This is a genomic window from Ferrimonas kyonanensis DSM 18153, from assembly GCF_000425405.1.
Taxonomy (GTDB): Bacteria; Pseudomonadota; Gammaproteobacteria; order Enterobacterales; family Shewanellaceae; genus Ferrimonas; species Ferrimonas kyonanensis.
Genome location: NZ_AUDJ01000002.1, coordinates 57,672 through 113,951, shown reverse-complemented (window position 1 = coordinate 113,951; position 56,280 = coordinate 57,672). Strand labels below are relative to the sequence as shown.

56 protein-coding genes and 1 pseudogene (2 of these 57 running past the window's edge) are annotated in these 56,280 nt (G+C 57.4%); 26 read left to right on the top strand and 31 right to left on the bottom strand.

The annotated features are described in order from the left end of the window. Positions 1 to 1,093, top strand: the 3' portion of a protein-coding gene (gene norW / locus H598_RS0103170) for an NADH:flavorubredoxin reductase NorW (RefSeq protein ID WP_028111707.1). The gene continues 44 nt to the left of window position 1, outside the view; 1,093 of the gene's 1,137 nt are visible here — the last part of the coding sequence; the start codon falls outside the window, past its left edge; it ends in the stop codon at positions 1,091 to 1,093. Positions 1,094 to 1,116: 23 nt separating this feature from the next. Next, the gene (locus tag H598_RS0103165; protein WP_028111706.1) at positions 1,117 to 1,452 is read left to right on the top strand and encodes a TehB family protein; all 336 of its coding nucleotides are present in this window, start codon (positions 1,117 to 1,119) and stop codon (positions 1,450 to 1,452) included. A gap of 32 nt (positions 1,453 to 1,484) precedes the next feature. On the opposite strand, the gene H598_RS0103160 is transcribed toward H598_RS0103165, so the two are convergent. The 7 genes from H598_RS0103160 to H598_RS0103130 all read right to left on the bottom strand — a co-directional run bounded on the left by H598_RS0103160 (position 1,485) and on the right by H598_RS0103130 (position 10,306). Beyond that, positions 1,485 to 2,603 (bottom strand): NAD(P)/FAD-dependent oxidoreductase, encoded by a 1,119-nt coding sequence (locus H598_RS0103160; protein WP_051252336.1) that lies wholly within the window; start codon positions 2,601 to 2,603, stop codon positions 1,485 to 1,487. Positions 2,604 to 2,670: 67 nt separating this feature from the next. Continuing rightward, on the bottom strand, positions 2,671 to 4,740 hold the full coding sequence (locus H598_RS0103155; RefSeq protein ID WP_028111704.1) for a LodA/GoxA family CTQ-dependent oxidase: 2,070 nt from the start codon (positions 4,738 to 4,740) through the stop codon (positions 2,671 to 2,673). Positions 4,741 to 4,750: 10 nt separating this feature from the next. Continuing rightward, on the bottom strand, positions 4,751 to 6,181 hold the full coding sequence (locus tag H598_RS0103150) for a hypothetical protein (protein ID WP_051252334.1): 1,431 nt from the start codon (positions 6,179 to 6,181) through the stop codon (positions 4,751 to 4,753). A 759-nt stretch (positions 6,182 to 6,940) separates the two neighbouring features. Further along, entirely contained in the window at positions 6,941 to 7,768 is an 828-nt protein-coding gene (locus H598_RS0103145) for a hypothetical protein (protein ID WP_028111702.1), read from the bottom strand. After that, entirely contained in the window at positions 7,768 to 9,024 is a 1,257-nt protein-coding gene (locus H598_RS0103140; RefSeq protein WP_028111701.1) for a hypothetical protein, read from the bottom strand. The genes H598_RS0103145 and H598_RS0103140 overlap by 1 nt, the downstream gene beginning before the upstream one ends. Positions 9,025 to 9,034: 10 nt before the next feature. Further along, a complete protein-coding gene (locus H598_RS0103135) occupies positions 9,035 to 9,568 on the bottom strand; it encodes an NADPH-dependent FMN reductase (protein ID WP_028111700.1) in 534 nt (177 codons plus the stop codon). Positions 9,569 to 9,622: 54 nt separating this feature from the next. Beyond that, complete coding sequence (locus H598_RS0103130; protein WP_028111699.1) at positions 9,623 to 10,306, bottom strand: pirin family protein; 684 nt, start codon at positions 10,304 to 10,306, stop codon at positions 9,623 to 9,625. A 169-nt stretch (positions 10,307 to 10,475) separates the two neighbouring features. On the opposite strand from H598_RS0103130, the gene H598_RS0103125 reads away from it, so the two are divergent. Both H598_RS0103125 and H598_RS0103120 read left to right on the top strand, forming a co-directional pair. Then, on the top strand, positions 10,476 to 11,381 hold the full coding sequence (locus H598_RS0103125; protein WP_028111698.1) for a LysR family transcriptional regulator: 906 nt from the start codon (positions 10,476 to 10,478) through the stop codon (positions 11,379 to 11,381). 203 nt (positions 11,382 to 11,584) lie between these two features. After that, positions 11,585 to 12,607, top strand: a complete 1,023-nt coding sequence (locus H598_RS0103120; RefSeq protein ID WP_028111697.1) for a helix-turn-helix domain-containing protein — start codon at positions 11,585 to 11,587, stop codon at positions 12,605 to 12,607. Positions 12,608 to 12,675: 68 nt separating this feature from the next. Here the strand turns inward: H598_RS0103120 and H598_RS0103115 are convergent, their stop codons facing one another. The 6 genes from H598_RS0103115 to H598_RS0103090 all read right to left on the bottom strand — a co-directional run bounded on the left by H598_RS0103115 (position 12,676) and on the right by H598_RS0103090 (position 17,760). Next, complete coding sequence (locus H598_RS0103115) at positions 12,676 to 13,365, bottom strand: zinc metallopeptidase (RefSeq protein WP_028111696.1); 690 nt, start codon at positions 13,363 to 13,365, stop codon at positions 12,676 to 12,678. A gap of 459 nt (positions 13,366 to 13,824) precedes the next feature. Continuing rightward, on the bottom strand, positions 13,825 to 14,922 hold the full coding sequence (locus H598_RS0103110) for a S41 family peptidase (RefSeq protein ID WP_028111695.1): 1,098 nt from the start codon (positions 14,920 to 14,922) through the stop codon (positions 13,825 to 13,827). A 503-nt stretch (positions 14,923 to 15,425) separates the two neighbouring features. Then, entirely contained in the window at positions 15,426 to 15,869 is a 444-nt protein-coding gene (locus tag H598_RS0103105) for a tetratricopeptide repeat protein (RefSeq protein ID WP_028111694.1), read from the bottom strand. A gap of 133 nt (positions 15,870 to 16,002) precedes the next feature. Further along, positions 16,003 to 16,569 carry a hypothetical protein gene (locus H598_RS0103100; RefSeq protein WP_156896915.1) on the bottom strand — a complete coding sequence of 189 codons (567 nt, stop codon included), beginning with the start codon at positions 16,567 to 16,569 and terminating at the stop codon, positions 16,003 to 16,005. Between the two features lie 258 nt (positions 16,570 to 16,827). Then, the gene (locus H598_RS0103095; RefSeq protein WP_028111692.1) at positions 16,828 to 17,166 is read right to left on the bottom strand and encodes a hypothetical protein; all 339 of its coding nucleotides are present in this window, start codon (positions 17,164 to 17,166) and stop codon (positions 16,828 to 16,830) included. 177 nt (positions 17,167 to 17,343) lie between these two features. Then, entirely contained in the window at positions 17,344 to 17,760 is a 417-nt protein-coding gene (locus H598_RS0103090) for a WapI family immunity protein (RefSeq protein WP_028111691.1), read from the bottom strand. A 558-nt stretch (positions 17,761 to 18,318) separates the two neighbouring features. Here H598_RS0103090 and H598_RS23185 point away from each other — a divergent pair. After that, entirely contained in the window at positions 18,319 to 19,437 is a 1,119-nt protein-coding gene (locus tag H598_RS23185) for a BspA family leucine-rich repeat surface protein (RefSeq protein ID WP_051252332.1), read from the top strand. Between the two features lie 59 nt (positions 19,438 to 19,496). On the opposite strand, the gene H598_RS0103080 is transcribed toward H598_RS23185, so the two are convergent. The 5 genes from H598_RS0103080 to H598_RS0103060 form a co-directional block, all read right to left on the bottom strand. Then, on the bottom strand, positions 19,497 to 19,949 hold the full coding sequence (locus H598_RS0103080) for a GNAT family N-acetyltransferase (RefSeq protein ID WP_051252331.1): 453 nt from the start codon (positions 19,947 to 19,949) through the stop codon (positions 19,497 to 19,499). 2 nt (positions 19,950 to 19,951) lie between these two features. Further along, positions 19,952 to 20,317 carry a hypothetical protein gene (locus H598_RS23180; protein WP_245595543.1) on the bottom strand — a complete coding sequence of 122 codons (366 nt, stop codon included), beginning with the start codon at positions 20,315 to 20,317 and terminating at the stop codon, positions 19,952 to 19,954. A gap of 106 nt (positions 20,318 to 20,423) precedes the next feature. Next, positions 20,424 to 21,185 (bottom strand): helix-turn-helix transcriptional regulator, encoded by a 762-nt coding sequence (locus H598_RS0103070; protein WP_028111689.1) that lies wholly within the window; start codon positions 21,183 to 21,185, stop codon positions 20,424 to 20,426. A 116-nt stretch (positions 21,186 to 21,301) separates the two neighbouring features. After that, positions 21,302 to 23,182 (bottom strand): hypothetical protein, encoded by a 1,881-nt coding sequence (locus H598_RS0103065; RefSeq protein ID WP_028111688.1) that lies wholly within the window; start codon positions 23,180 to 23,182, stop codon positions 21,302 to 21,304. Positions 23,183 to 23,341: 159 nt separating this feature from the next. Beyond that, a complete protein-coding gene (locus H598_RS0103060) occupies positions 23,342 to 24,349 on the bottom strand; it encodes an AraC family transcriptional regulator (RefSeq protein WP_028111687.1) in 1,008 nt (335 codons plus the stop codon). 136 nt (positions 24,350 to 24,485) lie between these two features. Here H598_RS0103060 and H598_RS0103055 point away from each other — a divergent pair, with 136 nt between their 5' ends. The 3 genes from H598_RS0103055 (at position 24,486) to H598_RS0103045 (ending at position 27,493) form a co-directional block, all read left to right on the top strand. Beyond that, on the top strand, positions 24,486 to 26,246 hold the full coding sequence (locus H598_RS0103055) for an N-acyl-D-amino-acid deacylase family protein (protein ID WP_028111686.1): 1,761 nt from the start codon (positions 24,486 to 24,488) through the stop codon (positions 26,244 to 26,246). Further along, on the top strand, positions 26,243 to 27,085 hold the full coding sequence (locus H598_RS0103050; RefSeq protein ID WP_028111685.1) for an SDR family NAD(P)-dependent oxidoreductase: 843 nt from the start codon (positions 26,243 to 26,245) through the stop codon (positions 27,083 to 27,085). Before H598_RS0103055 ends, H598_RS0103050 begins: the two co-directional genes overlap by 4 nt. Positions 27,086 to 27,250: 165 nt before the next feature. After that, on the top strand, positions 27,251 to 27,493 hold the full coding sequence (locus tag H598_RS0103045) for a nickel-binding protein (protein WP_028111684.1): 243 nt from the start codon (positions 27,251 to 27,253) through the stop codon (positions 27,491 to 27,493). Positions 27,494 to 27,558: 65 nt separating this feature from the next. Here the strand turns inward: H598_RS0103045 and H598_RS0103040 are convergent, their stop codons facing one another. Continuing rightward, a complete protein-coding gene (locus tag H598_RS0103040) occupies positions 27,559 to 28,497 on the bottom strand; it encodes a LysR family transcriptional regulator (RefSeq protein ID WP_028111683.1) in 939 nt (312 codons plus the stop codon). Positions 28,498 to 28,600: 103 nt separating this feature from the next. Here H598_RS0103040 and H598_RS0103035 point away from each other — a divergent pair, with 103 nt between their 5' ends. The 5 genes from H598_RS0103035 to H598_RS0103015 all read left to right on the top strand — a co-directional run bounded on the left by H598_RS0103035 (position 28,601) and on the right by H598_RS0103015 (position 33,513). Continuing rightward, complete coding sequence (locus H598_RS0103035) at positions 28,601 to 28,891, top strand: putative quinol monooxygenase (protein ID WP_028111682.1); 291 nt, start codon at positions 28,601 to 28,603, stop codon at positions 28,889 to 28,891. 55 nt (positions 28,892 to 28,946) lie between these two features. Further along, positions 28,947 to 29,501, top strand: a complete 555-nt coding sequence (locus tag H598_RS0103030; protein WP_028111681.1) for a thioredoxin family protein — start codon at positions 28,947 to 28,949, stop codon at positions 29,499 to 29,501. A 152-nt stretch (positions 29,502 to 29,653) separates the two neighbouring features. Continuing rightward, the gene (locus tag H598_RS0103025) at positions 29,654 to 31,465 is read left to right on the top strand and encodes an ankyrin repeat domain-containing protein (protein ID WP_028111680.1); all 1,812 of its coding nucleotides are present in this window, start codon (positions 29,654 to 29,656) and stop codon (positions 31,463 to 31,465) included. A 69-nt stretch (positions 31,466 to 31,534) separates the two neighbouring features. After that, the gene (locus H598_RS0103020) at positions 31,535 to 32,767 is read left to right on the top strand and encodes a hypothetical protein (RefSeq protein WP_169629202.1); all 1,233 of its coding nucleotides are present in this window, start codon (positions 31,535 to 31,537) and stop codon (positions 32,765 to 32,767) included. 122 nt (positions 32,768 to 32,889) lie between these two features. Beyond that, positions 32,890 to 33,513, top strand: coding sequence for a DJ-1/PfpI family protein (locus tag H598_RS0103015; RefSeq protein WP_028111678.1), 624 nt, complete (start codon positions 32,890 to 32,892; stop codon positions 33,511 to 33,513). Positions 33,514 to 33,521: 8 nt separating this feature from the next. Here H598_RS0103015 and H598_RS0103010 read toward each other — a convergent pair whose 3' ends face one another. From H598_RS0103010 to H598_RS25410, 6 genes and pseudogenes are all read right to left on the bottom strand, one after another. Beyond that, positions 33,522 to 34,046: a lipocalin family protein gene (locus tag H598_RS0103010; protein WP_028111677.1), complete on the bottom strand. Its 525-nt coding sequence runs from the start codon at positions 34,044 to 34,046 to the stop codon at positions 33,522 to 33,524. 60 nt (positions 34,047 to 34,106) lie between these two features. Then, on the bottom strand, positions 34,107 to 34,874 hold the full coding sequence (locus tag H598_RS26955) for a glucose 1-dehydrogenase (RefSeq protein WP_371878135.1): 768 nt from the start codon (positions 34,872 to 34,874) through the stop codon (positions 34,107 to 34,109). Between the two features lie 306 nt (positions 34,875 to 35,180). Next, a pseudogene (locus H598_RS26950) lies at positions 35,181 to 35,945 on the bottom strand (phosphotransferase family protein); the annotation flags it as partial. Next, positions 35,920 to 36,630, bottom strand: coding sequence for a TetR/AcrR family transcriptional regulator (locus H598_RS23170; RefSeq protein ID WP_051252327.1), 711 nt, complete (start codon positions 36,628 to 36,630; stop codon positions 35,920 to 35,922). The pseudogene H598_RS26950 and the gene H598_RS23170, both read right to left, overlap by 26 nt. Then, entirely contained in the window at positions 36,627 to 37,817 is a 1,191-nt protein-coding gene (locus H598_RS0102995) for an acyl-CoA dehydrogenase family protein (protein ID WP_084144297.1), read from the bottom strand. Before H598_RS0102995 ends, H598_RS23170 begins: the two co-directional genes overlap by 4 nt. 6 nt (positions 37,818 to 37,823) lie before the next feature. Further along, positions 37,824 to 38,495: a histidine phosphatase family protein gene (locus H598_RS25410; protein ID WP_028111675.1), complete on the bottom strand. Its 672-nt coding sequence runs from the start codon at positions 38,493 to 38,495 to the stop codon at positions 37,824 to 37,826. Positions 38,496 to 38,592: 97 nt separating this feature from the next. On the opposite strand from H598_RS25410, the gene H598_RS0102985 reads away from it, so the two are divergent. After that, entirely contained in the window at positions 38,593 to 39,366 is a 774-nt protein-coding gene (locus H598_RS0102985; protein WP_035415175.1) for an SDR family NAD(P)-dependent oxidoreductase, read from the top strand. Position 39,367: 1 nt separating this feature from the next. Next, on the top strand, positions 39,368 to 40,459 hold the full coding sequence (locus H598_RS23160) for a saccharopine dehydrogenase family protein (RefSeq protein WP_051252325.1): 1,092 nt from the start codon (positions 39,368 to 39,370) through the stop codon (positions 40,457 to 40,459). Here the strand turns inward: H598_RS23160 and H598_RS0102975 are convergent. From H598_RS0102975 to asd, 5 genes are all read right to left on the bottom strand, one after another. Continuing rightward, positions 40,447 to 40,773 (bottom strand): TM2 domain-containing protein, encoded by a 327-nt coding sequence (locus tag H598_RS0102975; RefSeq protein ID WP_028111673.1) that lies wholly within the window; start codon positions 40,771 to 40,773, stop codon positions 40,447 to 40,449. The two genes, H598_RS23160 and H598_RS0102975, sit on opposite strands and share 13 nt — an antisense overlap. Before the next feature lie 158 nt (positions 40,774 to 40,931). After that, entirely contained in the window at positions 40,932 to 41,210 is a 279-nt protein-coding gene (locus tag H598_RS0102970) for a peptidylprolyl isomerase (protein ID WP_028111672.1), read from the bottom strand. A 51-nt stretch (positions 41,211 to 41,261) separates the two neighbouring features. After that, entirely contained in the window at positions 41,262 to 42,209 is a 948-nt protein-coding gene (gene corA, locus H598_RS0102965; RefSeq protein WP_028111671.1) for a magnesium/cobalt transporter CorA, read from the bottom strand. A 69-nt stretch (positions 42,210 to 42,278) separates the two neighbouring features. Further along, on the bottom strand, positions 42,279 to 42,638 hold the full coding sequence (locus tag H598_RS0102960; RefSeq protein WP_028111670.1) for a hypothetical protein: 360 nt from the start codon (positions 42,636 to 42,638) through the stop codon (positions 42,279 to 42,281). A gap of 88 nt (positions 42,639 to 42,726) precedes the next feature. After that, complete coding sequence (asd, locus tag H598_RS0102955; RefSeq protein ID WP_028111669.1) at positions 42,727 to 43,836, bottom strand: aspartate-semialdehyde dehydrogenase; 1,110 nt, start codon at positions 43,834 to 43,836, stop codon at positions 42,727 to 42,729. Between the two features lie 184 nt (positions 43,837 to 44,020). On the opposite strand from asd, the gene H598_RS0102950 reads away from it, so the two are divergent. After that, complete coding sequence (locus tag H598_RS0102950; RefSeq protein WP_028111668.1) at positions 44,021 to 45,211, top strand: hypothetical protein; 1,191 nt, start codon at positions 44,021 to 44,023, stop codon at positions 45,209 to 45,211. Here H598_RS0102950 and H598_RS23155 read toward each other — a convergent pair. Continuing rightward, on the bottom strand, positions 45,208 to 46,086 hold the full coding sequence (locus tag H598_RS23155; RefSeq protein ID WP_051252323.1) for a LysR substrate-binding domain-containing protein: 879 nt from the start codon (positions 46,084 to 46,086) through the stop codon (positions 45,208 to 45,210). The genes H598_RS0102950 and H598_RS23155 overlap by 4 nt on opposite strands. 97 nt (positions 46,087 to 46,183) lie before the next feature. On the opposite strand from H598_RS23155, the gene H598_RS0102940 reads away from it, so the two are divergent. From H598_RS0102940 to H598_RS23150, 10 genes are all read left to right on the top strand, one after another. Beyond that, entirely contained in the window at positions 46,184 to 47,134 is a 951-nt protein-coding gene (locus tag H598_RS0102940; protein ID WP_035415173.1) for a TDT family transporter, read from the top strand. 181 nt (positions 47,135 to 47,315) lie between these two features. Further along, positions 47,316 to 48,575: an efflux RND transporter periplasmic adaptor subunit gene (locus tag H598_RS0102935; protein ID WP_028111666.1), complete on the top strand. Its 1,260-nt coding sequence runs from the start codon at positions 47,316 to 47,318 to the stop codon at positions 48,573 to 48,575. 12 nt (positions 48,576 to 48,587) lie between these two features. Continuing rightward, positions 48,588 to 49,292 (top strand): ABC transporter ATP-binding protein, encoded by a 705-nt coding sequence (locus H598_RS0102930; RefSeq protein WP_028111665.1) that lies wholly within the window; start codon positions 48,588 to 48,590, stop codon positions 49,290 to 49,292. Positions 49,293 to 49,300: 8 nt separating this feature from the next. Further along, complete coding sequence (locus tag H598_RS0102925) at positions 49,301 to 50,614, top strand: ABC transporter permease (RefSeq protein WP_028111664.1); 1,314 nt, start codon at positions 49,301 to 49,303, stop codon at positions 50,612 to 50,614. Between the two features lie 12 nt (positions 50,615 to 50,626). Then, positions 50,627 to 51,823: an ABC transporter permease gene (locus H598_RS0102920; RefSeq protein WP_028111663.1), complete on the top strand. Its 1,197-nt coding sequence runs from the start codon at positions 50,627 to 50,629 to the stop codon at positions 51,821 to 51,823. 61 nt (positions 51,824 to 51,884) lie between these two features. Continuing rightward, positions 51,885 to 53,219 carry a sigma-54-dependent transcriptional regulator gene (locus H598_RS0102915; protein ID WP_028111662.1) on the top strand — a complete coding sequence of 445 codons (1,335 nt, stop codon included), beginning with the start codon at positions 51,885 to 51,887 and terminating at the stop codon, positions 53,217 to 53,219. Next, the gene (locus H598_RS0102910; protein WP_028111661.1) at positions 53,216 to 54,529 is read left to right on the top strand and encodes a sensor histidine kinase; all 1,314 of its coding nucleotides are present in this window, start codon (positions 53,216 to 53,218) and stop codon (positions 54,527 to 54,529) included. The genes H598_RS0102915 and H598_RS0102910 overlap by 4 nt, the downstream gene beginning before the upstream one ends. A 437-nt stretch (positions 54,530 to 54,966) precedes the next feature. Then, positions 54,967 to 55,203, top strand: coding sequence for a hypothetical protein (locus H598_RS0102905; RefSeq protein ID WP_028111660.1), 237 nt, complete (start codon positions 54,967 to 54,969; stop codon positions 55,201 to 55,203). A 140-nt stretch (positions 55,204 to 55,343) separates the two neighbouring features. Then, on the top strand, positions 55,344 to 55,637 hold the full coding sequence (locus tag H598_RS26345) for a hypothetical protein (protein WP_156896913.1): 294 nt from the start codon (positions 55,344 to 55,346) through the stop codon (positions 55,635 to 55,637). Between the two features lie 304 nt (positions 55,638 to 55,941). Further along, positions 55,942 to 56,280, top strand: the beginning of a protein-coding gene (locus tag H598_RS23150) for an HD domain-containing phosphohydrolase (RefSeq protein ID WP_051252321.1). The gene runs 1,593 nt beyond the window's last position; 339 of the gene's 1,932 nt are visible here — the first part of the coding sequence; its start codon is at positions 55,942 to 55,944; the stop codon falls past the right edge of the window.

Here is a 56,280-nt window from a genome sequence, read left to right as displayed (position 1 = left end):
CCAACTGGTCAAGGCGCTGCGGCGCCTGGACAGCGACCGTCCCATAACCCTGATCACCCAGGGCAGCGGCGACGAATACTCCAAGCCTGAGATCAGCCATGTGTTCAGCAAGGGCCAGCCTGCCAAACAGCTGATTCAGCGCCGGGGCGAGGTGTTCGCCGAGGAGATGAACCTGACCCTGATGGCCCACACTCGAGTCAAGGCCATCGACACCGCCAACCAGCGGCTGGAGACCAGCGGCGGCAGCGTCGACTACCAACAACTGGTGCTGGCCACCGGCGCCTCGGCCATGGTGCCGGTGATCGACGGTGATGCCGGTGGCAACCTGATTACCCTCAACAGCCTAGATGCCTACCACAAGGTGGAGCAGCGCCTGTCCCGGGCACAGTCGGTGATGGTGATTGGCGCCGGTTTAATCGGCACCGAGATGGCGATGGATCTGGCCAGCGCCGGGCGCCAGGTGGTGTTGTGCGACCGTGCCGAGCGGGTGCTGCCACAGCTATTGCCACCGTTCATCTCCGCCCAACTGGCGGGCGTGTTGCAACAACAGGGCGTCACCCTGGCAATGAATGATTCACTGCGACGCCTGAACCGCGATGGCGACGCCCTGGTCGCCACCATGACCAGCGGCCAGCAACACCGGGTAGACGAGGCCATCTGCGCCATCGGCCTGATGCCAAACACCGCCCTGGCCGCGGCCGCCGGCCTGATGGTCAACAAAGGCATAGTGGTAGACAACCAGCTGCGAAGCAGCGACCCTAAGGTATTCGCCCTGGGCGACTGTGCCGAAGTGGAGGGCAAACATGAGCCCTTCCTGCAACCCATTCTGCTGGCCGCCAACGCCCTGGCTCAGACCCTGTGCGGCACCGACACCGCCCGCCATGGTGCGCCGATGATGGTAAAGGTGAAAACGCCGCTGATGCCGATGCAACTGGCCGGTGACACCCACAGCGCCAGTCGCTGGCAGGTGGAGATCACCGACGGCGGCCTCACCGCCCAAGCACTGAACGACGCCAATCAACTGCAGGGGTTTGTGGTCAGTGGTGATCACCAGCCCCAGGGCTTTGCCCTACTGCGCCAACTGAATTGCTGATTAATCCGAGTAAGGAGAACACCATGAGCCACTTACGCATTCCAGCCAACTGGACCATTCAACGTTCCACCCCGTTTTTTACCAAAGACACGGTACCGGCGGCCCTGCTCAACCACCACAACACCGCCGCCGGCGTATTCGGCCAGCTGTGCGTAATGGAGGGCAGCGTCACCTACTTCGGCTTCCCGGACAAGGACACCATGGAGCCGGAGCTGGTGGTTACCATTGAGGCTGGCCAGTTTGCCACCAGCCCACCGCAGTACTGGCATCGCATCGAGCTGTCCGACGACGCCCAGTTCAACATCAACTTCTGGTCCGACAAAGACAAGGGCGATGAAAAACTGGTGAACACTCAGTAAGCAGCCCCAGTGATGCCATGGGCTGAGTCCGCTCAGCCCATGGCCGTAGCGCGGTTGTGCCAGAACGGTTGGTTGCCAAAACGCTGAACACTGGCATAGAGGGAGTGGCGCAGCTGCAGATACTGATTGAAGTCATCAAACACCTGCTGCTGATAGGGCTGTAGCGCCGCCACATCCGGCCGCTGTAGGTAGTCGGCAATGCTCTGCCCCGCCAGCTCGCCGTGCATCAAAGCCTTGGTGATTCCCGCCGAAGAGATGGGGTCATAGCGACTGGCACAATCCCCCACCGCCAGCCAATGGCGCCCCACCACATTACTCAATATTCCCGACGGCGCCGAGCGGCGAAGCAGTGTCAGGCCTTCGACCCGAGCCGCCGCCAACACCGGCGCCAGATGGGTTTGAAACAAACGGTTGTCCTCAGCCCGCTGCAACCACACCGCCGGGTCGGCCAGCGACGCCGTCGCCATGCTGGCTTTATCGCAGCACAGCATCAGCATCACTTTCTGTTCCGGCAACCGGGCCGCGTACCACCAACCGTAGGACTGCGCCTCCACCAGGGTACGGTCGGTCATCGAACCGCCCGGAGTCAACGGCAGCACCGCGCACAGGTACACCACTTCATCCAGAGTATTGTCGGCCACCCCCAGCGCCCGGCACACCTGACGGGCGCCGCCGCTGGCATCCACCACAAAGCGGCTGTGCAGCGGGCGAGGTTGTGCCGCTATGGTAAGGGCTACGCAATCCTCCTGCGGCTGCACCCCCTGCACCTTTACCCGTCGCCGCAGACCGATGTCGCGGCGCTTAAGCTGACTGGCCAACTCCGATTCAAACCGGGCCCGGTCCAGGTGATAGCCCGGCCCGGACAGATCAAAGAAGAAATCATTGTGTCCGGGTTCGGGCTGCTGCCAGATGGAAATGGAGCCGGAACACACCTGCTGGCTGCGCAACAACCAGCGACTGTCTTCGCCCAGCAACCGGGTCAACACTTCGCCCGCCGCCGGCGGCAGGGTCTCCCCCAACTTAAACTGTGGCGCATCGGCGGCGTCCAGTATCTCGACTTTTAGCCAAGGGGCCTGTTGATGCAGGGACAATGCCGTCGCCAGCCCCGCCGGCCCGGCCCCCAAAATCGTTACGTCGTTATCGGTACGCATACTGCCTCCTAAAACAACGCTGACTGACCCCAGGGCCAGCCAGCGTTGGTGTTACTCCTATGGCTGGCTAGTCTTGTTTGTCCAGCGCCGCCGTCGGCCAGGGCTGCACCACTTGGCCGTAGGAGTCGTACAGACTCTGTACCTCCAGGAATTTATCGCTGCCGTAATTGCCGCCCTTGGACGCCGGGATCTGCGAGCCCTGAATGATGAAACCGGTCTTATGCCAGTTAGCCAGAAAATCGAGGTACTCCTGATAACGGCCTTCGTTTTGTGGAAACGGCGAATAGGTCAGGTTGTCGCTGCCCTCTTTGTCGCCCCGAACACTGAACAACTGCCCACCCAGGTTCCATTGCTGCTTATGTTCATCAAACTGACACAACTGCGCCGGATACACCTGCACCGGGCGCTGGGCCGGCCACGACCAGTACAGGGTGTTGTTGCCCGCCGGGTTAGGATCCGGCGTGTGCACCGCACAGCTGTTGTAGTCGGTATGCCAGGGCTGCGACATGAACTTGCTCAGGTCACCGGGCTCCACCGCCATGGGATTAAGGGGAATGTAGCCAATCCCCAAAAATGGCTGCGAACGGCTGGCACTGGCGTAATCCAGCGGCTGTTGGTTAATCCGAAACGGCCCGGCCACCGCCGGGTAACTGCTCTGATCGTCATTCCTGAGGTACAGGTTGACGTCGCGTACCACAAAGGTCAGATCGATTCCCGGTGAATAGCGACCACCGAGGCAGTTTTCCAACACCACCTTATCGAGCTTTTCACCCACGCCCAGTTCCGGCGCCGCCTCCTGGCTGAGGCCTTCGTACCACTGCTGCAGCAGGAAGTACTGGGTCTTGGACAGCGACAGGAAACTGCGCTTGGCATCACCCAGTGCCAACGGCATCTTGGTGCCCACCTCATCCTGTGCCGGGTCATTAGGGTCACGGATCAGCGCCTTGAAGTTGGGAATCTTCTGCTTCGGATCATCGGTGGGCTTAATGCGGCCGATGAAGTTGTGGCCCTGCACACCGGCGTTGGGCAGGTTGGTGTTCCAGCGTTGCAACAGGGCGCCGTGCAGCACCGGCAACACATCGCCGTTAAACGAGGCCGGGAAATCGGTGTTGTACTGACCGCCGGCAAACAGCGACGGCATCAGTGCCAGTTCCTCGACCCAGGTATTGAACACGTCGTCCCAGGTGGAGACCACATTGCGGGTCTGTGGTGCGTAGGCCGGATCGGTAGACACAAACCAGCCGGCCACCACCTGCTGAGTGCTGCCATCATCAAACACCACGGTGGCGTTGACCGGGCCATCGGCCACATCGTCAAACCAACCGTCGTTGTCGATGGCGTGATCCAGCGTCGGCGCCTGCCCTTTGGCATTGGGGAACGCAAAGGCGTTGCCATAACCACCGGTGACCACCAACCGGCCGCTGCCTGGCTCGATCCGCAGCTGGCCCAGGGTGGTGATGTCTCCGGAGCCAGGATTCAGGTTGCTAAAGTGGTCGCCAGGAAAGCTGATGGGGTAGCTGTCTGCCGAGCAGATTCGACCGTTATCGTCGCAATAACTCGGGGTGGTATCGGCATCGAATTCGATGGCTTCACCGCCCTGCTGGCTGGAACAGATGGTGCGCGGTCCGGCGTCGATCACTAGCTTAGAACGGCGCTCGTCGCTGTCGGCCTGAGTGCCATAACTGAGGTTGCGCAGCGGCGGCGTCTGACCGTTCTCATAGCTGGCGATGCCCAGCTCCTGACCATCGGCATCTTCGATGGTGAAGTTGTTGTTCTTCTTGTTGGCCAGGTGCACGGTCCAGATGATGTCTTTGACGGTCTTGCCCCCCACCTGGCTGCCGATGCGAATCTCGGTGCCCTTGTCGTTGCTGGGGTAGCGGCTCTGAGGCTGGTCGTAGGCGAAGATCCGAAACCGGGCCGCCTGCCGTTTCACCTTCTGCTCAGCGTCGCGAAAGTCTTCGGCGGTAATGGGGGTGTCTTCGGTGCCCCAGCGAATGGGCAGGCCACCAAACAGGCCGGTGTCCTGATCCAGCAGTTCGCCGGCGGCGGTCTCCGGGGCGATGTAAAAATCGTCACTGTTGCCCACCCGGGCAAAGTTAATGGCTGGGTGGACTCGAAAATAGGTTTGATTGCTCATAGTGGTTCCCTCACTGTTTCGCTGCGGCCGATTGGGCTTTGAGTTTCATCTCCTGATCCCAGAAATAGATGTTCATAAAGGCATGGCTGATGTTCAGGTTCATGCCCTTAAGGGGAGCCAGGTTTTCAGCACCACTGGGAGGGAAGCGCTGGCTGGTGTTGTGGCACCGAAAGCAGTTGTCCATAGTGCTCTGAGTCTGGGTGAAGGTTTCGATGGTGGAGTTGGACAGGTGCAGCCCGCCGATCAGCAGTTGCTTGCCGTTGTCATCAAAGTCGGTCGCCAGGGTCATGTTGGGCTCCAGGCCGTCGTTGCGACGAAACCAGATGGCCGACACTTCGAAGTAATTTTTCAGCCAGTTGCGATCCGCTGGCAACTGCGCCTTACTCTGATCCAACAGGGACAGGGTGCTGTCGTTGAGCTGCTGCACCACCTGAATGTTGGTGGGCACCGCATAGGTCATCTGATTGGCGTTATTGCCCCAGGCAAAGCGGCGACACACTTCGGTGGTGGGACTTAAGGTTTGGCTGGCTTCGTCCAGGGTCAACTGTGGCGACGACGCGTAGTTGATGTTGCACTGGGAGTACGGAGTGTTGGCCGTGTAGAAGGTCCAATCCTTGTCAGAGACGACGGTGTCGGGTTGCACGTTGGTGGGCACATCCGGCGCGTTGTCTTTGTGCTCGAACGTGGCCCAGATCATCTCTGGGTGGCCCTCGACCACGCCGGCAATGTGAAAGCCCACCAGCGCCAGATACTCCTCACTGGACTGGTTCACATCCACGACGATTTTGCCGTTGCGGTTCACCAGCTTGAACACCGACTGCCGGGTGATCAAAAACTCGCCGCTGTCGGCGGTGGCCTTGTCGACAATTTTCCAGGCGGCCTTGAACTCGGCCACGTTGATGTCGAACGAGGTGTTGGGATCGAACGCCTGCACCTTTTCGAAATCCGTCAGCTCATGTTCATTGATGAAATCGACAAATTCACGATTGATGTACTGGGAGTAGTACACCGGTTTGCCGTCTTTTCCCACCAGAATTCCTTCGGTACCCGCCTGCAGGTACTCGTCCATCGAGCGGGCGCCCCCCTGCTTGCTTAAGCGCGGCAACAGGCTTTCACGGTTGTCGATACCCAGCAGATCATAGGGGGAATCAAACCCCAGAAAACGGGGCTCGCCCTTGCCGTCGTCCTGCATCAGCCACAGGAACATCTGCCACGACCAGCGATGAAAATCACAGCTGGTGTCGGAAGAAAACTGGTTGCCGTCGGGCATCTGTACCGCCTCAAACGGCGCCCAGTTATCCTGGGCCACGCACAGGCTGTCGCTGGCTGCAGGCATCGGCTGATTGGTTGGGGGCGTTGTCGAGCCGTATTCATCGGCGAAGACACAGGCGGAGCATAACATCAGCCCCGCCAGGAGTGGTCGGGTGATACTTGGGGTCATTACGTTCTCCATGTAATGCAATCTCAGTTCCTTGATTACCGGGCACGTTCCGCGCACCGATATACTTGGCGCCCGGCGCCACTGCGCCTCTCCCCCACTCCGCAATAGGAGATAGCCACAGGCCCATCAGTGCGATTATTGGAATTAGAGGTCGCAATTACTGAATAGGGCCGAATGCCGGACAGTACTAAATCTAGGCGGTTGCGAATGTAAGGCAACGGGGCTAAGGTGCCGACGAGCAGGACCGCTGCGCCTCAATAAGCAGAAAAGGTTGCCTCTGCGCCCGCTTGCTCAAGCGCGCTTTTTAACGTCGAAGGCAATGCACTCCCCCCAATAAAGCCCGCCATCTAAGGGGACAGCCCGTACCAGCCATGCCCAACCGCAGGCCGCAACCGTGCCATGCCGGCAAACATGGCGCCAGTGCCACTTAACCGGCCATGGCAAATGGCTTACAGCGACCAATGCCATTGACTGCCAGCGAATCTCGAGTTGTTCACTCAGCAGTGATTGCTGATATCACTCGGTGACGTAAACGCAGATAGGGAAAAGGCACAGAAAATAAAAAAGGGCCCGCCTTGCAGCAGGATAGGCCGGGCACGAGGCTGGAACCACTTCACTGCCGCGACCCGGCTCATAATGAAAGAAAAAGCAAAAAAGAGGGGGAGTATTGACCTGAGCGCCTTCTGCCTCCCCCGCTGGGCGGGGTTGACCTGTCTAATCGCAAAGAGCCAGGCTGTCCCTGCCCGCTCTATTCACGACTTACTCTTTTAGATCGACAGCAATTGCGATCACCTGACCAGTAGCGGCGCTTTCTCTGGCAAGGCTGGGTTGATCGAACAATCCCGCGATGCGATTGCCTGCCACATCCTCCAGCACCGGCTCGACCGCCAGTTGATAGCCCCTTTGCCCCCAGGGACTGGCCGGGAAGAACAACCACTGCTGCTCTTGTTTTGCCAGCTCGATGCGACCGGGTACCGTATTGCCGTCGTCGTCCTTCAGCCGAATCCGATAGGCCAGGGAGACATGATCCATCTTGCCATCAAAATCGATGGTCAGCGGGCTGCTGGTGCCTGGCTGAAGCTGGCTAATCTGCCAACCATCCACATCCGGAGTTTGATAATCCGCCTCGGTCGCAAAGAACGACTTCACAAAGCGACTGCCCAGTGGACAGCCCTTGGCATCAGAGGCGGAAGTCTCCACCACCAACTGGTAGTGTTTTCCCGGAGTCAGCGCCCGCCCCATCGCATTATGGGCCACCAACCCGGTCTTAACTCTTCCGGGATCGAATAACAGCGTCAAACGGCGACTGTCCGGACTCCAGAGATCGAACTTGTTATCCAGAAACACTCCTTGCTGCCGGTTGCCCTGAGCGTCGGTCAAATAGACCGACTTCAGAATATCGCCGCGATCCATGGGGGCGGAGAAATAGACATAGAAACGCAGCAGATTCTCCGGCAGGCGGTCGGCAGTGGGGTAGACTGCCGACACCAGAGTCGCTTCCGAAGGGGCATCGCAGGAGACAGCCTGAGCAAGTGGGCTATTTAAGGCCAGCCCCACCACAACGCTGAACAGAAGCGGCATTCGCATTATTTTTCCTCCAGCTGACGAACCAAGTCGCTATACCCGGCATCGGTCTTCAACAGGTTCTGAAAGTTCCTGAACATCTCCTGCTCCGGCAAGTACTTGTAGTCTGAGAAGTTGTACTCACTGATGAAGTCGTTAAGGCGGAAATAGGCGCCTTTACGGAAAGAGACCAGATCCATGTCTCCGGTTACCAGGTTTCGTTTCAGGGTGGCGATAAACTGGGCATCCTGATCCGCCGCCTGAAGCACTCCCGCCAGCGGGACCGGGCGCGTCGCCACACCGGCCTTGGCCCACATCTCCGGGGTAGACAACCCTGGCTGCTTATTGGCCGCCGCCAGATCCGCGACACGAATCAAATCGGCACTGCGCTCCTTGTGCAGCACCAGAACAAACTCCTCCATCTGTTGCTGCTGATTCTGGGCAGAGAAGTGAATGACATCCAAGGGGGTATTGCCATAACCGAGCTCGGCCACGGTCTTACCCTTCACATGGGCGCCATCATTGAGCTTGCTCGCTGGAATGGTTACCAACGGGGTGCAGGTGTAGGCGGCGACCACGGTCTCAACGCCATCGAGCTCAAGCACGGTCATGGCACGAATCGGCGCCCGGGTTTCGGTCTGGTTGTGCACCGTGTGGTAGATCTCGATGTTGGAGCTGGTCGAGCTGTCATCAAACGGATAAGACAACTTACGCAACGTCGACGCAAACTCACCGGTGGACAGGCTGGAGACGTACAGGGTGCCATTGACGTAGTCCAGATCGGTGATCCCCAGTGTAGTGGCCGGGATGTCGCGCCAGAAGGTAACGTCATCGGTGGCGGTGGCAGTTAGCTTCTTAACCGTCTTCGGCAGAGACGCCAGATCCACCTTGGCAAACTCGCCGGCCTGATTGGCGCGCACCACCACCGGGGTTCTGCTGCCCTTGGACTGAGTCGACAGCGAGATGTACGCCTCTTTGCTCACCGGGTGAACGGCTATGTCGTGGTAATCGATGGCAAGGCTATCCACGCCCAGCAGTTTGGCGATCTGACTGCCCGCTCCCTCGAGGTTGAAGCTGGTGGATGCGGTGGCCGGCTTAGCCTTCGGCAGCGAATAAGCCAGTATCTGACCGCCGTCGGAGTCCGCGACGAACAGGGTATTGTCGTCGGCAAACTCCAGCACCGTGGCGGACACCGGCAAAGCGCCAGCGTTCACGGTCAAACTGAACAGGCCTAAAGACAGCCCGGCAGCTAATTTATTCAATAGCTTGATGTTTTTCATGACAAGACTCCTATTCCGCTGTGAACAGCGTGCTCATGGTCTGGGCAAGTTGTTGTTGAATGACTTCGCTCTTTAGTACTCCGGCCTCAAGGTCGAAGTTGTCGTAAAAACTGGGTATGGACAGGCTGCCCTTGACGTCTGCGCCGAAGAACTGGGCAGAGCCTACGGCCGAAGCCAATACACTGGCGGCGCCACCGGGGCCAGGCGACGTCGCAAGGTAGATCACCGGCTTTTGCTGAAACACCTCTCGGTTGATTCGACTGGCCCAGTCGAACAAGTTCTTGTAAGCCGCGGTGTAAGAACCGTTATGCTCCGCCAGAGACACCACGATGGCATCGGCACTGCCGAGCTTGTCCACAAAAGACTTTGCCGGTTGCGGCTGACCAATTTCCGCCTCTTTATCTTCACCAAACAACGGCAGCGGATAATCGTTCAAATCCAGCACCTCCACCTGAGCCCCTTCCACCATGGAAGCGGCATAGGTCGCCAGTTTCTTGTTAATGGACGCCTTGCTGTTACTGGCGCCAAAGGCAACGACTTTCATTACAAACACTCCTGAAATTCACTCTGATATCTATGTTTTGTTGACGCCGGGCCGTTAAGCGGCCCCGATAAGCACCAGACCAAACGGTTCGGTGGAAGACAGCGTCAAGCGCTCCCCTTCGATAAGGTCGCCCTCGTTCACCTCTTGGCCGTTGGCCATGGCGCTGCCCTGAGTAATCATCGCCACAAAGGGGCTGTCGGTGCGGATGGTTTGCCCGGTGGGAACGAAGCCGACCTGACAGCGCATGGTGCTGTCGAAACTGCCGTCGTTGTTGCCGCCAAGCACCGTCGTCAACTCCCCCGGCTTGAGGGCATAGTTCTGATAGGCGGGCGTCAGCCCCACCTGTGGCGGGCGAAACCAGATCTGAATGATGTCAGCCTTGGTGTCACTCAGACTGAACTCGGCATGCTGCATGCCGGTGCCAGCACGCTGCACCTGCACGCCAGGTCCTTCGATGACGGTGCCGTCACCCAGGGTTCCCTTGTGTCCCACAGAGCCACTGAGGATGACACTGACAATGTCGACGTCGTTATGAGGATGAATGGGCGCGCCGTCGTTAGGCTTAAAATAGCCACTGGCAAGATAGATAAAGTCTCCAAGCCCATGACTTAATTGGCTGTTTCCTTGTACCTGCGGCCACACCTTGGGGCTCATGGCCATGCGGGTCTCGACGATCCCGGCAAAGCCGCCTAGAGGAAGCGCATCACGATGTATGATGCGTAAAGAAGAACTACTCATTGCAAATCTCTCCGTCTCTGGGCACTGCTTGAATGCGCGCTTTGCTGCGCAGTAGATCTAGCCTAGCAGTGCTGGCTTTTCGTGCTGGGATTAGACTAAGCTATTCCTAACACAATAAAATCCAGCCCAATTTGAATAGTGGGCATTCCTAACAGGAATAAGACTTGCGATGGATATGATTATTGCGATGCGCTCTTTCGCCAGGGTGGTCGAGTCGGGGAGTTTTTCCGACGTCGCCAGAGAGGAAAGCACCACTCAAGCCACCATCAGCAAGAGAGTGGCGGCCCTGGAAAAGGACCTGGGGGCGCAGCTGTTGATCCGTGGCAGCCGGACGCACAGCCTCACCGAAACGGGAAAGTTATACTACGACCGGGTGGTGAACATTCTGCATGAGATAGAAGAAGCCGAATCAGAAGTCAGGGCAGCCGGTGTCACCCCCAAGGGGAAACTCAGGGTGACGCTGCCTTCCATGTTCGGCAGCCTGTATGTCGCGCCGCTGATCCCCGAGTTCTTGTCGAGTTATCCGGAGATCCAGTTAGACCTGAAGTTTACCGAAAAGATGCTGAACCTGGTTGAAGAGGGGGTGGATCTGGCGATACGCCTTGGCAATCTGGAAGACTCCAGCCTGATCGCACGGCCCTTGGGGTCCGATGACCTTATTCTGGTCAGCTCGCCTGGCTATCTGGCCAAGCACCCTGCTCCACTGCACCCCAGCGAACTGACCAACCACAACTGCCTTGTTTACAGCTTGTCATCCGAGGGGGCGACCTGGAGCTTTACCAATCAGAAGCCCGATACCTCGGTACGAGCAACGGGCAATTTTCAGTGCGACACCGGCTCCGGGCTGCTGGAAATGCTGCTGGCAGACACCGGCATCGCCTTTATGCCCAGGTGGCTGGTGGGGAAATATCTGGAGTCGGGGCAACTGGTGCAAGTGCTCAACCAGTACTACCGGCGCTACCCCATCAATGCGGTGTACCCGCAAAACCGCTACGTGCCGCTGAAGACCCGCTGTTTCCTGGATTTCATGACCCAGAAGATCAAAGGCGACGCCATGCTAAACAACAACGGCTGACACCTCAGCCTTCGGCCGTTTAAACAACGGGGCAGATCAGCTGTATTCACTAATTGGGGGCAGCGGCTGGCGCCAGGCGACAACTTCGATGCCAACAATAAGCCTCGCTATTAATCTGCCAACAAAAACTTGCTTATTCATGGGGTTAGGAGTAAACCAGCAACTGCAAGCTCGTTGAATTAGATCGTTAGGAAGCACTGAACATGACAGATTTGGTATTGAACCCCGACTTTGTTAAATGGATTCAAACCCCCAGCGGCTGTGACGGTGGCAATATCAATAGCTCTGTCTGGTTCTTTGGTCTGGAGTGGGGTGGCGACGCACATCAGGTGCAAACACCCGATCTGGTGATCAACCAAGAGCACCCTTATGTGAGTGGTGACTACCGGAAAGTCTTCCCAGACGATTACCAATACAACAACAAACTGACCAAACTCTATGCCGCTATGCTGGGTCAGCCAACGGAGCACTACGCCAGCGTGTTCCACGCTACTCGAATGTTTGATGCCGATTCAGACACCTACAAAGGCAACATCTACACCCTCACCTCACCCCGGGAAAACAATCAGTTCTTTACTTCGAATCTGCAGCAAGTTACCGGCTGCAGAACAAAAGAGTCCTACAAACAAGCCCACCGGGATTATCGTTTTCCTATGCTAAGGCGCTGGGTTAAAGAACACCAACCTCGGGTAATTGTGTGTTTTGGCAATAGCTATGTTGACGATTACCGTTCGGCATTTTCCGGCCAGTCCATCACTTTCACCGCTAATCGCTTTGCCGGTGTAAAACTGTTTTACGCCCCAATCAACGACGGCAATACCCTGCTGGTTATCTTGCCTTTTATCGCCTTCTATTCACACTGCCTGAACTCCGACTATCGCATCCGTCATGCAGGTGTTGTTGTCGCTCAGTTGGCTAACGAGCACTTTGGCAAAGACTGGTGCCAACACCTCGATCTCGCACTGCCAGTAATTCACAAGAAAGAACCACAGGACATAGCGGATAAGTTGGGCCAGGAGGTTCGGGCACAAGAACTCACCCTCAACGAATTTGCTCTATCCAATTCATTGCCGCTGGTGGAGCTTGAAGCGTTGCTGAATCGTAATATGCGGCTTTCCAAAGAGTTGGCTCAGGCATTAGCAAATGCGACGCAAACCACAGCAAGGGAGTGGCTGACGATACAGCTTAATTGGGAGTGCTGGTGGGCAGAAACCACCTGTAAGTAATCTCTTTAAAAGCGATAAGTTACGGTGAGTCAATAAGGTTTCGAGGCCATACTGCCAATAAGTAAAACTTAGCGACGAAGCACCGCGATCCATCGTCCCAAGTTTAACAAGCTGGTCAGCGAAGCAGCGACATAGGTCAGTGCCGCCGCCTTGAGAATTTTCTCCGCATGCTTCAGGTCACCGTCGTGCAGGTACTGGCCTTGCTTCAGCAGCGGCAGCGCCTTGCCATAACTGGCATCGAACTCAACTGGAAGGGTAATCAGGTGCACCAGGGTACTGAGTGCCATCGAAACAATGCCAATCACTACCGTTAATGCTCCCGCTTGCGGAATGCGGGTTAGCACTAGGATAATCGGAGCCGCCATTAGCATAATGCCAGCAAGGCGCTCGCCGACCATTGCTGTCTTAACGAGTTTCTGCCGCGCCAGGAACAACGATTCGCCGCGTGAATCCTGAATGGCATGCCCCACCTCATGGGCGGCAACAGTTACTGCTGTCAAAGAGTATCCTGAGTAGTTTTTCGGCGTCAGACGCACAGCCTTAGCGACCGGATCATAATGATCACCGACAGGGGTCTCCTCTACCTGGACATGGACGAGGCCGTAACTGTCGAGCAGGTGGCGCGCAAGTTCACCACCGCTTCCCTGCTCGCGGTACCGATCTGCCGGCTGTTCGTACTTTTCCATCACATGTTTGACCCACATACCCGGCATGAAGACGCATAATGTGATGATGAGTAAGATAATTATCCAGAACATTTAAATCACTATGTCATAAGTATTTGTGCTGCTACTGATTATTATACGCATAGAAATGAGCAGCAGATACTTGCCGATGACGGCCTGCTTCAGACTTTGGCACAGATAGGAAACAACGTTAGCAGAGCCTAACTGGCCACCCACCTTTGCATCCGAGGGGCATCCATCTCGAAAAGCCCCGGCACTGTCCAACGGCTTGCTCCCCGTCCCAGCTTTGCGGGAACGTCACAAGCAACCAGAACCAAAGATCTTAGGGTGGATGTCCAGTTAACTCTGAGCCTGTTCTCGACATACTGGCTCTGACAACAGAGTAATTGGGAGACCAATACCAGCCCCGAATTAAGCACTTAAGTGCTTTTCTGCAAGTCTAATGACCCCAGAGTGCAGAAGGCGACTACCTCCAAAGGCAGCCCTCCAGGGAAGTAATGAAGCTTTAACATGATTCCTATCGAGTCAAAGCTAGGGTTTTAAGGAGCCCCCTTCTAGCCAATGCTGAACCCGAATGATCTCAGACTCCCACTCTTCCGCATCAATTGGCTTAGGCAAGTAAATGTCAGGTGATATACCGGCAATATCCACGGGCTGATGGGGTAAGCGCAGACTGCGAGATGTAGCGTAAAAGAGCTCTCGCTTTCCTGACGGCAAACTAAAAGGCCGTAGATTAGAGTAATCAAGTGCACCATGACTGCGGCGCCCAACGAGCTTCACTTTGAAGCTTTGCTGAACGAGAAGCAGGAACTGCTCGCAAGAACTGGCACACTTTCCATCGACCAGCACAGCAACTCTAGCCGGCGCATTTTCAGGAACAGCAGTAAAACTCTCATACTTAAGCGGCTGATCACTCAATTGCGCGTACTCCCCCTTCACTGTGCTGCTCAACTTAGTAATCATTGGATTAACCATGGCTATGCAGGACGGGTCGTTATTTGCGAACCTCTCGCAGGCTTCCTCTAGCGCGGAGATATTGGCCGGAGTAGACAGAAACTCGACTGATACCTCGACGGTTTCACCTGAAAGGACATAAGGGAGAAGCGGTTCGTAACTCTCATCGGAACCTCCGCCATTTCCTCTAATGTCGATAATCCAATTTTTCGTTTCTGCTAAAGAAGGAGTGTGCAGCTCTAAGAGTTGAACAATCTTTTTACCTTGTTCATAGGCAAAGCTGGGGATAGACCAGTAAGCAGTATCAGATGATAGCTTCCTGAACCTTGGGGCCAAAGACTCATCCTTTAAAGTATCCTTCAAGCTCTTACTGCCAGTCTCTGAATGTGACGGCCAAATTGCGAGATGACTGGGACGCCAGGCCCTTAGATAGTTCCTTATTGCAGAGTCGCACTCTAACTCAGACTCAATAGACGAAATTTCTAGGCGTGTCCTCTCCAAGGCTTCATCGAAATGGTCTTGGCCGTGTTGTGCCAAATGATCTGGAGCTCCAGTGTCATTTTCCAAAAGAAATTCTGGTAATGCTTCGAGGTCCTTTAGGCATTGATCCCTGATCGTTTCTGCTTTTGTGGCAGAGGCCAACACTAGCAACATGGCAACGAGCACGTACTTCATCACTGACTCCAATATGACGTGTAGAGACTATGGCTCAAATCGCCATCCAGTTTCATTACACCTAATTAATAAAATTGGGAATGTCTTTATGATACATATTTTTATAGTTGTGAACCTAAGCAAGTTGCTGTGGCTATATGTAAAACATAACGGTTTCCCTTCAAGCCACAGAGCTTCCCGGCATTGGTCAACAACAATGCCAGTCCGAGTCATGAAAGACCCCGGCAAGAACCATATCAAAAGCTGCCTGAACTACTGAGCCAGATAGCTCACAGAGTGATCTTGTTGGAGCCAGCTCCTAAATGATACCAAGGCAAAGGTTTGTGAACCGGCTCCAGATGATGTGGAGCCATCTGCGATGCTACTAGCAGAACTAATTGGATGAGCGCATTATTTCTTGGCTCCAGTCAGTTAAGGACGGGCGAAAATGAGAGACTGGTTTCGCCACATTGCGGTCGTTCAGGAGCTTTTGGCAGTCGGTTGCAGCGCCTTATTATACCTTTTTACCAAGAGTCCTGTCCCTCTGGTGGTTGCATAAACTGAATGATGAAGTTGAAATACTTAGGATCATCATTCTCAAAAATGTCTTTACCGGCTCCCGTTAAAGCACGGGCTAGCTCATCCTTTGCCTTTTCAGTGTTACCAAGTTCTAACTGAGCTTGCCCCAAACGCATATGTAGAAAAGGATTTCCAATTGCATTTGGACAATGCATTGCGTACTCGAGTGACTCTTTTAACGCTGAAAAGTTTTCATTAAAAAAGTATACATCTGCCAGCGCACCCAAAACCCATGTGGAAGCTTCCCAATCAGTCTTAGGCTCAGGAATTAGCTCCCAAGCTTTCATGTAGCTTTGGTAAGCTTTATGAAGATCATCATCCTCTAAAGCTACATCACCATCGTTGCAGAAGCTTTGTATTGATTCATATATTTCTTCGGCCAATTCCATCTACTCTTCCCTAGGTATAACGCCCAATTAAGGTGTGAAGCACGCTACCACGACACTTAACTTGCCCCCGTAATCACTAAGCTCGACCTAAACCAAAAATGCCAAGCGTGCTGAATCACTCTTAAATTGTTTGTTATGTAGCATTTCGTTTGAAAATAGAACATAGCTCGTCTGCTACTTCTTGCCCTACCTCAGGGTAGTGCTCCATTAATAATTCGGATGTGAACTTAGAGATTACAAACTCGTGTTCTCTTAATTTTTTGATAGCTGATTCATCTAATGCGATTAGTTTGCAAACCAAGTCATATGCATTTTGATAGCTTGGAAGATTAATTTTTTGGTTAACCCCAAACTCTGACTTAACATAGTCTACTGCAAATTTAGTCGCCAGGCCCTCCTCTAAAACACTAGCACCACGCTTACCAAGAGGAGATAGAAGATGAACAGACTCATGCGCTAATTCGTAGCATCCATTTATAAAATCATTACTCGCATTCAGACTCAATTGAATGGCGATATAATTTGATGAAAATGGATACCAAATTTGTGGTCCATCTTTTTCGAACTCGATTCCTAATACTGTATAACTTGTATCCCTAGGTCCATAAATTTCACTCGACTTCTCGAGCATATCAGCAAGACGACTAACTAAAGTCCAGCTATAACCGTCTTTAATCTCATTTGCTATCATTGTATTCAAAATGATGTTCCTATTGCTGCTACATAACGCTCCAATCAGCCGACGCGTTAGCGGTCGGCTGAATTGGCTTGTTAAGTTGCTACTTCTTCTTCTGATTATTCTGTGCAGGCACACGAGATTTCTTCACATACTCTGTCGTAGGTGGTGTGCTCGGTTTCTGATTGTTATTTTGCGGTACTTTATCGGTCATTTGCATATCTCCATCATGACAGTAATTACGCCTAGAAGCCCAAGCCCCCAAGCACTAATCGTTAACTCTTAATATGCGTATGTAAGGTTTACAGATTTCTCATCAATCACGTCAGAAAGCTGCTCTATCGTGCCCACATAGCAATTATATATATATTCAACTCTATCGCTCTCATCAGATAACTTTATATAATCCGCTGCTTCTTGGCTTTTTGGTAGTATTGGACAATCACCAATTTTAATAGCTAATAATGAATGACCCCATGCACAGACTGCATAGAAAATAGCGAACAAGAACAGCCCAAGCAGAGTGTAATTCAATGGGGCTTCTAATTTGAAAAGCGTATCTTTTGCATACCCGCTATAGATCGTCAAAGCACCAATGAGCCCTGTTAAGAAGCTCAGCATCTTCGAGCACTTGGACTCGAAGTGACTGAATCTTGCTTGCTCCTCTTGATACCTATCTTTCAGGTAGTCGAGAGTATTGATAGCTACCTCCTTGCAACTTAACGCCGCCAGCAGGGGCCGAAAAACCAGAGTGAAGCGGCGGTTTTTGGTCCCTCTGGCTGGCCTTGTTAGCTGTGATTAGTTGGTAAGTGCCTTGAAGCATGATATTAGCTGCCTAATTGTTTCGGGCTGAGTTTCAAAGCCACCCTTTAAATAAATGGGCCAATACTTGGGGCCGCTATACTGATACCGGTGTAATTGAACCTCAATTTCCATATGGCCCAAAGAATCCGAAGAACGAATTTCAAAACTAAATTCATCCGGACTCATGCTTGATATTTTGGCACTACCATTTCTCTTTTTATCAAGTGTTTTTAACTCCGCGATGAACCTTTCCATTTCTGGCAACTCAAGCCAAACCCCATCGTAGGAGCCCGAAAATGCCTGCAGGGCTAAAGCAACACTAACGTTAACATCGCCAGCACAAGGACTACCCTCTGGATTTCTCTCTAGCTCTTCTATCTCTATGTGTTCTTCTTTAGTTCCAATCTTCATTCGATGCTACGTCTTGTACAGCTAACAGTGTATTAGTGCGAATTCGCACTAAGCCCGAAATCAACACCTCAGCAATTGGTTTACTCTACTCTATTTTCTCACATACAAACAATAGGTTAGAGAAGAGTTGCCGAAATTTTCAACTGGCAATTGGTGTGGAAAGTGCGCATGAATACATAGTGGGGTCTACATAAACACAGTTAGCTAGGAATTTTTCTTCCCTAATCATATGGATACCAGGTGGCTGTAGGTAAAAGTGAGAATTTTTACCGGTGAAAGTGCGCATTCGTAGTTACTGACGTTTTGGGTATGGAGCCAACGAGTGCTCCTGGCGCCAAAGCCGCCATTACCAAGCCCCCTATGCCTTGCAGCCTGTCTATACCTATCCAGCTGATGACGTAGGGCTCAGCAACCAATTTCAGAACCAGCCCCACTGAGCCGCCTGTTGTTTACTATAGGGGCAATGACCACCAATTCAGTGATGTAACCCTCAGAAAAATAAGTAACAATACCTTATATCTATCCGCTAGTTCGCGTTTCTTCGGCACAAGGCATTCCATGCGATACTTACCCACACTCCTGCTTATTGGCCTGCTCGGCGGCTGCGCCAATCTGAACACGCCATCAACCACGGTTGTCTGTCACGACCAAGGCATTAACAGCACCTTTGTCCATGAGGGTCATCGCTACCTGGTGGTGGACAATGACAGCATCCGCGATCAGGACAACCTGGCGGCGCTAGCCTCAGGAGAGATCCGCTATTGCACCTCCCATGTTACCGACCTCTCGCGGCTGTTCTACATGATGACCGAGTTCAATCAGCCCATCGGCGACTGGGATACCAGCAACGTCACCGACATGTCGCTGCTGTTTCAACACGCTGCGGCGTTCAACCAGCCGATCGACCACTGGGACACCGCCAAGGTGCGGTTAATGCGCGGCACCTTCTACAGTGCCAAGGCCTTTAACCAGCCACTGAATAGTTGGGATGTGTCTAACGTCAGCTCGATGCGCTCGATGTTTTGGGCCGCCTACTCCTTCAACCAACCCTTAGCCGGCTGGGACATCAGCAACGTCACCGATCTGGGGGCCATGTTTAAAAGCGCCTGGGCCTTTAATCAGCCACTGAATCAGTGGGACACCCGCAATGTCAGCGTAATGAAGTGGATGTTCCGCGATGCCAGTGCATTCAACCAACCGCTGGACCAGTGGGACACTGCCAAGATTGACGACATGTCGGGGATGTTTTTTCGGGCCAGCGCTTTCGATCAGGATCTGACCCAGTGGAACGTCAGCAAGGTGGTGGCTAACGGCTCGTTTGCAGCCGAAAGCGGATTGAGCGATCTCCACTACCCACCGGCGTTCATCACCTTCGTGCTGCCCGAAGGCCATGAGAGATACAGCGGCATTGGCATCTCCATCGACAAGCCCGCCGACTACCTGGTGGTTAAGGTCATTCTCGATGGCGGCCCGGCCGACAAAAGCCAACAACTGACAAGCGGCGATAAGATCATCGCCATCGGCCAACAGCCGGATCAGCTGCACAGCGTCAGCCAGTGGTCCATGGACCAGGCAATCAACGCCATTCGCGGCCCTTCTGGCAGCCCGGTATTTCTGGAAGTCGTAGACCGTAAGGGCATCACCAAAACCGTGCGGATTGAGCGGGCGGCGATGTAACCCGGTGGGTAATGCGCCCCATGGAGTAATAGAGCAATCACCGCGGTGGTGCGGCCATACTAGGCCACGGCATCATCAACCAGGGTCTTAACCAGATAACTGCGCTGGCCGGTCAGTGGGTAGGCCTGTTGCTGCCACACCTCTTGGTAGCCTCGTTTTTGGTAGAAGGGCTTGGCCTGAAACTCCAGCGTATCCAGCAGGCACCAGCGGCAACCCCGTTGGTGCCCCTGGCGTTCAAACTCCACCAGTAACTGCTGCCCTAGCCCCTGCCCCTGCATGGCCGGGTCGACCCACAGCCAGTCCAGCTGCAGCCAGTGACCAAAACTGCTGCCACTGGCACCGCCGAGCAGCTCGCCGTCGTCGCTGTGCACTGCCACCGCCAGCGGCTTGCGGGTCACTTCGGGCCAGTGCTGACGATTAAAATCACGAATGCGCGCCCTGAGGGTGTCAACTAACTGTGGCTGCGACTCATCAAACACTCGCAGTTCCATGGCGGCGCGTTTGGTTTTCATTGCTACTGGGTCTCGACGTTCGGGGCTGGCGGGCGGCCGTAGGCAAAAGCCCGCACCACGATGCACTGACGGGCATAACCGATGTGCCACAGGGTTTCATCATCGATGGCCAGATCGGCCAGGTACTCGGTGTGATCTATCTGCGCCTTGGCAGCTTCGATGGCCTGCTGAGTCGAGGGTGGCTCATCCATGGGAATGAAATACAGCGCCTGGGTCTGGCAGCTCTCTCCCTCTACCGGCCCCAGTAATACCGCCCCGGCGGTTGCGCCATGGCTGTGGCTAACAAAGGTGCCGTGCAGGCCAGAGGTACAGCCGCCCAGCACCAAGAGAAGGGTAATAAAGGCGCTTACTCGGCCCATGTTTGCCATTTTTGGCTCCCGCTGATGGATTCCTGTTCAAGTTAGCTACAGAATGGCCGTACATCAATCACTTCTTGCAGTTATTGGCCGGTGTTTCGGCGGTCTTTCCAAACGGCTAATCCAATAACCCCATGGTGTGGGCCATGCTGATCAGCTGGGCCCGGTTGCGGGCGTTCAGCAGCTCTTTGATGCGGTCCAGGTGGTAATTGACGCCGCTCTCGGTCAGCGACAGCTGCTCGGCCACCTCCTCGCTGGAGTTGCCCTCCGCCGTTAACCGCAGAATCGCCAAGGCCCGTTCCGACAGGCAACTGAAATTGGCGATGGGGTTGAGTCTGGCGATGCACTGCTCGTTAAACAGCGCCGCATACAGCGCCAGGTGATGGCCGATGTCGGCCTCGTTGGCACTCAGGTTGGCCAGCAACGTGGCCCGGTCCAGATCGGAGAAGAACACAAACGCCGCCAGCCAGTCCGGGTGCTGTCGAATCGGCAGGTGCCAGACGCCGCGGCTGCGAATCTGATAGTCCTCCAGCAGGCGGGCAAACTGCTCGCCTTTGGCGCCGCTGAGATCCGGGTCCTGCCACACACTCAGCCCCAACGGGTGCTTGTTGAAGTAGGCCTCGTCGGTGGCGGCAAAGTGCTGCAGGTAGTGGTGGCGAAACGTCAGAATGGCGTCGCTGGAATAGACGCCGCACTTGGCCTGAATCATCTCCTGAGGCAGCCGCCGGCGCAGCTTCTTAAACTGGTGCAACGACGGAATCATCACCTTGGTGGTGATGCCGTAAAAGAAATGAGTAATACCAAATTGGGCCAGATAGGCGCTGGCTCGCTGCAGGTGATCCCCGTCGATGGGGCATTTTTGGATCAGGACGGTACTCATGAATCGGTGACAAACGCAGCGGTTAAAACGGTTAGGGGCAAGTATAACCAAGCTGCCCCAAACAATGACTATAAGATCTGCCAGTTTCCCCACCACCGAGGTGGCGGGGAGAGCAATCAGTTGGGGTGGCAGGTCATGCAGGAGTACGGGTCGGGGAACACCCGGCTCATGTCCCAGTCGGAGTTCACCGAGCTCCACACCTGCTCATAGGGCTGATAGTTGCCATCGCTGTCCCGTGGCAGTGCATTCAGCTCATTGGGGTCGTTGTAGATTTTGTCGTTACTCTTGATGGCGTCGCCCTGGTACAGGCGACGGGTGGACGCCTCACCATGGTGGCTTGGCGTGGTGCTGTCTCCGGCGTGGCACCAGAAGCAGCGGGCGGTCTCGCCATGGCCCTTGGGCGCGCCATTATTGCCGTGGCACGTGGCGCAGTAGTACGGCTGGGTGGCATCAAAACCGTCGGCGCTGTTCACCGGCCAGCTGTGGCCACCGTGGCCCAGTGGCTGTTTCTGCTCATTGTGACACTCGGTGCAGTCGGCAATGCCCCAGCCAAAGTGAGTTTCGGTCAACAGCGGGCCGCTGCCGGACTCGGGCAGATCAAACGCCTGCAGGGTCATGATGTCGGAGCCATCCTCCGCTTCGCTGAAATCGCGCTCGACCCGCGCCTTGCCGCTGTACTCCTCCATGCCCCACAGCTTGTAGTGGTCTTTCACCAGAATCATGGTGAACTGCACCGGCTGGTTCATCACCCAGGTGTCGGCCATCATGTGCATCACGTTGCCACCGAAGTTCGAGTTCCAGTCCAGGCGGCAATGCTCCGGATCCACCACCAGATCCATACCGCCGGTGGCCGGCGAGGCGAAATCGCACACCGAGGCTCGGGAGAAATCGCCGTGCACCGCCATGTCGCCGTACACCGTGGCCCAACCTCGGCCCACCTCTGAGGCGATGCCGTCTACCCGGAACAGGGCAAAGTGCTCCACCTTGGCGCCGGTAGACAGCGACGGCCAGTAGTTAAAGGCCACATCCAGGCCGGCATCGGCGGCAGACAGGAAGATGTCCATCTTGGTGATCACCCCGGGCTGGAAGATATCCGGCCTCATGTTGTGTGCCGTTACCTCCAGGTTGGCAATCACCATCGGCTGGGGCTCGCCCGGTTTCATGATGTTCAGCTGCGGCAGCACCACCTTGCCGCCGTTTTGTGCCAGCCGCGCCATTTCCCGATCCTGAACCCAGCGACGACGCTCGGTCATCTCCGGCGAAAACGGTTGAAAGCGAAGGGTCATGCCCGGCTGCACCCAGATCTGGTCCAGTCGTTCGTAGTGGGCCTCCCCCTGTGGGCCCAGCCCGTCGAGGGTGCCGTTCAGCTTGATCAGCTCACCGCCATCGTATTTCACTCGCGTGTGCCAGTCGTGGCCCATGAAATTGGCGTAAACGTCGTTGTCCTGCTCATCGAACACGCCATCGCCATTGCGGTCCCAGGACAGCACAAACTCAAAGGTGTCACGGCCGGTCAGCGCCGGTGGCTGTACCTGCTCCAGTTTCAGGTCCTGGCGGGTGTAGGCCAGGTAACGCAGGGCATCGAAGCTGGAGTAATTGCCGTCAACAAAGATGTCGGGGCGGGCACTGCCGGCGCCGAGGCCATCGGGGTTGGTGCGCAGTACCCTGTCCATCTCCTTGGCATCCACCACGATGGCCGTCTGCGGCGGGTTGTAGACGCCATCCAGGTGGGCATCCCGTTCATCGATGCGGCCATCGCCGCTAAGGTCGCGGGCCTGGTCGCTCTGTAACCAGTCTTTAAGCGGATCGGCGTAACGCCCCAGGTAGACCACAAACTGGCCTTCAAATTTTGCCTGCGGCTGAATGTCCAGGGTCAGGTAGGGGGATTTCGGTGGCGTCGGCTCCGGCGCTGGCGCAGTGGCGCCGTCATCATCGCTGCCACAACCAGCCAGCAATGCCGCCAGCAGTAACGCAGACAGGGAGTGTATTTTCATCATCGCTTCTCTCGTTTTAATTTTCGGTCATTGGAACAACCTCGAGAGTAAAGGAGCTGCAAACTGCCACTACTAAGGGATCTGGCAGTGATTTTGAGGCAAAGGACGGAGTGTGAAGCCCGGCACGAATTGTTGCCGACCCAATGGAAGAAGCGTTCGCCGTTACTCTCGATGCTGCCGTCGCCACTGTTGCGGTGACAGTCCCTGAGATTTGCGAAACGCGCGGGAAAAATTGCTCAGATCCCGGTAACCGAGAATCTCCGCCAACAGGGTGATGTCCATGGCACTGTAGCGCAGCTGCCAACAGGCCGACTGCATGCGAATCTGCTGCAGCAGGCGGGAAAAATCCTGCTGCTCGGCCGCCAGTTGCCGCTGCAAGGTGCGTCGATGCAGCCCCAATAACGCGGCGATGTGGTCGATGTTGGCCTGCCCTGCCCCCAATGTCTGCTGAATCAGCCCGCTGACCTGTCGTACCCGGTCCTGCCCCTGTCGCTGCAACTGCCGCTGTAACCGCTGCTCCGCCGTCGCCTTGGCAATGGCATCGCCCCGATGCAGCCGCTGGGTCAGCAGCGTCGCCGGTAGCCACAGTACGTCCTGGGGCTGATTGAACATCACCTCGGTCTGAAAATGCTTGCGATAGTGTTCCAGAGGCTGCTGCGGCGCGTGACTGAAATCCAACCGGGCGGCACGAAATGTTGGGCCCATCAGTCGCTGACACAGATGAAAACAGGCGCTCATCGCCAGCTCTTTGTACTGACGCGAGTCCGACTCGGCGTGAAAATTGTCATAACGACAGATGGCCAGCAGTTGCCCCTGCAATTCATGGTTCCAGTACTCCGACTGGTTATGAAACGCCATCAGGCTGCGCACCGCCTTCAGTGCTTCTTGCGGCGTAGTGCTGTGCTGCAGCACCGCGCCCAGCCCCCCCAGCATGGCAAAGTCCTGCCCGGCTCCCAGTCGTAGCCCGAAATCCGGGCAGTCCAGGGCCTCGGCACAGCGCTGCAATAGGCTGGCCAACTCGTCGATGGCCATCGTCCGGTGCTCGTCCTCAAGGGCCGCCCGAGTCAGCCTGGCGGTCGCCAGCAATGCGTCGCTGTCGCCGCCCAAAGCCTGAATCAGGCGTTCGATGCCCGCCAGGGCACTGACTCTGATCTGAAACTGCCGCGTCATGGCTGCACTCCGTTGGCCTGATGATTCGTTGCGGTCGCTTTATCTTTTCGCAGCTGTCACCAAATGACAAGCCGGACAACACTAATGCGAATAGGATGCATAATTATTGGATGGCAATTGCAAGGAGCACGCTGACATGGCCCAGTACGACATTTTGATTCAACGGGGGCGCTATTTTGACGGCACCGGCGCCCCGTCCCAGATTCGGGATCTGGCCATCAAGGACGGAAAGATCGCCTGCGTCAGTGAACAAGCACTGGCACCGGAGTGCGCCGAACGGGTGATCAGCGCCGAGGGCAAATGGATCACCCCGGGGTTTATCGACACCCACACCCATTACGATGCCGAACTGCTGGTCAGCCCCAGCTTGTCGGAGTCGGTACGCCACGGCGTGACCACGGTGCTGGTGGGCAGTTGCTCATTAAGCATGATCTGCAGCGATTACGAAGATGCCTCGGATCTGTTCACCCGGGTGGAAACCGTGCCCCGGGAAAAGGTGCTGCCAATCCTCAAGCGCAACAAGAGCTGGTCCACACCGCGCCAATGGGTGGAGCACGTCAACACTCTGCCGCTGGGGCCCAACCTGATCAGCTTTCTCGGCCACAGCGATCTGCGCGCCAGTGTCATGGGGCTGGACCGGGCCACTCGCCACGACACCCAGCCCGGCGAAGCCGAGATGCAGGCGATGGAGGCGCTGCTGCATGAAGCATTGGAATGCGGCTTCCTCGGCCTGTCGACCATGTGCCTGAAGTGGGACAAGATCGACGGTGACCGGGCCTGGTCCCGCAGCCTGCCCAGCACCTACGCCCACTGGCGGGAAATCGCCCGCCTCAACAAGCTGGTTCGCCGCTACGATCGGGTGCATCAGGGCGCCCCCAATGCCGCCACGCCGCTGCAGATTTTCGATTACGTGCGCGAGAGCATCGGCTGGCGCCGCAAGCCGCTGAAAACCACCCTCATCAGCCAGATGGATCTCAAGGGCAGCCGCTACCTCACCAACCTCACCAAACTGACCTCCTGGTTTACCAATGCGGTCAAGGGCGACTTTCGCTGGCAGGTGCTGCCGACGCCGTTTACCGTCTACGCCGACGGAATCGATGTGGTGTTCTTCGAGGAGTTTGGCGCCGGTGAGATGGCGTTGGATCTTAAAGATGAGCTGGCCCGCAACGAGCTGCTGAAAGACGAAAGTTATCGGCGCAACTTTCGTAAATTCTATGGTGAAAAACTCAGCCCACGGGTGTGGCAGCGGGATCTGTCCGATGCCATCATCATCGACTGCCCGGACGCCAGCCTGGTGAACAAGAATTTCGACGAAATCGCCCGCGCCCGAGGCATCCATGTGGTGGATCTGTTCCTGGATCTGGTGGTGGAGTTCGGCCAGAAGTTACGCTGGTACACCACGGTAGCCAACCACAGGAAGCCGGTACTGAAGAAGTTGGTGGCCGACCCCAACGCCTTAATCAGCTTCAGCGACGCCGGCGCCCACATTCGCAATATGTCGTTCTACAACCTGCCGCTGCGAATGCTCAAACTGGTGCAGGAATCCATCGACGAGCAACAGCCTATTATGTCCATGGAGCGAGCAGTCTGGCGCCTGACCGGCGAACAGGCCCAGTGGCTGGGGGTCGACGCCGGCACCATTCGCCGCGGCGACCGTGCCGACGTGGTGGTGCTGGACCCCGCCGGCTTTGCTCAGGACCTGGAAGCGGTACACTGGGCAGAGATGGACAATTTCGACCTCAAACGGCTGGTGAATCGCAACCCGGGCATCGTTAAGCAGGTGGTGATCAACGGCAAGCTGGCGGTGGACGACGAACGGATCCTGCCAGCGCTGGGAACCGAACCTGGCTATGGCCGCTTTATCGCCGCCGACAACCGCAAGGAAAGCGACACATGACACCCAACCACTCAGATTCGCCGCTGGCGCTGATCTCCGGCGCCTCCAGCGGCATCGGCCTGGACCTGGCAAAAGCCTATGCCGCCCGAGGCTGGCGACTGGCGCTGCTGGCCAGACATCCCGAGCGACTGGCGCAGGCGGTAAGCCAGTGCCAGTCGCTGGCGCCAACGGCGGAGGTCTACGGTTACTCGGTAGACGTCGACGATGCCAAGGCGGTGCAGGATTCGGTGGCACAGATCCGCGCTCAACAGGGGCAGCCGCAACTGCTGATCCTCAGTGCCGGCATCGTTCAGAGCATCCCCTTCCTCGAGCAAAGCGACGACGAGTTCGAGGCATTGATGCAAACCAACCTGCTGGGCAGTCGCCGCCTGGCCAAAGCCTGGCTGCCCGCCATGCTGGAACAGCCACAGGGGCAGATCTGCTTTGTCAGCTCCCTGGCCGGGCTCATTGCTCCCTATGGCTACTCCGGCTACAGCGCCAGCAAGTTTGCCCTGCTGGGCATGGCCGGGGCCCTGCGCCAGGAGGTGAGTCCCCAGGGGATAACCGTCTCGGTGCTGTGCCCGCCCGAGGTGGACACGCCGATGGTGGCCCAGGAGCGCACCTACATCAGCCCGGTAGCCAGGCAACTGAAGGATCTTGGCGGCACCCTGCAGGTCGACACCGTCACCCGTGCCACCCTGTCCGGACTAGAGAAAGGCCGCTTCCTGATCATTCCGGGGTTTCGCGCCAAACTCAGCTACCACGGCGCCCGGTTGTTTCCCGGCCTGTTTGGCTGGGCCATGCAGAGAATTGTCAACTGGGCCAGCAAGCGCTATTCCCGGCAACACCAAGCAAGATAGAGCGCCGTTGTTACGCCAGTCGGAGGCGACGATGTCGGCGATCTGACCTATCCTTTGATAGGTTGAATCCCGTTCCGCAATCGTGAGCCACAGTGGCCACTCAGGCCTCTGCCAACAAGGCCGAGGCCGGTGGCCTCTAATCCAGAAGGACGGAGGAAACAACGTATGCCTAAGTTCATCGACACTCACCCAATGGAGCCCTTTACTGAGCAGCAGCTAAAGGATCTGCAGAATGCACCGGCAGATGAATTTGGTGTCACTCACCACGACATCCTGTTCAGCAAGGCGGACAACCTGATCTACTGCGTGCTGGAGGCCCCCAACGCCGAAGCGATTCACAAGCACCATGCCAAGGCAGGCATCTGCTGTGACTGGGTTCGCCAGGTGGAATCCACCCGCTCGAAATAAGCGACTCCTACCGGCCGGCGCCTGCCTGGGCCCGGCCACCCCGAAGCCTGCAAACCTTGGCAGGCTCAATCATCGAGAATGGCAGCATCCACCATGCCCCGCTCTACCAGTTGCCCCAGCAGATCGGCACACTTGTGTTTGACGCTGTCCCGAAGCAGCCGCATCGCCGGCGTGATGGACTGGCGACTGGGGCAGATCAGCCACAGCTCCGACGCCGCCACCGGGTAGTCGGCCATCACGTTGACCACCCGCCCCGCCAGCAAGTCATCGGCCATGTCCAGACCGGATTTTATCGCCAACCCCTTGCCCGACACGCACCAACGCCGCACCAGATCGCCGTCGTTGCTGGCCCGGTTGCCCTGCATCTTAATCTTGAAATCGCCGTCGGGGCCGGAAAACTCCCACACGTTATGAATGATGTCCTGCAGCTGGTAACACAGTGCGTTGTGACTGGTCAGTTGTTGAGGGTGAGTGGGGGTGCCGCAGCGCGCCAGGTACTCCGGAGAGGCACACAGCAGCCGGGGAACGTTGCAGATCTTAAAGCCGTACACGCTGGCATCGCTGGGGGAACCGTAGCGCAGCGCCATGTCCACCGCATCCCGGTAAAAATCGACATTACTGTCGCCGATGCTGGCACGCAGGCTGAGCTTAGGGTGGTTGTCCATAAATTCATCCAGCCACGGCATCACCAGGTTGCGGCCCAGATCCGACGACACCGCCAGCCTCAGCTCACCATCGACGATCGCCAGCTCATCTTTCATATTGAGCCGGGCCTGGTCCAGCATCTGCAACGCTTGCTGACATTGGGGAATGTAGCGCTCGCCGGCGGTGGACAATCGCAAATGACGAGTGGTGCGAATAAACAGCTCCACCCCCAATGCAGCCTCCACCCGTTTAACGGCGGCGCTGGCGGTGGCGGTGCGCATGTCCAGGCTGGCCGCTGCGGCGGTTATGCTTCGAAATTCGGCCACCTTGAGGATGACCTGCAGATCTTCAGTCAGCATATTATCTTCTTGTTTTTGATAATCTATCAAACATTATGAGGTTTAAACCGTAGCAATCAAGGTCTAACCTATGGGTCAATCAACACCTCACCGGAGCCCCACCATGACTCAACTGACCATCGTCGCCAACATCATCGCCAAGACCGACCAGATTGAACGGGTCAAAACCGAACTGCTGAAGCTGATCGACACCACCCGCACCGAGGACGGCTGCATCAACTACGATCTGCATCAGGACAACAACAACCCGGCCCACTTCCTGTTTTATGAGAACTGGGCCTCCCGGGAACAATGGCGGGCACACATGGACAACCAGCACCTGAAAGACTACCTGGCCGCCACCGAAGGCGCCGTCGACAGCTTCAGCGTCAATGAGATGAGCCCAATCGGCTAGTCGATATCAAACCGCGTCATCGGCGGCCTGTGCGCCGCCCGTATAAGGAGACCCCATGTTACTGGATACCCCACTCTGCAATTTCGGCTGGCCGGCTCCGGACTTCACCCTGAGCGATCCCCACGGCATCCCCTTTACCCTGAGTGAACAACTGGGCGACAAGGGGCTGCTGGTGATGTTCATCTGCAACCACTGCCCCTATGTGCAAAAGATCATCGACCGCCTGACCGAGGACTGCCGCCAACTGATGGCCGAAGGGGTCAACGTGGTGGCAGTAATGAGCAACGACTACCAGGAGTACCCGGCGGATTCCCCCGACAACATGGTGGCCTTTAGCCGCCAGCACAAGCTGCCGTTCCTGTACCTGGTGGATGAAGACCAGCACGTTGGCAAAGCCTTTGGCGCCGTGTGCACGCCAGACTTCTTTGGCTTTAATGCCCAGGGGCAACTGCAATACCGGGGCCGACTGGACGATGCCCGCATGGACGACCCGGCCAAGCGCACCCCAGAGCTGCTCAATGCCATGCGCCAGGTCGCCGCCAGCGGCACCGGCCCGCAGACTCAGCACCCCAGTATGGGCTGCTCCATCAAGTGGCGCAGTGACGAATAATCATGAAACCAGGACGGGGCGCCCCCCGTCCTTTCAGCCATTCGGCGATCCTTGACCGGTCAAACAACCTGAACTAGCCTCAATCAATTGCCACAAAGACACTGTGGTTACTTCAATGTTGTCTTGATTTCTGGTTGTACAGGACGCCGACTATGAACCCGTTCGTAGTGCCTCTGGTTACGTTGTTGATCGGCTTCGTTTTAGGCAGCCAATGGCATAGCCTGGAGGAGCGTTTCGACTCACCGCCGCCCGAGCCCGGCATTGAATTTGAGTACGATCTTGTTGAAGCCATTGCCCTCAATGACCTGCAGCAGGCGCAACACGCTCTCGATTCCGGCCAGCTGGCTTCGGTCTCAGACTCTGACAGCACCACCGCGCTGGAACTGGCCTTAATCAACGGCAACGCCGAGATGGTGACACTGTTGCTGGGCCACGACGCCGACCCCAACCGAATCACCTCCAGCGGCATGGTGCCTCTGGCGCTTGCTTTGCTCGCCGAAGACATTCCATCCACTCAGGCGCTGCTTGATGCCGGCGCCGACCCTCACGCCATGGTGACCCTTGGCGAAGACCGCTTCTCGTTGACCGAACTGGCACAAAGCAGTGGTAACCCCGGGCTGTTGACCCTGTTTGACCCGAACGCCGCCGACGCCCTGCAGGCTCGGCTCACTCAACTTGAAGCCAGCCAGGCACTGATGGGAGCCGCCGCTGGCGGAGAGCTTGACCGACTTCAGCAACTCATTGACGACAACGCGGATCCAAATGCAATCGACCGGGAAGGCTGGTCCCCGCTTCACCATGCCGCCGCCAGCGACCAGGGCCAGGCCGTCACCGTTCTACTCCGCGCCGGCTCCCGCCCCAACAGCCAGACCCCCACCGGCTTTACGCCCCTGATGTTCGCCGCCAGCCAAAACGCCATCGAAGCGGCAAAGGCGCTGCTATCCGCTAACCCGCAGCTGGATCAGAGCCTCACCAACCAGCAGGGGCTGACCGCCTATGATCTGGCCAGCCTAGCCGGGCATCAACAGCTTGCCGCTCACCTGGAACCGACCGGCCATCGGGACAATAACCCCAGCCTGATGGACGCCATTTTCAGTGACGATATCGGCCAGTTTATGGCGACGTTGAAGGTGAGCGAACAACAACTGCTGGATGACGACGATCAAGGCTGGACGCCTCTGATGCACGCCGCATACCGGGGCAATACCGAAATGGTGGACGTCATTCTGAAACGCTCGCCATCCTCGATCTACGCCACCGCCCCCGATGGAGCCTCGGCGCTGGCCTTAGCCGTCATCAACGGACACGGCCTCACTGCCGACACGCTGATTCGTGCCCGGGCCCCATTGGAGATTCGGGTTAAAGGCGTTGGCCTGCCGCAACTGGCGCAACAGCGGGGGCATTCGGCCTTAGCCAACACCCTGACGGAGCAGTTGCAGTACCAAACCAAACAACTGCAACGAGAGTTGTTGTACGCCCAATACCCGGCGGGCAAACCGGACGGCGTATTTGGCAATCAAACTCGTCTCGCATTATCGCAGCTGGCCAAGGACCACCCCTCTACCGATGGCATGTCTCACCAACTGCTTACCAACTTCCTGTACCAGAAGAATCGAGACGGCGTATTTGTGTGCAACATCAGCAGCAAAGCGGCCCTGTGGACCGCCATCGCCATCACTCACAGAAGAACCCAGCAATCCAGCAGCCGCGGCTGGTACAAAACCGAGAAGAACCGCTGCCGACGTTTTGACATTAAATCGGACTACGACGTCTATGTCTGGACTCAGAGCGGCAATATCAAATGGCAATCCAACAACAAACAGAATCCGTTCTGCATCGACATGGTGGACCCGTTTCAATTCTCCTATCCCCGCAGCTGTGACGGCAAGAATCTAAAACATCAGTACTTTAGAAAGAAAGAGTTTGGTAATAGCACCCGGATCACCATTCGATATGTCGACTAGAGGGGAGGTAAGCGAATGAGGCTGGTAATGCGCGGCTGCCTGCTGCTCTGTATCGCAGGTTTGCTCACCATGGCGTCCGCACACGCCCGGGAAACCGTCCGCTTACCCATTGGCCCCGTTGCCCCCTGGGACCTCAGTCAGTGCCAGGCCTTACAGCAAGAGTGGAAAGCCATCATCGACGAGGTTACTCGGCGCCATCACCATTGCCTGAATCGACACAAGTCCTGCAAACAGGCTCGTGGCGGCGCCTGCAGCTGCGGCCGCTGTGAAACCCTGCACACCAACATGTCGGCCCTGAGTAGCGGCCGTTTTGCCCGGCAACGCACTCAACAGCTGACCGACTGCCGCAATTCGGTATTTGAGGCCAAACGGCGACAACGTCAACAACAGCAGCAACAACAACAGGCTGCCCGAACCCGTATCGCCATAGCACCGGCCCCGGGCCCGTCCAAACCGCGAGCCGACCAGGTCTATCTGCGAAACCTGGCCCAACGGCAACTCAAAGCCGAGGCCTCTCGGGTAGCCAAGCGCGCCGCCTATGAGCTGGCGAAACGCAAGTTCCGTGAAGTGCAGGACATCTTTGCCCTGAACCGAAAACTCAGCCGAATGACCGCAGACAAGACTCTGGTTACCGACCTGGTCTCCGCCTATCGACAAGGGGCCACGCCCCATCAAAAAATCCTGTTGATTACCCGGAGTGCCAATCGAATAAAACGAGAGCTTCCGGTTCATGCGCTGTCGAAATTTCTAATGGCCAAATCCCTGACCGAACTGGGCCTAATCACTACCGGCGCGCTCAGCTCTCTGGACCAAGCACTGCTGCAGTTTGATGCCTCACCAACGCAGCGCGCCGCCCTGAACCGGGCCAACGGCCTGATTCGCTTGCATCAACTCGGCACGCCGCAGCGGCTGAAACAGCAAAAACAGCGCTGGTACTCGCAGCAGAGCCACACTAGCTATCAGCAGACTCGCGACACCGTGGTGGCCGAGATCAACCAACAAAACCAGCGCCGGCAACAGGCTCGTCAACAGCAGCAGCGAGTGTCGCAGCAACGCACGGCACAGCCCAAAGCGGCGGCGCCGGTGACCCAGCCGGTGCGCCGTCAACCCAATCCCCGATACACCCAATGCCGACAGCAGCGCGACCAGTTAAGTCGTGAGCTCAAGGCGCTCAGCCAGACGATGATAGAGATGGGTCGTAATTCAGGTAGCTACACCTCCGAAGACTTAGAGCGGGTTTCGAGACAGATGATGGAATACACTCGCCGAAACCGCGCACTCAACTGCGCGCAGTATCGATAGCCGAGCCATCGATAAGGCCCAATCAAAGCCGATATCGAGCGCAGTTAGCCGACGCTCGCAGTTTCCAGGCGATTATTGGGGTAGAGTGACGCCTTTGCATCTACCTAAATTGAGCCAAGTCGATGAAAAAAGCGCTGCTGTTTCTGTGTCAGGGGTTGGAGGAATACGAAGCCAGTGTGTTTACCGATGCCCTGGGCTGGACCACCACCTACGGGCTGGAGCCGATCCAGCTGGTTACCACCGGGTTTCACCAGAAAATCCGCTGCGGCTGGAATTTTACCATCGAGCCAGAGCGGCCGTTTGATGACATCGACGTCGATGACTTTGATGCCCTGCTGATCCCCGGCGGCATGAGCCGGGCCGGTTTCTATGAGGATGCCTTCGACGAGCGACTGCTGAGTCTGATCCGCGCCTTCGACCGCCACAACAAGCTGATCGCCTCGGTGTGTGTCGGCGCCTTGCCCATCGCCAAAAGCGGCGTGCTCAAAGGGCGCACCGCCACCACCTATCAACTCAGTGAAAAACGCCAGCAGCAGATGCGGGAACTGGGGGTGCGGGTACTGCAACAACCGCTGGTCGTAGACGGCAACATCATTACTTCCACCAGCCCTGCCACCGCCATGGAGGTGGCCTTTACCGTGGTGGAAACCCTCACCTCTGCCGACAACCTGGCGCGCATCAAACAGGGGATGGGATTTACCCCGATGCCTTCGCTCACAACCGCCTCAGCAACCCCCTCGCCCTGAGCCAGGATTCAGTCTGTGGCCGCTGCCGGGCTGACAATCAGCCCGGACAGGTCAAACCCCAGTTCAGTGGCGCGGCTTCGAAAGGCCTGCATCACCGACTCTGACACCTGTGGAGTACGGGCCAGCAACCACAGATAGTCACGGTTGTAACCGCTGACAAAGGCGTATTGATAGTCCGGGTCCAGCTCAAACACCACATAGGCGCCATAGAAGGGGCCGAAGAAGGAGACTTTAAGATGACCGGTGGTCGATTCGCCGACGAAATAGGCTCGGCCTTCGGCTTCACTGATGTCACCACTGCTGCTGTCGATGCCACGGTTGAGCACCCGTACGCCGCCGTCATCTCGACGGGAATAGTGAGCACTGACATCACTCAGCCCCCGCTCGAAGCTGTGGTCTAACCGGGCCACCTCGTGCCAGGTGCCCAAATAGCGCTCCAGTTCAAATCCCTGAACCGGAGTGACGCCAGTTGGCACCGAAGTGCACCCGGCCAGCATCAGTAGGCTCACCAATATTACCCAGCGACCTGTCATCGTCTGCTCCTAGTGTTCTTTCACCGGACTACGAGAGTAATCCTGAACCGGTTCAGTCTGTTAAGCCAGATAACCGCCATCCACAGGCAATTCAATACCGGTAATGTAGGCCGCCGCATCGGAGGCCAGGAACAGGAATGCCGGGGCGATCTCTTCCGGCACCGCACTGCGCCCCTGTGGGATCAGCGGCAATATCTGTTTCAGCAGCATCGGGTTGTCGGTCAGGGCCGAGGCAAACTTGGTTTCGGTGAGGCCCGGCAACACCGCATTGACACGAATGTTGTACTGGGCACACTCCTTGGCAAACGCCGCCGTCATGCTGTTGACCGCCGCCTTGGTGATGGAGTAAATCCCCTGCCCCGGCGCCGGCTGCTTGCCGTTGACCGAGGCGGTATTGATGATCACCCCGCCCCCCTGCTCACGCATCATCTGCCCCGCCAGCTGGGCAAAACAGAAATAGCCAGCCAGATTCACCTGTACGGTCTTGTTCAGCGCTTCCTGGGGCGTATCCAGAATGTGGCCAAAATAGGGGTTGGCGGCGGCGTTATTGACCAGAATATCCAGGCGGCCATAACGCTGTTCAATGGTGGCAAACAGCGCCTTGGCCTGGTCGATGTCGCCGCCGTGGCAGGCGATGCCTTCGGCCTGACCGCCCTGATCGCGAATCGAGGCAGCCACCGCATCCAGCGCCTGCTGATCGCGACTGGAGAGGATCACCCGGGCGCCATGAGCGGCGTACAGCCGAGCCACCGCCTCGCCAATCCCGCGGCTGGCGCCGGTGATCAGCGCCACCTTACCCTGCAGCTGCAACAATCCGGGCTGGGTGATCTTCTGCAGCTGCTCATGACGTTGCTGCGCCGAGGCTAAACGGTCGATGTTGGTGGCCGCCTGATCCATCAGGCGGGCCGCCAGCTCACCGAAGCGGGCAAACGCCGGGTGCTTACGGCTGCCTTCCACATAGCGATACCAGATCTGCTGCACGATCACCGCCAGCCGGAACAGGCCAAACACGTAATAAAACCCGAACTGACTCACATCCAGCCCGGTCTGCTGGCCGTAATAGGCCACGATCTGTTCCCGGGTCCACATACCCGGCAGGTGGGTCGGCAACTGCCGCAGCAGCTTCAACTCCGGCTCATCGCCGGCCTCAATCCAGTACGCCAGGGCGCAGCCGAGATCCATCAGTGGATCCCCCAGGGTCGCCATCTCCCAGTCCAGCACCGAGATAATCTCTGTGGGATCGGCGGGGCTCAGTACCAGATTATCGAACTTAAAATCATTGTGGATCAGCGCCGGCCGCAAGCTGTCCTCGGGCTGATTGTCTGCCAGCCACTGCATCACCCGTCGGCCGCTGCGTGCGCCCGGAGTGACGGCATTGCGATAACGGCGACTCCAGCCCTCAACTTGGCGGTTTACGTACCCCTGTGGCCGCCCCAACGACGCCATCGATTCACTGGAGGTATCGATGCGGTGCAGTGCCACCAGGGTATCGACCATGGAACGGCATAACTCGCCGGCCTGCACTCTGGACAACCCCAGATCCTTAGGCAGATTCTTCCTCAAAATGGTGCCAGCCTCATAACTCATTAAGTAAAACGGCTGCCCAAGAATCACAGGGTCTTCGCAGTAGCCCAAGACCGTCGGGACTTTACTGAACTGCGGCGCAATGGCGCGCAGCATCCGCACCTCCCGGCCCATGTCATGGGCGCTGGCGGCCTTGGTGCCCGGCGGAGGCATCCGCAGCACCAGAGACTGCTGATCGCAGACCAGCTTAAAGGTCAGGTTGGAGGCCCCACCGTCAAAAGGGGTAACGGACACCAGAGGCCCCAGTTGTGGGTGGCTGGCGCTTAGGTAACGGCTCAGAGCCTCGGTATCAAAGGGCAGCGAGGGTGCGGTCATTGGTTGTCTCTCCGTGACAAAACAGGGTAATTCGGGCAAGCAGATAGTCGGTGTACGCGTCCACATCGACACCGGTTTTCTGAAAATGGGCGCGGCGCAGGTACCAGCCCTGCAACAGGTGTTTTAGCAGCCCCACGGCAATGATCGGCTCCTGCACCTCACCATGGGCATTCAGGGCCAGCAGCAGCTCCACATCCACCCGCTCACTGAGGGCTATGGCCTGCTTACGCAGATCTGACTGCTGATGACGGGCTTCCATGTAGGCAAAGAAAAACCACGGCTGCATCAACTCACTCAGATACAGGTGATAGCGGCAGATGGCGTCCAGTCGCTGAGGCTCTGGCAGAGCATCGATCAGCGGCAGCAACACCTGTTCAAACTGATAGCGAATGAACTGATGAATGGAGGCCGCCAGTTGATCCTTACTGGCAAAGTAACCATAGAGGCCCCCGAGGCTCATGCCGCTGGCGTCGCTAAGCTGCCGCAGCGACATGGCGTGAAACCCCTGACGATTGGCCAGGGTGAAGGTCGCCTCCACGATGGTCGCCAGTCGTGATTCGGTCCGGCTGGGGTTTTTCTGACTGAGCTGAGGCAAACACTGCCGATGAAAATCGTGCCACATTCGCTGCGGGTTCCAACCAATCAACTGCTGGAACTCGGCCAGCGAACGGGCCATCTGACTCATTGGGCCGCCTTGAGCAACTGCTTGGCCGCCGACAGCTTGTGCACCTCGTCCGGGCCGTCGTAGATTCGAGCCGCCCGCTCTTCACGGTAGATAAAGGCCAGGATGGTGTCATCGGTGATCCCGAGGCCGCCATGCATCTGCACCGCATTGTCCACCACCTGTTGCAGCATATTGGCGGTGTGAAACTTAATCATCGAGATGGCGGCCTTGGCCTGGCCAAAATCGCCGTTATCCACCTGCCAGGCGGTGTGCAGGACAAACCAACGCGCCGCCTGCAGGCTGGCCACCGACTCCGACAGCATCGCCTGCGCCAGCGGCTGCTGTCCCAGCACCTTGTCGGCGGTAATGGCCCGTTGATGCAGGTAGCGGGTCATCTCATCGATGGCTCGCTGTGCCAGCCCCAACCAGCGCATACAGTGGTGGATTCGTCCCGGCCCCAGCCTGGCCTGGGCCAGGGCAAACCCCTGCCCCGGACGCCCCAGTACCGCGTCCGCCGGCAGGGTAACGTCATCAAACACCATCTCGGCGTGGCTGAATGGACCGTAGCCCTCCGCCCCCATCACCGAGATGTTGCGCAGCCGCGATACCCCAGGGGCATCCATGGGCACCAGCAACATGCTGGCTTGCTGATGCCGGTCCGCCTCCGGCTCGGTTTTGGCCATCACAATGGCAAACTCGGCCCCTTCGGCGGCAGTGGTAAACCATTTATGAGCATTGAGGTGCCAATGACTGCCGTCAAACTCCGCTTCGCTGTTCATCAGCACCGGATTGGAACCGGCCAAATGGCGTTCGGTCATGGCAAAGCAGCTGCGAATCTCTCCCCGGGCCAGCGGCGCCAGATAACGGGCCTGCTGAGCCTCACTACCCACGTGCAGCAGCAATTCGGCATTGCCGGCATCCGGCGCCTGGCAGCCAAAAGCCAGGTGGCCCAACGGCGAGTAGCCGATGCGCTCCGCCAGTTGGGCAAACGCCAGCAGCGACAGGCCCATGCCACCCACAGACTGAGGCAGGTGCGGGGCCCACAGCCCCAGCTCTCGAACCTTGTGACGAACCAGCTCAATCTCCTCCATCAGGCTGGGGTAATCGTGGCTGAGCAGCAGCGGCTCCAGTGGAATCAGCTGTTCTTGCACCAACTGGCTGGCCGCCTCCATGTGCGCCGCCAACGACGGGGTAACCGAAAAATCCATCTTTCGTTATCTCCAGGTGAGCATCTGCTGACGTCGCAGGTGTCCGTTTACATTGAACGCCTGCAGGTGCCATTGACCGCGGGCGTAGCGAAGGTGGGTGATGGAGCAGTTGTTGACCTGATGGATCAGCTCCGCCATGTGGGTCACGTCACTGCCCATGGCCTGGCTGGCCAGCAAGCTGATGACGCCGCCACTGGTCACCGCCACCGTAGGGCGTGAGCCGCAGGCATGGGTGGCGATGGCATCGGTAATCCGCTGTTGAAACTGACGAAAGCTCTCGCCCTTTTCCCCGGGGTGATCGGCAATCCACAGCCTCAGAGCCTCACTCATCAGCGGCAGAAAATAGCGCATGTCGGTACTGGCTTCCTTGGGGGTCATCGCCAATCCCAGGCGCTGGCAGGCGGCCGGCCAGTATCCAGGGATCAGCTCAGACACCTCCAGTTCATTGAAGCCAGCGTCCACCGCCGCCCCCTGAACCAGACCGGCGCCTTCACAGACCCCTTCCAGAGTCTGTTGCTGGCGGCGCAGGTCACCGCTGACCAATGCCGCAGGGCCCAGCTGCCAACTGCCAATCTCCTGCCCCAGGCAATGGGCCTGCCTGTGGCCAAGGTCGCTCAATCGATCGTAATCCTGACTGCCAAACATCGCCTGGCCGTGGCGTAACAGATAAAGGTCCATCGCAATCCGACTAAAATGTGACTTGCCTTCACCCTACAAGGTGTTTAGTTTATCGTCAATAACGAACGAACGTTCGATTTTTAACGGAGACAGACATATGGATGTGTTGCTGACCGGGGCCTGTGGTGGCCTGGGTACCGAGCTGGCGAAAGCCTTTGCCAAACGGGGGGCCAGGCTGTGGCTACTGGACCGGGATCCGGCGGCACTGGCCCAGTTGAATCAACAACTGGGCGGCAGTCACCTGACCCTAGCCGGCGACCTGACCGACCGAGATACCCTGAGCCAACTGGACGCTCAATGTCAGCAACAGCAACCGCAATTTGCCTGGGTACTGAACAACGCCGGCGTGGCGTCCGGCGGTGCCTTTGAATCTCTGCCCGACAGCGAATGGCAGCGCTGCCTCGACATCAACCTGATGGCCAGCGTTCGCCTCAGTCGGCTGGTGAGCCCGCACATGGGCAAAGGCAGCTACCTGGTCAACATCGTCTCCATGGCGGCGGTGGCTAACGCCCCTTACATGGCCGCCTACAACGTGTCTAAAGCGGCGCTGCTGAGCCTGAGCGAAACCCTGAGGTTTGAGTGGCGCCCCCGAGGAATTCAGGTCAGCGCCGTCTGTCCGGCCTTCTTTCAGACGCCGCTGCTGGACTCCCTCAATGCTCAGGGCAAAGCCATCGCCGCGCCGGCAGGTAAGATGATGCAGCGTTCGGAGTTGTCTGCCGCCGATGTGGCCGACTACCTGATCGAGCACGCCATTGCCGGCGAGTTCCTGATTCTGCCCCACAAGAAATCCCGCCAGGCCTGGCGAGTAAAACGCTGGCTACCGAGCCTGTTTTTCAAGCAGGTGCTGCAACAAACCGTGAAAGGACACTGAGATGACTGCATCAAATTGGATGATTTATGGTGCCAATGGCTATACCGGAAAACTGATTGCCGAAGAGGCCAAACGGCGGGGCCTGAAGCCGGTGCTGGCCGGGCGCAACCCCAGCGCCATCGAAGCGCTGGCACAGTTGCTGGATCTGCCCTATCGCTGCTTCGATCTGAATGCCATCAGCGACAGCGATCTGGCGGACATCGATCTGGTGCTGCATTGCGCCGGTCCCTTCTCCGCCACCGCCGAACCCATGATGCAGGCCTGCATCGCTCAGGGCTGCCACTATCTGGACATTACCGGCGAGGTGGCGGTATTTGAACTGGGGCAACGGCTGAGCGATCACGCCAAGGCGGCCAATGTGGTGCTGATCCCGGGCGTGGGTTTCGACGTAATCCCCACCGATTGCGTCGCCGCCCGCCTCAAGCAGGCGATGCCCGATGCCACTCGATTGACGCTGGCGTTTGACAGTCGCAGCGGCTTCTCCCGCGGCACCGCCAAAACCTCCGCCGAAGCCCTGCCCAAAGGCAGCATGATTCGTCATCAGGGCAAGTTGGTGGCCACGCCGCTGGCCCACAAAACCCGCACCATCGCCTTTGCCGACACCCCGAAACTGGCGGTCTCCATTCCCTGGGGGGATCTGTCCACCGCCTGGTTCAGTACCGCCATCGACAACATCGAAGTCTACATTCCGATGTCGGCGCGCAAGGTCAAACAGCTAAAACGGATCAACTGGGTTCGAGGGTTAATGGGGCTGAACTGGGTGCAGACACTGATTAAAAACCGCATCGAAGCGTCGTTGACCGGCCCAAGTGACCGCCAGCGAGCCCGCCACACCACGGTGATCTGGGGTGAAGTGCAGAATGATAAGGGCGAGCAGATTGAAGCACGACTGGACACCGCCAATGGCTATGACGTCACCGTGACCGGGGCACTGGCAGTCACCGAGTTCCTATTACAGAACCCGGGATACAGCGGCTACCACACCCCATCCACACTGATGGGGTGGCAGTTGGTGGAAACCCTGCCCGGCAGCGGTCAGATTCGCCTCAGCGGTGACATCGATGCCGGCGGCAGTGACGCTCAGGCCAGCTGACGCTGACGGAAATGAAACTGCAGCGAGGTCATCTTGAAGGTGCGGATGGCCTCGATCACGCCCAGTGCCGACGGCACCAGGGTCCAGCAGAACAGCAAGTACGCGGTGCCCTTGAAGGGTTGGCCGAGATAAAATTTGTGTGCACCAAAGCCGCCCAGGAACAGGCTCAGCCAGGCGGTCTTGCGACGGCTTTTCAGTTTTACGTCCGGATCGACACCGGCAAAGGCGTCCATATGCTGTCCGGCACCACAGCCGCTACAAACGATCATCTCCAGGTCCAGCTTAGTACCACACTGACTGCATGCGTGTTGCATTGTTCCACCAACTCACTGTCAAACTACGAGGTTCGACATTATGCGTACAGCTGTACACTGAAATCAGCTACCGGGATCACAGAAATGAAACCCCTTCGAAAAAAGTACAAAAAAACGCCCGCCCGAGCGACTCGGACGGGCGTTCTCTGATTCAATGCTTAACTGCGGTACAGGGTCTGAATCAGGTGGTAACCAAATTTGGTTTTAACCGGGCCATGAACCTCCAGCACCGGCTTTTTGAACACCACGTTATCAAACGCCTTGACCATCTGCCCGGGGCCAAACTCCCCCAGGTCCCCTTGCTTACGCTTGGAGGGGCACAGCGAGTGCTTCTTGGCCAACTGACCAAAATCCGCCCCTTTGGCGATCATCTGCTTCAGTTTCAGGGCTTCCTGTTCGGTTTTCACCAGAATATGACGGGCCGATGCGCGTGCCATAGTGCTCTCCACAACTCAAAAACGGCGGGCATTGTAGCCCAGCCTTCGGGGTTACAGCCAGCCTTTACGTTTAAAGAACCAATAGGTGCCCACCGCACTGCCGAACATCAACCCCAGCGCCAACGGATAGCCCACCTCCCACGCCAGTTCCGGCATGGCGGTAAAGTTCATGCCATAGATGGAGGCGATCAGGGTCGGTGGCAGGAACACCACCGCCGCTACCGAGAAGATCTTGATGATCTTGTTCTGCTGCAAGCTGGTGAAGCCCATGGCCGCATCCAGCAGGAAGTTGATCTTATCGAACAGGAACTGAGTGTGCGGCAGCAGCGATTCGATGTCGGACAGCATCTCTTTGACGTCCTTGATCTCATCTTCCTGCAATTGGCGGCGGTAATAACGCTGCATGTACCTGAGCCCCCGCTGGGTATCGAGCAGCGACAGGCGGATTTTGCCGTTGCCGTCCTCCTGCAGGGTGATCTGCTTGAACACCTCATCCAGCTTTTCGTTGTCGAACACCTCTTCCGACAACTCGTCGAGGACGGTGTACACATCCTCGAGCTGATCCGACAGGTAATCCACCTTCAGGTTGAACAACTCCACCAGCAGACCCTGAGGCCGGTCGGCTTCGATGCGGCCGAGGCGCAGGTAGTTGCGCAGCAAACGAATCAGGCCAACGTCCTCTTCGCGAATGGTAAACAGCCGAGTGGGTTGAATCAGAAAAAAGACGTTGATGGCCCGGACTTCGGAGCCGACGCGTTGGGGAAACAAAGAGTTGATGTGTAAGCCATCGTTGTCGAGGTAGAAACGGGCCGAAGCCTCGATCTCATTGATGTCCTCTTCGTCCGGGGCTTCTTCATACAGGTAGCGGGACAACCACTGACGTTCATCGTCATCGGGACGGAACAGATCGATCCACATGGTGTGTTCGGGAATGCCGTCTTCGGGACTGAGGTCAACCATGTCCCAGACGCCTTCGCGTTGCAGATAAGCGGTGATCATCAAGTTCTCCTCAGCCGCAATCCTAACTTTCGCAACGATGATACAAGGATTGAACGAAATTGTTAGTGTTTATTTTAGCTGAGAAATTTCCATTCGCTCACCGGCGCCCAACTCGACCCACAACCCGTCTCGGGTGGTAAAACGACGACCGTCCAGATCTTTGCGGTACACCTCGTAGATGGTCACTTGTTGGTGCTCGGCATCAGTGATTTTTATCTGCAGAACCTGTTGCCCCTGCATCCATTGCCAACCGGAATAGGCCGCCGCCAGCAGCAGCAGCGCCGCCGCAATCGCCGGAGCCAGGAAGCGTAACCAGCTGGTGGCCATGGAGGGCGCCTTAAAGCTGGGCCGCTCCTGAGGCTTGCGCCCTTTCATACTCATCATGGCAACCACGATCACCAACAGGGTGACTAACAGCTTGGTAAACATCCGCTCTCCGGGGACCAACAATCAAAGCGGCAGTATATCCTGCCGGCTTGCCCGGCGGCGAGGACAATCCGGCAAAACATGCACTGGATCAGCCCTGACGCGCCACCAGTATAGAAAGCATACGACGCAGTGGCTCGGCGGCCCCCCACAACAACTGGTCACCCACGGTAAAGGCCGACAGATACTCCGGCCCCATCGACAACTTTCGCAGCCGCCCTACCGGCACGTCCAGGGTGCCGGTCACGGCGGTGGGCGTCAGCGCTGCCCGGGTGGCCTCCGGGGTGTTGTCCACCACCTTGACCCAACCATTGTGCTTCGCCAACAGGGCTTCAATCTCCGCCAGCGGCAGATCCCGTTTCAGTTTAATGGTCAACGCCTGGCTGTGGCAGCGCAACGCCCCCACCCGCACACACAGCCCGTCGATGGCGATGGGGCTGTCGGTGGCCAGAATCTTATTGGCCTCGGCCTCGGCTTTCCACTCTTCGCGGCTCTGACCGGAAGGCAGCGGCGAGTCAATCCAGGGGATCAGGCTTCCGGCCAGAGGCACCCCAAACTGATCCGTGGCCAACTCGCCGGAATTCATCTTGGCAGTCACCGCCTTTTCGATGTCGAGAATGGCTGAGTGGGGGTCGGCCAGTTGCTCGGCCACTTCAGTGTGCAACGCGCCCATCTGCCCCAGCAACTCCCGCATGTGGCGGGCACCGCCCCCAGAAGCGGCCTGATAGGTCATGGGGCTGACCCACTCCACCAGATCCGCCTCCAGCAAGCCGCCGATGGCCATGAGCATCAGCGAAACGGTGCAGTTACCACCGACAAAGGTGGTCTTGCCCGCGGCCAAGGCCGCATCGATGACACTGCGATTGACCGGATCCAGCACAATGGTGGCCTGGGGATCCATGCGCAGGCTGGAGGCGGCGTCGATCCAGTAGCCCTTCCAGCCCGACTGTTGCAGTTTCGGGTACACCGCGTCGGTGTAAGACGAACCCTGGCAGGAGATCACCACATCCATGGTGGCGATGGCATCCAGATCATGGGCGTCCACCAACACCTTGGTGCTGGCCTGCTCCGGTGCTGGCAACCCCGCCTGGGAGGTGGTGAAAAAGGTGGCCTCGATGCGTTTGAAGTCGCCCTCCTCCTGCATTCGCTGCACCAATACCGATCCCACCATGCCACGCCAACCCACTAAACCCACTCTCATGCCAACTCTCCTCAACAGGCAACAACCATTGCCATCGACACTATCATTTGGACGGCTAAACGTCCACAGCCGCGGTGGGGATGACAGCATTAAAGAATTCAATGGCAGACGCACTAACGATTTCTGCTGTGTTTGACGCTTTTTAGTCTGTTAGAATGACCTCTCTTCAGAAAGTAGGCAGGCGATGAATTTTCGTGGAGCTTTGGTATTGGCGCTAACCGGCGCTGCGATCGGATGGGTGTACCATCAGGACGCGGCGGAGTCGGCGATCGCTGCTGCCCCCGGTGCCCAAGAAAACGCCGAAGCCATAGCCCTGCTGCTGAACCCGGCCTCGGAGGCAACCGCCAGCCACCGCAGTGCGGTACTCGAGCGCAAGTTGCACGCCCACCCGGCCGCCATTGCTTCGGCCGTTGAGGATAAGGCCACCGTGGATGCGGGCTCTCCGCTCGCTCCCGAACAGGGTGACTCACCGCCTCGCTTCGGCTACCGCCGCCAGGGCGCCAATGACACCGTCGACGCCAGCCCACAAGCGGACTCCCCCTACCAAACTGCCAGCACCGTCATCCAGCCCGGAGATCCCGACTATGAACGGCTGATGTCGATGATGGAACTGGACAACGTGCCGCTGGTGGTGGGTGAGATGATGTACGTGCGCAAAACCGTGGCGGGCGAGGTGTTTTTTGCCGAATACACCCTGGCCCAGGCCGAGTTCATCTACAACAACCCGGAGATCTTCGTCGACGAGCAGTTGTCGATGTTCTTTGAAGACCCGACGATGGGGCCCTGGGAGCAAAACTGGGGCGTTAAGCCGCCGCCAGGATTTAAAGAGGTGTTCCATTTCTGCCGCCATGGAGGCTGCATGTATCGGGCCACCTTTGACAGTCCGATGGAAGCCCGTCAGTACGTGCACCAGTTTATGAGAGACAACCCGGATCTGTGGGTCGACCCGCTCACCTGGGACGACAACCTGGTGCTGGCCTATTGGGACGCCGCCGGGCTGCTGCCAGCGGACGCCATTGATGAACAGGGTAACACTACCCTGACCAGCCTGCCTCTGGATGCCAATGGCGACCCGATCATTCCGGTGCCACCCTACCCGCCGATTGTGGATGAGAACGGCAACCCGGTGTACCCGGACATGCCATTCCCGCCGATCATGCTCGATGAAAACGGCGACCCTATCTATCCGGATACGGTGCTGCCGCCGCTGTTCGTCGATGAACAGGGCAAGCCCATCACCCCCAACCGCCCCCCGCCGCTGCCTGGCGGTTCAGATCCCGACGACGATGACGCCATGCCGTTTCCGCCGGTAGTGGGTGGCCACTATCGGCACGATCCACCGATGCCGTTCCCACCGGTGATCAAGGCCGGCTAATCCGTCAGGCATTGCAGGGCCTCAATGGTGGCCTTGACCACCGGCAGCGCAGCACTGCCCGGCTGACACACCAGCGATAGCCTGCGATGCAGAGGCTGAGGCAGCGGCTGCTGCCTGACCCATCCCTGCTGAAGTGCCTGCTCACAAGCCAACCGCGATACCAACGACACGCCGACCCCGGCCATGACGCTGCGCACCACCGCCTCCAAGCTGCCCAGCTCGGTCACGGCTGCTACGGTGGTCAACTTCGGTGCCAGATGATAGTCAAACTGCTCCCGGCTGCCGGAATGCCGCTCTCGCAGCACCCAGCGCTGACGAGAAAGCACGTCCCAGTCTATGGTCTCGGCCACCCAATCGCTGTTGGGCGGGACAATCAGCACCATCTCATCCTGACGCCACAGCAACCGCGTCAAGGAGGGGGCGATATTTTCCGACTCCACCAGCGCCAGATCCAATTCATAATCCAGCAATTGTTGCTGCAGCTGGGTGCTGTTTCCCAGGCTGATCCTGGCCTGGCTCAGCAGCGGTGACAACGAGCTCGCCAGCAGATTCGGCAACAAATAGTTACCGATGGTGTGGCTGGCCCCCAGCCGCAGTTCGCCCATGGACTCGCCCGACACAAACAGCCCCAGTATCGATTGATGTTGCGCCAGCATCTGCTGCGCCAATGGCCTGAGCAACTGGCCCTGGCGATTGAGGTACAGTCGCTGCTGGCGACGCTCAAACAGCTCGGTTTGCAACTGCTCCTCCAGCCCTTTGATCGCCTGACTGACGGCCCCACGGGTCAAAAACAGCTGCTCGGCACTGATCCCCAGGTTACCGCTGGCGGCGACTGAGCAAAACGCTTTGAGCTGTTTCAATGAGATCTCGGCCATATAGTTAACCTAAACAGATATGAAATATTGTTCGATATTATTAAATTAGCAAAGGGGAGACAATAGCCCCGTATTTAGAGCAACTCAGAGATCTGTTATGTCCCAATCCATCGTCCATCGCCTGCAACGCCTGCCGACCCCCATGGCCGGCCTGGCACTCGGAATCGCCAGCCTGGGAGTCTGCCTGGATCAGCGTCTGGGCGGGGATCAGTGGTTACAGACCGGCGCCGCGGCCATCGCCGCCATCTTGCTACTGATGGTGGTCAGCAAATTCCTGTTTCATCCCGGATTGCTGAAGAAAGAATCCGCCGACCCTCTGGTTGGCAGCGTGATGCCGACCTTTACCATGGGCATCATGATGGTGAGCAAATCCCTGGCATTGGTATTTCCCATCGCCGCGACCGGCCTGTGGCTGACCGCCGTTAGCCTGCACCTGCTGCTGCTGGGCGCCTTCGTCTTCTTCCGCATTCGCGACTGGAATCTGTCCCACATGATCCCCAGTTGGTTTGTGCCGCCCATTGGCATCATCGTCGCCGCCCTGACCTGTCCGTCCAGCCACTATGAGTCGCTGGCCCACGCGCTGATCATTCTCGGCCTGGTGAGCTACGCGATACTGCTGCCAACCATGCTGTACCGATTGATTTTCCTGTCCTGGGACGAGCACCACACCCGCCCGACCTTTGCCATCATGGCGGCCCCGGCCAGCCTGACACTGGCGGGCTACCTGACCATCGAGTCTGCGCCGTCGCCACTGCTGGTGATGATATTACTGGGCATCGCGCTGACCATGACCACCCTGGTGTACCTGTCGATGCTGCACCTGTTGCGACTGCCATTCAGCCCCGGCTATGCGGCGTTTACCTTCCCGCTGGTGGTCAGTGCCACCGCGCTGTACGAGTCGGCCAAGCACTTCCAGTTATTTGGCCTTGGCGATGGCAGCCTGCTCCGGCAGATGGCGGACATTGAGTTAACCGTGGCCGTATTGCTGGTGAGCTACGTCGCCATCCGTTACCTGCACGCTTACTGGCCCCGTCCTCGCACGGCGTAGTCTAACCGTCCGCAGCACACTGTCCGCTGCGGACACTTTTTCTGTCCGAGTCGGACAGTCCGGCAGGCACCTTGACAATAAAATAACCATAACCGTCTGAATATAAACAACTAACTCAAATCCCCAAAGATTGGCACGCTCCCTGCAAAGTCCGTCATACGCCCATTGAACGGACAACGCCATGATTCGCGATACTTCACAACAAGACGTCTGCCGACAACCGGTCCGCCGCCGGTGGCGAGCGCCCGTAGCAGCCTTGGTGCTGCTGAGTGCTATTGGCGCCGTCACATGGCTTGGCCTGAGCAGCGCCGACAAGGTGGTGCGCGCCGCCCGCCTGCAGACCGCACAAGTAGAACGGGGCAACCTCATCCGCGAAGCCGCGGCCCGGGGCCGCATCATCGCTGCCAACGCTCCGGTGGTGTACGCCACCAGTGCCGGCCTGGTCAAGTTATTGGTTCAGGCCGGCGATCTGGTGACCGAACAGCAGCCACTGCTGATCATCGACAGCCCGGCATTGAAGTCGCAACTGGCCCAGGCCCAGGCGAAAATGGACAGTCTGGAGCTGGAGCAACAACGCAAACAACTGGATTCCCGCCGCCAGCAACTGGAGTTGAAACGCCGTCTCGACCAAGCCAAGGTCACGCTGGATGCAGCGGATCGAGAGCGGCGCCGGGCCGAAGAGGCCATTGCCCATTCGCTGATCAGCCGCATCGACTATGAACAAGCCCGCGACGAGTTTGCCTCGGCTCAGCTGAATTATGCCCATGCGGGAGAAGAGGTGGCACTGGCCAGAGATACTCTGGCATTTGAAGACCAGACCCTGGCGCTGCAACTGACCCAACACCGGCTGTCACTCACCGAATTGCAACGCCAGGTCGCCCGACTGACAGTGCGTGCACCCATCGATGGCATGGTGGGCAACACTCTGGTGGAAGACCGGGATCGCATCGGCGCCAACCAGCCGCTATTGTCGGTGGTCAGCCTTAGCGAGCACCAGGCAGAGTTAGAGGTACCCGAATCGTACGCCGACGATCTGGGGCTGGCGATGCCGGTGCAGGTGGAGGTGGCCGGCCTGTCTCTCAGTGGCCGCATCGGCGGCATCTCACCGGAGATCAGCAACAACCAGGTCAGGGTTCGCGTTCGCTTTAACGATTTGGGGCAACACAGCACCCGGCTGCGACAGAACCAACGCCTTACAGCCCGGATTCAATTGCAAAATCTCGAGGATGTCTTAACCGTACGCCGCGGTGCCTTCGTCCAAAGTGGAGGCGGCCGCCTGGGCTACCGCCTGAAAGACGGGCTAGCACGACGTACGCCACTGGTTCTTGGGGCATCCAGCCTCACTCACATCCAGATCGTCGACGGCGCCCATGCCGGCGATACCCTCATCATTTCCGATCTGAGTCCGCTGCTGGACAGCAGCGAGATCATGGTTAAGTAAAAGGACTGACAGATGCTCAACATGAACAACATCGGCAAAGTATTTCAAACCGAACTCATCGAAACCCATGCACTGCGGGGACTGGATCTTCAGGTCAACGACGGCGAATTTGTTGCCGTCACCGGTCCTTCCGGATCGGGAAAGACCACCTTTCTCAACATCGCTGGCTTGCTGGAGAGTGCCAGCAGCGGCCAGTATTATCTCGACGGCGAAGAGGTCTCCATGCTCACCGACCGCGAACGATCGCTGCTGAGAAATGAGAAGATTGGCTTTATCTTTCAGGGCTTCAACCTTATCCCCGACCTCAACTTGTTCGATAACGTCGACGTTCCCCTGCGCTATCGTGGCTTTAACGCCGCCGAGCGTAAACGCCGCATCGAACACGCCCTTGAACGAGTCGGCCTGTCGGCCCGCATGGCCCACCTGCCCGCTCAACTATCCGGAGGTCAACAGCAACGGGTGGCCATCGCTCGAGCCCTGGCTGGCTCCCCCCGATTCCTGCTGGCCGATGAGCCCACCGGTAATCTGGACTCACTGATGGCCAGACAAGTGATGGCACTGCTGGAGGAGATCAATGACGACGGCACCACCATCGTCATGGTAACCCACGACCATGAACTTGCCGCCCGGGCTCAGCGCAACATTCACATCGTCGATGGCCAGGTGTGCGATCTGGCCATGATGGCCAACCAGCAACCGACTGCGGCTCAGGCCTAGGGGGCGTCATGTTCAGTTATTACCTTCGTTTGGCCTGGCTCAGCCTTAAGCAAACGCCGGTGCTGTCGGCGCTAATGGTACTGGCAATGGCGGTGGGGATCGGCGTCGCCGGCACCACGCTGACGGTGTATCACAGCATGAACCACAACCCCTATGCTCATAAGAACAACCAGTTGTATGCGGTACAACTCAAAACGGCTCCGGCCGACAACCGAGCGCCGACTGCCGATGGTCTCAACGTGCAACTGACCTATCAGGATGCCGTCAATCTGCTGGAACTGCCCGGCAGCCATCGACGTTCCGCCATGATTCGAGCCAACATGACCATTCAGCCAGAGCAACAAGAGCTGTTGCCGTTTACCGCCGGCGGTCGCGCCGCCGACAGTGATTTCTTCGCCATGTTTGAAGCCCGATTTCAGTACGGCAACGCCTGGCGTGCATCGGTAGATACTCTGGCTGAACCCGTGGTGGTGATCAGCGACAGCCTCAACCACAAGTTGTTTGGCGGTGCCAACTCCGTCGGCCGGACCATCAACGCCAACGGTTTCCAGTACACCGTGGTTGGTGTCCTGAGCCCATTTAACCCACAACCCCTGGTTTATGACCTCAATAACGGCGCCTTTCGCGATGTCGAGGAGATGTTCTTTCCGTTTTCACTGCTGCCGGTGCAAGAGGTGCAATCCTGGGGCAATACCGATGGCTGGAAATCCGAAGCCATCAACAGCTATCAGGATATGCTGAATTCAGAAAAGATGTGGGTCCAGTTCTGGGCCGAATTTCGAACCCCTCAAAAAAAGCAGCTGTTCGAACAGGCTCTGCAAGGCTACATCGATCAGCAACAAGCGCTGGGACGCCTACCGGATCCGGACGCCCCGTATTCGCTGCGCACGGTGCAACAATGGCTGAGCTACAACCAGGTAGTGGGCAACGACAACCGGGTGTTGGTGGGGTTGTCATTTCTGTTTCTGCTGGTATGCCTGGTCAACATGGTGGGGTTACTACTGGCTAAATTTCTGCGACGGGCGCCCCAGATCGGCGTGCGCCGAGCGCTGGGCGCCAGTCAACGGCAGATCTTTGTACAGCATTTGGTGGAAGTGGCTCTGATCGGTGTTATCGGTGGCGTGGTCGGCGCTCTGTTGTCTCAGTTGGGTCTGGCCGGATTGCGCTCGGTGTACGCCAACTATGACACCCTGGCCAGCATGGATTTGAGCGTGTTTCTGATGCTGTTGGCTCTGTCCGGCGCCGCTGCGGTTCTGGCCGGTCTGCTACCGGCCTGGCGTATCTGCCGGACCGCTCCCTCTTATCACCTGAAAACCCAGTAAGGAACGCTGCTCATGTTGGAACTTCGACCCATACTCTCATCGATGATGCGCAACAAAAGCGGCCCGATGCTGATCATCATTCAACTCGCCCTGACGCTGGCCATTGTGGCCAACTGCGCCTTCATTATTAATGAGCGGCTGGCTCTGATGAACCGCGACAGCGGTACGGCCGAATCTGAGCTGATCACCTTTTCAGTGCTGGAGATGAATGCCGATGCCGATCATGTGCAGCAGCGATTGCAGGATGTGCAAGCACTGAAGGCACTGCCCGGCGTCATTGATGCCACCATCTCCAATCAGGTTCCCCTTGGCGGCAGTGGCGGTTCAACTTCGGTATGGTCCAACCCGGAGCGCGAAGGTGACAACGCCATCGCCGGGTACTACTTTGGCGATCACAACCTGCTGCACGCTCTGGGGGTCACCCTGATTGAAGGGCGTAACTTCACCGACAGCGAAGTGGTACTGGAGCCCGATGGCATCCCTTCGAAAGTGCTGATCACTCAAGCCCTGGCCAGGTCGTTGTATCCCGATCGCAGCGCCGTCGGCCAACTGTTGTACCTTCAGCGCTACTCGGCCCAGATCATCGGCGTGGTCGATACCTTGCAGTCGCCATTTCCCCACCGCCCGGGAAGCTACAACAACATACTGATCCCCAAAATTCAAAAAGAGTTCTACGGCCGCTATGTGGTGCGAGCCCAGGCTCACCAGCGAGATCAGGTAATGGCACAGATCAGCGACACCATGATGGCGCAGAGTCGTGATCGGGTGATTGTCGGTTTGCGGGACTTTTCTCAGGCCCGTCAGCGTATCTATCGCAATGATTTGGCCATGGCAAAGCTACTTAGCACTGTAATTGTGCTGCTGGTGCTGATCACCGCTCTGGGCGTCGTGGGTCTGGCCACCTACAGTGTCAGCCAGCGGCGCAAACAGATCGGCACCCGGCGGGCCCTGGGCGCCACCCGAGCGGCCATTGTCCGCTACTTCATGGTGGAAAACGGCATGCTGTGCCTGTGCGGGGTCGGAGTGGGGAGCGCCCTGGCACTGGGTCTGAACCGCTACCTGATGCACAGCTATGAGCTGACCGCCCTGCCCGGCAGCTACCTGCTGATGGCGGCGCTGATGCTGCTGATGATGGGCCAGTTGGCCGTCGCCGCACCGGCACTGAAAGCCAGCCGGGTTTCTCCGGCTCTGGCGACACGCTCGGTGTAACTCTGGCACTCATTGTTAAAAAAAGGTTACCCTGTGACCAGGGTAACCGCCGTTGGAACTTATGGATAAGATACTGATTGTTGACGATAACGCCGCCATCTGTGAGGCGCTGTCACTGTTGTTGAACCTGCAAGGTTATGAATGCCTGTGCGCCGATTCACCGCAACATGCCCTACAACTGCAAGCCGCTCACGAAGTGATACTGGTGATTCAGGACATGAATTTCAGTGCCGATACCACCTCCGGCGAGGAAGGCCGAGCGCTGTTCCACCAACTGCGGCAGCACCAACCGGACCTGCCGATCATTTTGCTGACCGCCTGGACCGACGTAGCCATGGCAGTAGAACTGGTCAAAGCCGGCGCCAGTGACTATCTGGGCAAACCCTGGGATGACAATAAGCTGCTGACCTCGGTGGCTAATCTGGTGAAGCTAGCCACCCTTACTCGACAACAAAAACATCAAGGGTACCAACGCCAAGCCCGTCAGCAAGCTCTGGCTCAGCACCAGCTTTGTGGCCTGGTGTTCGAAGGCGAAGCCATGACCCAACTGGTGGAAATGGCGCTGCAGGTGGCCAGGTCGGATCTGCCGGTGATGATCACCGGCCCCAATGGCGCAGGCAAGGAGATGATCGCCGAGATCATCCACGCCAACTCACCGCAACGACAAACCCCGTTTATCAAAGTCAATGTCGGCGCCCTCCCCAGTGAACTGCTGGAAGCCGAACTGTTCGGTGCCGAGGCCGGCGCCTACACCGGGGCATCAAAGACCCGAATCGGCCGCTTTGAAGCCGCCGACGGTGGCACCCTGTTTCTCGATGAGCTGGGTACCCTACCCCTCAGTGGTCAGGTGAAACTGCTGCGGGTACTGCAAAGTGGTGAATTCGAACGCCTGGGCAGCTCCCGCACCCGCAAAGTAACAGTACGGGTGATCAGCGCCACCAACGCCGACCTCCCCAGCGCCATCGCCCAAGGGCAGTTCCGTGAAGATCTCTATTACCGCCTTAATGTGGTCCCTCTGGTTCTGCCACCGCTGCACCAGCGCCCGGAAGAGATTCTGCCCTTGGCCCGTCATTTTCTGCCGCCCCATGCCCGCCTGAGTGAGGAAGCCGAACAGGCTTTGGTGCGCCACCGGTGGCCGGGCAATGTGCGCGAGCTGCAAAACTGCATCGCCCGGGCTGCTCTGCTTGCCAATGGTCAGGCCATTGCCAGCCAGCACTTAGCATTACCCCAGACCACAGAGGAGCAGCCCTCCTGGCAACAGCCAGAGCCCGATCGAGCGGCCATTGTCACCGCTCTGAGCCAACAGGGCGGAGTGATTGCCCGAGCAGCCAAATCGTTGGGACTCAGCCGTCAAGCTCTGTATCGTCGCATGGAAAAACTGGGAATTGAACGATGATCCCTCGGCCCGCTCCACTCACTCTGACCCAGCTGATGCTGCTACTGGCGGCAGTCTGTACCGGATTGGTTGTGGCTCTAACCTGGTTGCTGCAGCAGACCCCCTGGCCTGCTGCCTTGACGTATCCACTCACCGCCGTGGTAACCCTGGTGGTTTCGATAACCGTGCTGCTGCGCTTAAGTCGGCCTTTACGACAAGGGCTGCGGGGGCTGGAAGCTGGCCTGCTGAACTTTGCCGATCAGGAGTTCAGCACCTCACTGATCCCCAGTGGCAGTCCAGAGACCCAAGCGTTGGCCCACAGCTACAATCGCGCCGCTGAGCAGTTACGACAACAGCGCTACTCCCTGCACCAACGTGAACTGCTGTTGGACAAAGTCGTGCAAAATTCACCAATGATGGTACTGCTGCTGGACGACCGCCAGCGAGTCGTTTTCGCCAACCGCGTCTGCGAGCAGTTCTTTGGTGGCCCGCCGCTGGGCGGGCGCCCCTTAGCCGACTGCCTAAGCCCACTGTCCACCGATGCCAAAGCGCTATTCAGCTCTCCTCAGGATGGTCTGTTTCAGGTTCAGGCAAGCAGCAACGAAAGCTACCATAGGCTCAGTGGTCGGTTCCAAATTCACAATAAACCGCATCATCTGTTTCTGGTACGACAGATCACCAGAGAGCTGGCTCGCCAGGAGGCGCAAGCGTGGAAGAAGGTGATTCGAGTCATCAGCCACGAACTCAACAATTCGCTGGCGCCCATCAGCTCCATGAGTCACAGCGGCAAGACACTGCTGGATAAACACTCCGATCCTCGCCTGACGCGGGTTTTCAATGCCATTGACGAGCGCTGCCAGGGACTGAGTGACTTCATTCAGGGCTACGCCCGCTTTGCCAAACTGCCCGAGCCGCGCTGCCAAACGGTAGCCATTAACCCCTTTGTGGCGAATCTTCGCCTGCACTACGAGTTTCAGTATTGTTGTCCCTCGACTGAGCTCGAGGGGCAATTTGACCCTGTGCAACTGGAACAAGTGCTGATCAATTTGCTTAAAAATGCTCATGAATCCGGAAGTTCACCGCTGCAGATTGAGTTAAGCGTCCGCACGACTCCTCAGGGGTTGGTCTTCAGCCTGAGCGATGCCGGCCCTGGCATGAACCACAATGTCATGCAGCAGGCACTGCTGCCATTCTACTCCACCAAGAAAGAGGGCTCGGGACTGGGGCTGGCACTGTGCCATGAGATCATTGACGCCCATCACGGTTCCCTGCAACTTTCCAACAACGATCACGGCGGCCTGACCGTCACTCTGGTATTGCCTCACTCCTGAACATCGCCAGAGTGTGAACTCGGTCACCACCGCAATCGCTCATTTTGGGAGCAAAAACGTGACTGCCGCCGCACTTTTTTCGCCACTCTGTATACCATCCGCCCGATCCCAACCATGAGCGACAGAATGATTCACTACCCTCAATGATTCAGATGGCAGTAAGCTCGACTCTGGTACCTCATAAAGCATATTTTCTCTCTCAGGACAAAGTGTCCTAGAGGGTTCACCTTAATCAAAACAACTGAACCGGGTCATCAGTTGGCTAAAGGAAAATGATGACTCCTAACCCCAAGGGGTAAGAGAACTTAATCCAGCCCTCAATTAGATCAAAAGTGGGGAGGGAGTTAACAATATTCATTGATGGTTATGGGACTCACCCAAAAGAGTATGGTTATATAAATTCCACGGTAATAGCTCGTTTAATAACAGAGGTATATATGGAAGTCCTGGAATTGGTTGGAAGTTGTCTCGTATTATTCGCATGCTTGTGTCTTGCCGGTCTGGCACTCTTTTATATTGCCTCTCTGGTTGTTGCAGCATTGGTGTTCATTTCCGGCTTGTACAACAACGAAAACGGAACCCGCAATCCGGTGGTGATTGCCTGGGAACTCAATCGCGACGAACGTCGCTGGCCCCGACCCAAGAACTCCTTGAGCCCCAAGGGCTACAGCTAAGCCAATACAGATTCTCTCCCTGCCAGCTATCGGCAATTGCGGGTACCGCGCTGGGCAGACTGAACCGTGACCCTGTCGGGGTTCAGAATTTAGATAAAAAATACGAATTCAATAAACAAATCGAAAGTAAGGAAATAGTGATGGATCAGAACGTCAATCTTATTGAACTTGTTCATCATGTCGGCTGGGTATATCAATCTACAGCGGTCACCCAGGAACCCGATGGTAAATTAGTTTTTTGGAAAATACCCTTGCACGAAGTATTGGCGATTCGCAGTTCAAACCCTTCAAAATCACTTCGCAAAGAGATGGGAAAAGATTTTGAAAATTGCATCATCCCCACCGAGGGACGCAAGCAAAAATTGGCCCGCGACTGGCACAGCAGCGTTATCAGCGCCCTCAACTACATCGACGCCGAACGCACTCTGAATTAACCCCAGATTGGACTGACCGCAGACCTCGACCCTGCCACCTCTCTCTGCGGTCGGTCCTCCCAGTGTTCCCGAAAGACCGGCTTATGCCGTTGCAGTAACCTTTTGAACCGGCCACAGGCCTCGACAGTGCTACCTCTCTTCTGCGGCCGGTTCCCTTTTCCTTGTTGTGCCAAATCTAATTTTTACATCTGTTTTAGCAAGTTAGGCGTGATTCTAATTGGCTTGCAGGTGCAATCTCAGTACATTGAACTCAGGTAACCAGACTGAAATGTCGATCCCCTTGCCGCCAGCAGGAGTCGCCCATATGAATCACGGCCTCAACCCCGCCGCCCTTCCAGAGGACCTGCTACGCCAAAGTCGGCTGATGTGGGCACGGCTCGAATCCGATCTCACCGTCAGTCAGGCCAGCGAGTCATTCATGGACGCGGTCCAGGGGCCCGCCACCTTGCCGGCACCCCTGACCGAGCTGATGCCTGCTATCACCGCACAGCAGTTACAACAACTCGGAGACCTCGGCAGCCACACCAGCCTCAACCTCATCGATCGCCACGGCAAAGGGCTGCAATGCGACCTGCATCCCTCCGACGATGGCCATGGCTGGCTGACATTGATTCGCTTCAACCTGGACAACCGCTGGTTGATG

Excerpts from the sequence above, each read along its gene's own strand:
- H598_RS0102985 (WP_035415175.1), top strand. The coding sequence starts at position 38,593 with ATGGATGTGTTGCTGACCGGGGCCTGTGGTGGCCTGGGTACCGAGCTG.
- H598_RS0103020 (WP_169629202.1), top strand. The coding sequence starts at position 31,535 with ATGGCGTCCGCACACGCCCGGGAAACCGTCCGCTTACCCATTGGCCCC.
- corA (WP_028111671.1), bottom strand. The coding sequence starts at position 42,209 with ATGATCACCGCTTATCTGCAACGCGAAGGCGTCTGGGACATGGTTGAC.
- H598_RS0102950 (WP_028111668.1), top strand. The coding sequence starts at position 44,021 with ATGAATTTTCGTGGAGCTTTGGTATTGGCGCTAACCGGCGCTGCGATC.
- H598_RS25410 (WP_028111675.1), bottom strand. The coding sequence starts at position 38,495 with ATGGACCTTTATCTGTTACGCCACGGCCAGGCGATGTTTGGCAGTCAG.
- H598_RS0102940 (WP_035415173.1), top strand. The coding sequence starts at position 46,184 with ATGTCCCAATCCATCGTCCATCGCCTGCAACGCCTGCCGACCCCCATG.
- H598_RS0102915 (WP_028111662.1), top strand. The coding sequence starts at position 51,885 with ATGGATAAGATACTGATTGTTGACGATAACGCCGCCATCTGTGAGGCG.
- H598_RS0103060 (WP_028111687.1), bottom strand. The coding sequence starts at position 24,349 with ATGACGCGGCAGTTTCAGATCAGAGTCAGTGCCCTGGCGGGCATCGAA.
- asd (WP_028111669.1), bottom strand. The coding sequence starts at position 43,836 with ATGAGAGTGGGTTTAGTGGGTTGGCGTGGCATGGTGGGATCGGTATTG.
- H598_RS0103040 (WP_028111683.1), bottom strand. The coding sequence starts at position 28,497 with ATGCTGACTGAAGATCTGCAGGTCATCCTCAAGGTGGCCGAATTTCGA.
- H598_RS0103025 (WP_028111680.1), top strand. The coding sequence starts at position 29,654 with ATGAACCCGTTCGTAGTGCCTCTGGTTACGTTGTTGATCGGCTTCGTT.
- H598_RS0103120 (WP_028111697.1), top strand. The coding sequence starts at position 11,585 with ATGACAGATTTGGTATTGAACCCCGACTTTGTTAAATGGATTCAAACC.
- H598_RS0102970 (WP_028111672.1), bottom strand. The coding sequence starts at position 41,210 with ATGGCACGCGCATCGGCCCGTCATATTCTGGTGAAAACCGAACAGGAA.
- H598_RS0103055 (WP_028111686.1), top strand. The coding sequence starts at position 24,486 with ATGGCCCAGTACGACATTTTGATTCAACGGGGGCGCTATTTTGACGGC.
- H598_RS0102910 (WP_028111661.1), top strand. The coding sequence starts at position 53,216 with ATGATCCCTCGGCCCGCTCCACTCACTCTGACCCAGCTGATGCTGCTA.
- H598_RS0103095 (WP_028111692.1), bottom strand. The coding sequence starts at position 17,166 with ATGCTGAGCTTCTTAACAGGGCTCATTGGTGCTTTGACGATCTATAGC.
- H598_RS0103135 (WP_028111700.1), bottom strand. The coding sequence starts at position 9,568 with ATGAAAGTCGTTGCCTTTGGCGCCAGTAACAGCAAGGCGTCCATTAAC.
- H598_RS0103045 (WP_028111684.1), top strand. The coding sequence starts at position 27,251 with ATGCCTAAGTTCATCGACACTCACCCAATGGAGCCCTTTACTGAGCAG.
- H598_RS0103165 (WP_028111706.1), top strand. The coding sequence starts at position 1,117 with ATGAGCCACTTACGCATTCCAGCCAACTGGACCATTCAACGTTCCACC.
- H598_RS0103070 (WP_028111689.1), bottom strand. The coding sequence starts at position 21,185 with ATGAGTACCGTCCTGATCCAAAAATGCCCCATCGACGGGGATCACCTG.
- H598_RS26345 (WP_156896913.1), top strand. The coding sequence starts at position 55,344 with ATGGATCAGAACGTCAATCTTATTGAACTTGTTCATCATGTCGGCTGG.
- H598_RS0103125 (WP_028111698.1), top strand. The coding sequence starts at position 10,476 with ATGGATATGATTATTGCGATGCGCTCTTTCGCCAGGGTGGTCGAGTCG.
- H598_RS23160 (WP_051252325.1), top strand. The coding sequence starts at position 39,368 with ATGACTGCATCAAATTGGATGATTTATGGTGCCAATGGCTATACCGGA.
- H598_RS23155 (WP_051252323.1), bottom strand. The coding sequence starts at position 46,086 with ATGGCCGAGATCTCATTGAAACAGCTCAAAGCGTTTTGCTCAGTCGCC.
- H598_RS0103130 (WP_028111699.1), bottom strand. The coding sequence starts at position 10,306 with ATGAGTAGTTCTTCTTTACGCATCATACATCGTGATGCGCTTCCTCTA.
- H598_RS0102935 (WP_028111666.1), top strand. The coding sequence starts at position 47,316 with ATGATTCGCGATACTTCACAACAAGACGTCTGCCGACAACCGGTCCGC.
- H598_RS0102920 (WP_028111663.1), top strand. The coding sequence starts at position 50,627 with ATGTTGGAACTTCGACCCATACTCTCATCGATGATGCGCAACAAAAGC.
- H598_RS0102930 (WP_028111665.1), top strand. The coding sequence starts at position 48,588 with ATGCTCAACATGAACAACATCGGCAAAGTATTTCAAACCGAACTCATC.
- H598_RS0103065 (WP_028111688.1), bottom strand. The coding sequence starts at position 23,182 with ATGATGAAAATACACTCCCTGTCTGCGTTACTGCTGGCGGCATTGCTG.
- H598_RS0102960 (WP_028111670.1), bottom strand. The coding sequence starts at position 42,638 with ATGTTTACCAAGCTGTTAGTCACCCTGTTGGTGATCGTGGTTGCCATG.
- H598_RS0103155 (WP_028111704.1), bottom strand. The coding sequence starts at position 4,740 with ATGAGCAATCAAACCTATTTTCGAGTCCACCCAGCCATTAACTTTGCC.
- H598_RS0103010 (WP_028111677.1), bottom strand. The coding sequence starts at position 34,046 with ATGACAGGTCGCTGGGTAATATTGGTGAGCCTACTGATGCTGGCCGGG.
- H598_RS0102995 (WP_084144297.1), bottom strand. The coding sequence starts at position 37,817 with ATGGATTTTTCGGTTACCCCGTCGTTGGCGGCGCACATGGAGGCGGCC.
- H598_RS0103150 (WP_051252334.1), bottom strand. The coding sequence starts at position 6,181 with ATGACCCCAAGTATCACCCGACCACTCCTGGCGGGGCTGATGTTATGC.
- H598_RS0103090 (WP_028111691.1), bottom strand. The coding sequence starts at position 17,760 with ATGAAGATTGGAACTAAAGAAGAACACATAGAGATAGAAGAGCTAGAG.
- H598_RS0103080 (WP_051252331.1), bottom strand. The coding sequence starts at position 19,949 with ATGAAAACCAAACGCGCCGCCATGGAACTGCGAGTGTTTGATGAGTCG.
- H598_RS23185 (WP_051252332.1), top strand. The coding sequence starts at position 18,319 with ATGCGATACTTACCCACACTCCTGCTTATTGGCCTGCTCGGCGGCTGC.
- H598_RS23170 (WP_051252327.1), bottom strand. The coding sequence starts at position 36,630 with ATGAGTCAGATGGCCCGTTCGCTGGCCGAGTTCCAGCAGTTGATTGGT.
- H598_RS0103140 (WP_028111701.1), bottom strand. The coding sequence starts at position 9,024 with ATGAAAAACATCAAGCTATTGAATAAATTAGCTGCCGGGCTGTCTTTA.
- H598_RS0103050 (WP_028111685.1), top strand. The coding sequence starts at position 26,243 with ATGACACCCAACCACTCAGATTCGCCGCTGGCGCTGATCTCCGGCGCC.
- H598_RS0102905 (WP_028111660.1), top strand. The coding sequence starts at position 54,967 with ATGGAAGTCCTGGAATTGGTTGGAAGTTGTCTCGTATTATTCGCATGC.
- H598_RS0103030 (WP_028111681.1), top strand. The coding sequence starts at position 28,947 with ATGTTACTGGATACCCCACTCTGCAATTTCGGCTGGCCGGCTCCGGAC.
- H598_RS0103115 (WP_028111696.1), bottom strand. The coding sequence starts at position 13,365 with ATGTTCTGGATAATTATCTTACTCATCATCACATTATGCGTCTTCATG.
- H598_RS0102975 (WP_028111673.1), bottom strand. The coding sequence starts at position 40,773 with ATGCAACACGCATGCAGTCAGTGTGGTACTAAGCTGGACCTGGAGATG.
- H598_RS0103105 (WP_028111694.1), bottom strand. The coding sequence starts at position 15,869 with ATGGAATTGGCCGAAGAAATATATGAATCAATACAAAGCTTCTGCAAC.
- H598_RS23180 (WP_245595543.1), bottom strand. The coding sequence starts at position 20,317 with ATGGCAAACATGGGCCGAGTAAGCGCCTTTATTACCCTTCTCTTGGTG.
- H598_RS0103015 (WP_028111678.1), top strand. The coding sequence starts at position 32,890 with ATGAAAAAAGCGCTGCTGTTTCTGTGTCAGGGGTTGGAGGAATACGAA.
- H598_RS0103160 (WP_051252336.1), bottom strand. The coding sequence starts at position 2,603 with ATGCGTACCGATAACGACGTAACGATTTTGGGGGCCGGGCCGGCGGGG.
- H598_RS0102925 (WP_028111664.1), top strand. The coding sequence starts at position 49,301 with ATGTTCAGTTATTACCTTCGTTTGGCCTGGCTCAGCCTTAAGCAAACG.
- H598_RS0103035 (WP_028111682.1), top strand. The coding sequence starts at position 28,601 with ATGACTCAACTGACCATCGTCGCCAACATCATCGCCAAGACCGACCAG.
- H598_RS0103145 (WP_028111702.1), bottom strand. The coding sequence starts at position 7,768 with ATGCGAATGCCGCTTCTGTTCAGCGTTGTGGTGGGGCTGGCCTTAAAT.
- H598_RS0103110 (WP_028111695.1), bottom strand. The coding sequence starts at position 14,922 with ATGAAGTACGTGCTCGTTGCCATGTTGCTAGTGTTGGCCTCTGCCACA.